Annotated in this window: 79 protein-coding genes (2 of these 79 only partly in view); 76 read left to right on the top strand and 3 right to left on the bottom strand. The window is 63.7% G+C overall.

Features of this window, described 5'->3' with window-relative positions:
* The 71 genes from EPO41_RS03840 to EPO41_RS04185 form a co-directional block, all read left to right on the top strand.
* On the top strand, positions 1-13 hold the final stretch of the coding sequence (locus tag EPO41_RS03840) for a DNA-directed RNA polymerase (protein ID WP_296320661.1). It extends 2,549 nt beyond the left edge of the window; the window shows 13 of its 2,562 coding nt (coding positions 2,550-2,562); its start codon lies beyond the left edge, outside the window; its stop codon occupies positions 11-13.
* Positions 14-88: 75 nt separating this feature from the next.
* Positions 89-307, top strand: a complete 219-nt coding sequence (locus tag EPO41_RS03845) for a hypothetical protein (protein ID WP_296320664.1) — start codon at positions 89-91, stop codon at positions 305-307.
* Complete coding sequence (locus EPO41_RS03850) at positions 304-570, top strand: hypothetical protein (RefSeq protein ID WP_296320666.1); 267 nt, start codon at positions 304-306, stop codon at positions 568-570. Before EPO41_RS03845 ends, EPO41_RS03850 begins: the two co-directional genes overlap by 4 nt.
* A 1-nt stretch (position 571) precedes the next feature.
* Positions 572-748 (top strand): hypothetical protein, encoded by a 177-nt coding sequence (locus tag EPO41_RS03855; RefSeq protein ID WP_296320669.1) that lies wholly within the window; start codon positions 572-574, stop codon positions 746-748.
* The gene (locus EPO41_RS03860) at positions 748-942 is read left to right on the top strand and encodes a hypothetical protein (protein ID WP_296320671.1); all 195 of its coding nucleotides are present in this window, start codon (positions 748-750) and stop codon (positions 940-942) included. The genes EPO41_RS03855 and EPO41_RS03860 overlap by 1 nt, the downstream gene beginning before the upstream one ends.
* Positions 939-1,106: a hypothetical protein gene (locus EPO41_RS03865; protein ID WP_296320673.1), complete on the top strand. Its 168-nt coding sequence runs from the start codon at positions 939-941 to the stop codon at positions 1,104-1,106. The genes EPO41_RS03860 and EPO41_RS03865 overlap by 4 nt, the downstream gene beginning before the upstream one ends.
* Positions 1,106-1,783 carry a hypothetical protein gene (locus EPO41_RS03870; protein ID WP_296320676.1) on the top strand — a complete coding sequence of 226 codons (678 nt, stop codon included), beginning with the start codon at positions 1,106-1,108 and terminating at the stop codon, positions 1,781-1,783. The genes EPO41_RS03865 and EPO41_RS03870 overlap by 1 nt, the downstream gene beginning before the upstream one ends.
* Before the next feature lie 73 nt (positions 1,784-1,856).
* A complete protein-coding gene (locus EPO41_RS03875) occupies positions 1,857-2,189 on the top strand; it encodes an endodeoxyribonuclease (RefSeq protein WP_296320678.1) in 333 nt (110 codons plus the stop codon).
* Positions 2,186-2,617: an N-acetylmuramoyl-L-alanine amidase gene (locus tag EPO41_RS03880; protein WP_296320684.1), complete on the top strand. Its 432-nt coding sequence runs from the start codon at positions 2,186-2,188 to the stop codon at positions 2,615-2,617. Before EPO41_RS03875 ends, EPO41_RS03880 begins: the two co-directional genes overlap by 4 nt.
* Before the next feature lie 21 nt (positions 2,618-2,638).
* Positions 2,639-2,833 (top strand): hypothetical protein, encoded by a 195-nt coding sequence (locus EPO41_RS03885; RefSeq protein ID WP_296320687.1) that lies wholly within the window; start codon positions 2,639-2,641, stop codon positions 2,831-2,833.
* Between the two features lies 1 nt (position 2,834).
* Positions 2,835-3,065, top strand: coding sequence for a helix-turn-helix domain-containing protein (locus EPO41_RS03890; protein ID WP_296320690.1), 231 nt, complete (start codon positions 2,835-2,837; stop codon positions 3,063-3,065).
* 14 nt (positions 3,066-3,079) lie between these two features.
* The gene (locus EPO41_RS03895; RefSeq protein ID WP_296320693.1) at positions 3,080-3,508 is read left to right on the top strand and encodes a hypothetical protein; all 429 of its coding nucleotides are present in this window, start codon (positions 3,080-3,082) and stop codon (positions 3,506-3,508) included.
* Between the two features lie 273 nt (positions 3,509-3,781).
* Positions 3,782-5,239 carry a DnaB-like helicase C-terminal domain-containing protein gene (locus tag EPO41_RS03900; protein WP_296320695.1) on the top strand — a complete coding sequence of 486 codons (1,458 nt, stop codon included), beginning with the start codon at positions 3,782-3,784 and terminating at the stop codon, positions 5,237-5,239.
* A gap of 8 nt (positions 5,240-5,247) precedes the next feature.
* Positions 5,248-5,412: a hypothetical protein gene (locus EPO41_RS03905; RefSeq protein ID WP_296320699.1), complete on the top strand. Its 165-nt coding sequence runs from the start codon at positions 5,248-5,250 to the stop codon at positions 5,410-5,412.
* Between the two features lie 82 nt (positions 5,413-5,494).
* Entirely contained in the window at positions 5,495-5,689 is a 195-nt protein-coding gene (locus EPO41_RS03910) for a hypothetical protein (protein WP_296320702.1), read from the top strand.
* A 23-nt stretch (positions 5,690-5,712) separates the two neighbouring features.
* Complete coding sequence (locus EPO41_RS03915; protein WP_296320705.1) at positions 5,713-6,270, top strand: hypothetical protein; 558 nt, start codon at positions 5,713-5,715, stop codon at positions 6,268-6,270.
* A gap of 115 nt (positions 6,271-6,385) precedes the next feature.
* Positions 6,386-6,946, top strand: coding sequence for a hypothetical protein (locus tag EPO41_RS03920; protein ID WP_296320708.1), 561 nt, complete (start codon positions 6,386-6,388; stop codon positions 6,944-6,946).
* Positions 6,947-6,968: 22 nt separating this feature from the next.
* Complete coding sequence (locus EPO41_RS03925) at positions 6,969-7,640, top strand: serine protease (protein WP_296320711.1); 672 nt, start codon at positions 6,969-6,971, stop codon at positions 7,638-7,640.
* A 19-nt stretch (positions 7,641-7,659) separates the two neighbouring features.
* Complete coding sequence (locus tag EPO41_RS03930) at positions 7,660-9,534, top strand: DNA polymerase (RefSeq protein ID WP_296320713.1); 1,875 nt, start codon at positions 7,660-7,662, stop codon at positions 9,532-9,534.
* 7 nt (positions 9,535-9,541) lie between these two features.
* A complete protein-coding gene (locus tag EPO41_RS03935; protein WP_296320716.1) occupies positions 9,542-10,066 on the top strand; it encodes a GIY-YIG nuclease family protein in 525 nt (174 codons plus the stop codon).
* Positions 10,047-10,814: a hypothetical protein gene (locus EPO41_RS03940; RefSeq protein ID WP_296320719.1), complete on the top strand. Its 768-nt coding sequence runs from the start codon at positions 10,047-10,049 to the stop codon at positions 10,812-10,814. Before EPO41_RS03935 ends, EPO41_RS03940 begins: the two co-directional genes overlap by 20 nt.
* Positions 10,790-11,059 (top strand): hypothetical protein, encoded by a 270-nt coding sequence (locus EPO41_RS03945; RefSeq protein WP_296320722.1) that lies wholly within the window; start codon positions 10,790-10,792, stop codon positions 11,057-11,059. The genes EPO41_RS03940 and EPO41_RS03945 overlap by 25 nt, the downstream gene beginning before the upstream one ends.
* A gap of 136 nt (positions 11,060-11,195) precedes the next feature.
* Positions 11,196-11,426 (top strand): hypothetical protein, encoded by a 231-nt coding sequence (locus EPO41_RS03950; RefSeq protein WP_296320726.1) that lies wholly within the window; start codon positions 11,196-11,198, stop codon positions 11,424-11,426.
* Entirely contained in the window at positions 11,427-11,759 is a 333-nt protein-coding gene (locus tag EPO41_RS03955; RefSeq protein WP_296320729.1) for a hypothetical protein, read from the top strand. It begins immediately after the preceding gene.
* Positions 11,759-12,139 (top strand): hypothetical protein, encoded by a 381-nt coding sequence (locus EPO41_RS03960; protein WP_296320731.1) that lies wholly within the window; start codon positions 11,759-11,761, stop codon positions 12,137-12,139. Before EPO41_RS03955 ends, EPO41_RS03960 begins: the two co-directional genes overlap by 1 nt.
* A 107-nt stretch (positions 12,140-12,246) precedes the next feature.
* Positions 12,247-12,669 carry a GNAT family N-acetyltransferase gene (locus EPO41_RS03965; RefSeq protein WP_296320734.1) on the top strand — a complete coding sequence of 141 codons (423 nt, stop codon included), beginning with the start codon at positions 12,247-12,249 and terminating at the stop codon, positions 12,667-12,669.
* On the top strand, positions 12,666-12,869 hold the full coding sequence (locus EPO41_RS03970) for a hypothetical protein (RefSeq protein WP_296320738.1): 204 nt from the start codon (positions 12,666-12,668) through the stop codon (positions 12,867-12,869). The genes EPO41_RS03965 and EPO41_RS03970 overlap by 4 nt, the downstream gene beginning before the upstream one ends.
* Before the next feature lie 37 nt (positions 12,870-12,906).
* Complete coding sequence (locus EPO41_RS03975) at positions 12,907-13,101, top strand: hypothetical protein (protein ID WP_296320740.1); 195 nt, start codon at positions 12,907-12,909, stop codon at positions 13,099-13,101.
* A gap of 3 nt (positions 13,102-13,104) precedes the next feature.
* A complete protein-coding gene (locus EPO41_RS03980; RefSeq protein ID WP_296320743.1) occupies positions 13,105-14,673 on the top strand; it encodes a portal protein in 1,569 nt (522 codons plus the stop codon).
* A gap of 7 nt (positions 14,674-14,680) precedes the next feature.
* Positions 14,681-14,920: a hypothetical protein gene (locus tag EPO41_RS03985; protein ID WP_296320746.1), complete on the top strand. Its 240-nt coding sequence runs from the start codon at positions 14,681-14,683 to the stop codon at positions 14,918-14,920.
* On the top strand, positions 14,921-15,817 hold the full coding sequence (locus EPO41_RS03990; protein WP_296320748.1) for a hypothetical protein: 897 nt from the start codon (positions 14,921-14,923) through the stop codon (positions 15,815-15,817).
* A 358-nt stretch (positions 15,818-16,175) separates the two neighbouring features.
* Complete coding sequence (locus EPO41_RS03995) at positions 16,176-17,099, top strand: phage capsid protein (protein WP_296320751.1); 924 nt, start codon at positions 16,176-16,178, stop codon at positions 17,097-17,099.
* Between the two features lie 83 nt (positions 17,100-17,182).
* On the top strand, positions 17,183-17,773 hold the full coding sequence (locus EPO41_RS04000; RefSeq protein WP_296320753.1) for a hypothetical protein: 591 nt from the start codon (positions 17,183-17,185) through the stop codon (positions 17,771-17,773).
* On the top strand, positions 17,773-20,118 hold the full coding sequence (locus EPO41_RS04005) for a hypothetical protein (RefSeq protein ID WP_296320758.1): 2,346 nt from the start codon (positions 17,773-17,775) through the stop codon (positions 20,116-20,118). The genes EPO41_RS04000 and EPO41_RS04005 overlap by 1 nt, the downstream gene beginning before the upstream one ends.
* 137 nt (positions 20,119-20,255) lie before the next feature.
* Entirely contained in the window at positions 20,256-20,579 is a 324-nt protein-coding gene (locus EPO41_RS04010) for a hypothetical protein (RefSeq protein WP_296320761.1), read from the top strand.
* The gene (locus EPO41_RS04015; RefSeq protein WP_296320763.1) at positions 20,570-21,139 is read left to right on the top strand and encodes a hypothetical protein; all 570 of its coding nucleotides are present in this window, start codon (positions 20,570-20,572) and stop codon (positions 21,137-21,139) included. The genes EPO41_RS04010 and EPO41_RS04015 overlap by 10 nt, the downstream gene beginning before the upstream one ends.
* Complete coding sequence (locus EPO41_RS04020; protein ID WP_296320767.1) at positions 21,139-23,145, top strand: hypothetical protein; 2,007 nt, start codon at positions 21,139-21,141, stop codon at positions 23,143-23,145. Before EPO41_RS04015 ends, EPO41_RS04020 begins: the two co-directional genes overlap by 1 nt.
* On the top strand, positions 23,146-26,772 hold the full coding sequence (locus EPO41_RS04025; RefSeq protein ID WP_296320770.1) for a hypothetical protein: 3,627 nt from the start codon (positions 23,146-23,148) through the stop codon (positions 26,770-26,772). It abuts the gene before it with no gap.
* Positions 26,773-26,826: 54 nt separating this feature from the next.
* Positions 26,827-28,179 (top strand): phage tail fiber protein, encoded by a 1,353-nt coding sequence (locus tag EPO41_RS04030; protein WP_296320772.1) that lies wholly within the window; start codon positions 26,827-26,829, stop codon positions 28,177-28,179.
* On the top strand, positions 28,179-28,457 hold the full coding sequence (locus EPO41_RS04035; protein WP_296320775.1) for a hypothetical protein: 279 nt from the start codon (positions 28,179-28,181) through the stop codon (positions 28,455-28,457). Before EPO41_RS04030 ends, EPO41_RS04035 begins: the two co-directional genes overlap by 1 nt.
* The gene (locus EPO41_RS04040; protein ID WP_296320778.1) at positions 28,445-28,843 is read left to right on the top strand and encodes a 3TM-type holin; all 399 of its coding nucleotides are present in this window, start codon (positions 28,445-28,447) and stop codon (positions 28,841-28,843) included. Before EPO41_RS04035 ends, EPO41_RS04040 begins: the two co-directional genes overlap by 13 nt.
* Entirely contained in the window at positions 28,840-29,070 is a 231-nt protein-coding gene (locus EPO41_RS04045) for a hypothetical protein (protein ID WP_296320780.1), read from the top strand. Before EPO41_RS04040 ends, EPO41_RS04045 begins: the two co-directional genes overlap by 4 nt.
* Positions 29,070-29,354, top strand: coding sequence for a hypothetical protein (locus EPO41_RS04050; RefSeq protein WP_296320783.1), 285 nt, complete (start codon positions 29,070-29,072; stop codon positions 29,352-29,354). Before EPO41_RS04045 ends, EPO41_RS04050 begins: the two co-directional genes overlap by 1 nt.
* A 233-nt stretch (positions 29,355-29,587) precedes the next feature.
* A complete protein-coding gene (locus tag EPO41_RS04055; protein ID WP_296320785.1) occupies positions 29,588-30,637 on the top strand; it encodes a hypothetical protein in 1,050 nt (349 codons plus the stop codon).
* A 16-nt stretch (positions 30,638-30,653) separates the two neighbouring features.
* Positions 30,654-30,947, top strand: a complete 294-nt coding sequence (locus EPO41_RS04060; RefSeq protein WP_296320788.1) for a hypothetical protein — start codon at positions 30,654-30,656, stop codon at positions 30,945-30,947.
* Positions 30,948-31,002: 55 nt separating this feature from the next.
* Complete coding sequence (locus EPO41_RS04065) at positions 31,003-31,248, top strand: hypothetical protein (protein WP_296320790.1); 246 nt, start codon at positions 31,003-31,005, stop codon at positions 31,246-31,248.
* 15 nt (positions 31,249-31,263) lie between these two features.
* The gene (locus EPO41_RS04070; RefSeq protein WP_296320793.1) at positions 31,264-31,854 is read left to right on the top strand and encodes a hypothetical protein; all 591 of its coding nucleotides are present in this window, start codon (positions 31,264-31,266) and stop codon (positions 31,852-31,854) included.
* 219 nt (positions 31,855-32,073) lie between these two features.
* Positions 32,074-33,765, top strand: a complete 1,692-nt coding sequence (gene terL / locus EPO41_RS04075) for a phage terminase large subunit (protein ID WP_296320796.1) — start codon at positions 32,074-32,076, stop codon at positions 33,763-33,765.
* Positions 33,766-34,720: 955 nt separating this feature from the next.
* Positions 34,721-35,017 (top strand): hypothetical protein, encoded by a 297-nt coding sequence (locus tag EPO41_RS04080; RefSeq protein ID WP_296320798.1) that lies wholly within the window; start codon positions 34,721-34,723, stop codon positions 35,015-35,017.
* 112 nt (positions 35,018-35,129) lie between these two features.
* Complete coding sequence (locus EPO41_RS04085; protein ID WP_296320802.1) at positions 35,130-35,327, top strand: hypothetical protein; 198 nt, start codon at positions 35,130-35,132, stop codon at positions 35,325-35,327.
* 91 nt (positions 35,328-35,418) lie between these two features.
* Positions 35,419-35,631: a hypothetical protein gene (locus EPO41_RS04090; protein WP_296320805.1), complete on the top strand. Its 213-nt coding sequence runs from the start codon at positions 35,419-35,421 to the stop codon at positions 35,629-35,631.
* 348 nt (positions 35,632-35,979) lie between these two features.
* Entirely contained in the window at positions 35,980-36,147 is a 168-nt protein-coding gene (locus EPO41_RS04095; protein WP_296320808.1) for a hypothetical protein, read from the top strand.
* A 3-nt stretch (positions 36,148-36,150) separates the two neighbouring features.
* Positions 36,151-36,321, top strand: a complete 171-nt coding sequence (locus EPO41_RS04100) for a hypothetical protein (RefSeq protein WP_296320811.1) — start codon at positions 36,151-36,153, stop codon at positions 36,319-36,321.
* Positions 36,322-36,324: 3 nt separating this feature from the next.
* Complete coding sequence (locus tag EPO41_RS04105) at positions 36,325-36,492, top strand: hypothetical protein (RefSeq protein ID WP_296320814.1); 168 nt, start codon at positions 36,325-36,327, stop codon at positions 36,490-36,492.
* Between the two features lie 2 nt (positions 36,493-36,494).
* Positions 36,495-36,896, top strand: coding sequence for a hypothetical protein (locus EPO41_RS04110; protein ID WP_296320816.1), 402 nt, complete (start codon positions 36,495-36,497; stop codon positions 36,894-36,896).
* Positions 36,897-37,029: 133 nt separating this feature from the next.
* On the top strand, positions 37,030-37,539 hold the full coding sequence (locus EPO41_RS04115; protein ID WP_296320820.1) for a hypothetical protein: 510 nt from the start codon (positions 37,030-37,032) through the stop codon (positions 37,537-37,539).
* Complete coding sequence (locus tag EPO41_RS04120; protein ID WP_296320823.1) at positions 37,539-37,706, top strand: hypothetical protein; 168 nt, start codon at positions 37,539-37,541, stop codon at positions 37,704-37,706. Before EPO41_RS04115 ends, EPO41_RS04120 begins: the two co-directional genes overlap by 1 nt.
* Positions 37,703-37,978: a hypothetical protein gene (locus EPO41_RS04125; protein WP_296320825.1), complete on the top strand. Its 276-nt coding sequence runs from the start codon at positions 37,703-37,705 to the stop codon at positions 37,976-37,978. The genes EPO41_RS04120 and EPO41_RS04125 overlap by 4 nt, the downstream gene beginning before the upstream one ends.
* Positions 37,975-38,223 (top strand): hypothetical protein, encoded by a 249-nt coding sequence (locus EPO41_RS04130; protein ID WP_296320827.1) that lies wholly within the window; start codon positions 37,975-37,977, stop codon positions 38,221-38,223. Before EPO41_RS04125 ends, EPO41_RS04130 begins: the two co-directional genes overlap by 4 nt.
* A gap of 2 nt (positions 38,224-38,225) precedes the next feature.
* Positions 38,226-38,423 (top strand): hypothetical protein, encoded by a 198-nt coding sequence (locus EPO41_RS04135; RefSeq protein ID WP_296320832.1) that lies wholly within the window; start codon positions 38,226-38,228, stop codon positions 38,421-38,423.
* A gap of 41 nt (positions 38,424-38,464) precedes the next feature.
* Entirely contained in the window at positions 38,465-38,611 is a 147-nt protein-coding gene (locus tag EPO41_RS04140; RefSeq protein WP_296320835.1) for a hypothetical protein, read from the top strand.
* Positions 38,608-38,808 carry a hypothetical protein gene (locus EPO41_RS04145; RefSeq protein ID WP_296320838.1) on the top strand — a complete coding sequence of 67 codons (201 nt, stop codon included), beginning with the start codon at positions 38,608-38,610 and terminating at the stop codon, positions 38,806-38,808. Before EPO41_RS04140 ends, EPO41_RS04145 begins: the two co-directional genes overlap by 4 nt.
* Before the next feature lie 637 nt (positions 38,809-39,445).
* On the top strand, positions 39,446-39,604 hold the full coding sequence (locus tag EPO41_RS04150; protein ID WP_296320843.1) for a hypothetical protein: 159 nt from the start codon (positions 39,446-39,448) through the stop codon (positions 39,602-39,604).
* Positions 39,605-39,655: 51 nt separating this feature from the next.
* Positions 39,656-40,003, top strand: coding sequence for a winged helix-turn-helix transcriptional regulator (locus EPO41_RS04155; RefSeq protein WP_296320846.1), 348 nt, complete (start codon positions 39,656-39,658; stop codon positions 40,001-40,003).
* An 8-nt stretch (positions 40,004-40,011) separates the two neighbouring features.
* A complete protein-coding gene (locus tag EPO41_RS04160) occupies positions 40,012-41,076 on the top strand; it encodes a site-specific integrase (RefSeq protein WP_296320849.1) in 1,065 nt (354 codons plus the stop codon).
* Positions 41,073-41,264, top strand: a complete 192-nt coding sequence (locus tag EPO41_RS29725; RefSeq protein ID WP_363246945.1) for a hypothetical protein — start codon at positions 41,073-41,075, stop codon at positions 41,262-41,264. The genes EPO41_RS04160 and EPO41_RS29725 overlap by 4 nt, the downstream gene beginning before the upstream one ends.
* A 43-nt stretch (positions 41,265-41,307) precedes the next feature.
* Entirely contained in the window at positions 41,308-41,478 is a 171-nt protein-coding gene (locus EPO41_RS04165) for a hypothetical protein (RefSeq protein ID WP_296320851.1), read from the top strand.
* On the top strand, positions 41,475-41,660 hold the full coding sequence (locus EPO41_RS04170) for a hypothetical protein (RefSeq protein WP_296320854.1): 186 nt from the start codon (positions 41,475-41,477) through the stop codon (positions 41,658-41,660). The genes EPO41_RS04165 and EPO41_RS04170 overlap by 4 nt, the downstream gene beginning before the upstream one ends.
* Positions 41,661-41,668: 8 nt before the next feature.
* Positions 41,669-42,226: a cell wall hydrolase gene (locus tag EPO41_RS04175; protein WP_296320856.1), complete on the top strand. Its 558-nt coding sequence runs from the start codon at positions 41,669-41,671 to the stop codon at positions 42,224-42,226.
* 13 nt (positions 42,227-42,239) lie between these two features.
* Complete coding sequence (locus EPO41_RS04180; RefSeq protein WP_296320859.1) at positions 42,240-42,452, top strand: hypothetical protein; 213 nt, start codon at positions 42,240-42,242, stop codon at positions 42,450-42,452.
* Positions 42,449-42,829, top strand: coding sequence for a hypothetical protein (locus tag EPO41_RS04185; protein ID WP_296320862.1), 381 nt, complete (start codon positions 42,449-42,451; stop codon positions 42,827-42,829). Before EPO41_RS04180 ends, EPO41_RS04185 begins: the two co-directional genes overlap by 4 nt.
* Before the next feature lie 445 nt (positions 42,830-43,274).
* Here the strand turns inward: EPO41_RS04185 and EPO41_RS04190 are convergent, their stop codons facing one another.
* A complete protein-coding gene (locus tag EPO41_RS04190; protein ID WP_296320865.1) occupies positions 43,275-44,411 on the bottom strand; it encodes an FAD-dependent oxidoreductase in 1,137 nt (378 codons plus the stop codon).
* Positions 44,412-44,474: 63 nt separating this feature from the next.
* On the opposite strand from EPO41_RS04190, the gene EPO41_RS04195 reads away from it, so the two are divergent.
* The 3 genes from EPO41_RS04195 to EPO41_RS04205 all read left to right on the top strand — a co-directional run bounded on the left by EPO41_RS04195 (position 44,475) and on the right by EPO41_RS04205 (position 48,332).
* Positions 44,475-45,995: an AMP-binding protein gene (locus EPO41_RS04195; protein ID WP_296320867.1), complete on the top strand. Its 1,521-nt coding sequence runs from the start codon at positions 44,475-44,477 to the stop codon at positions 45,993-45,995.
* 158 nt (positions 45,996-46,153) lie between these two features.
* The gene (locus EPO41_RS04200) at positions 46,154-46,813 is read left to right on the top strand and encodes a dienelactone hydrolase family protein (RefSeq protein ID WP_296320870.1); all 660 of its coding nucleotides are present in this window, start codon (positions 46,154-46,156) and stop codon (positions 46,811-46,813) included.
* Positions 46,814-46,949: 136 nt separating this feature from the next.
* Positions 46,950-48,332 carry an MFS transporter gene (locus EPO41_RS04205; RefSeq protein WP_296320873.1) on the top strand — a complete coding sequence of 461 codons (1,383 nt, stop codon included), beginning with the start codon at positions 46,950-46,952 and terminating at the stop codon, positions 48,330-48,332.
* A 19-nt stretch (positions 48,333-48,351) separates the two neighbouring features.
* Here EPO41_RS04205 and EPO41_RS04210 read toward each other — a convergent pair whose 3' ends face one another.
* Positions 48,352-49,311 carry a tripartite tricarboxylate transporter substrate binding protein gene (locus EPO41_RS04210; RefSeq protein WP_296320876.1) on the bottom strand — a complete coding sequence of 320 codons (960 nt, stop codon included), beginning with the start codon at positions 49,309-49,311 and terminating at the stop codon, positions 48,352-48,354.
* 97 nt (positions 49,312-49,408) lie between these two features.
* Here EPO41_RS04210 and EPO41_RS04215 point away from each other — a divergent pair, with 97 nt between their 5' ends.
* A complete protein-coding gene (locus tag EPO41_RS04215; RefSeq protein ID WP_296320879.1) occupies positions 49,409-49,828 on the top strand; it encodes a DUF1801 domain-containing protein in 420 nt (139 codons plus the stop codon).
* Between the two features lie 19 nt (positions 49,829-49,847).
* Positions 49,848-50,669: an SDR family oxidoreductase gene (locus EPO41_RS04220; protein WP_296320881.1), complete on the top strand. Its 822-nt coding sequence runs from the start codon at positions 49,848-49,850 to the stop codon at positions 50,667-50,669.
* 153 nt (positions 50,670-50,822) lie between these two features.
* Here EPO41_RS04220 and EPO41_RS04225 read toward each other — a convergent pair whose 3' ends face one another.
* Positions 50,823-51,882: the 3' portion of an AbrB family transcriptional regulator gene (locus tag EPO41_RS04225; RefSeq protein WP_296320884.1), read on the bottom strand. Its footprint extends 32 nt past the window's final position; the window shows 1,060 of its 1,092 coding nt (coding positions 33-1,092); the start codon falls outside the window, past its right edge; its stop codon occupies positions 50,823-50,825.

Consider the following 51,882-nt stretch of genomic DNA (forward strand, 5'->3'; position numbering starts at 1 on the left):
CTTTTTCGCCTAATGCCTCCCCAAAGGGAGGAATTGCAGGTCAAAAGTACCACCATTGCGGCCCACAAGCCGAACAACGGAGACCAACATGCAAGTCATCAACCGAGAACTCGGCGCCGCGCCGGTCGAGAAGATCGTGCTGGAGCTGACCGGCCCCGAGTACGAGACCGTGCTGCGCTCTCTTCGCCGTATGCAGATCGGCGCGAACAGCTACCTCACGTTCACGGGCAACGACGCGAACATCACTCGTGCCCACAAGCGCCGCGCCGAGCACCTCCATCGTGAGCTGACGGGGCGCGCACGATGAACCTCGACAAGCTCAACAACGTCCCCCTGGCGGCGACGGCGCAGTCCACCTTCGCCGTCTTCGACACCCTTCAGCTCCCCTCGCACGACACCAACGAGCAGCGCCTCGCGGCCATCTTCTGTGCCGCGTTCCTGGCCGCTCGACGGTTCGGCGTGAACCCCAACAAGGGGTGGGAGCTGGCGAACAATCTCATTCACGGCGCGGACGGCAAACAGGTTCCTGAGTTTGCCGGCGCCGCCCGCTATCTGCGCGAGGAGTTCTGAGATGAAGGTCAAGAAGACCAAGGCTGGCAACTTCAAGCTCAAGGCCAGCGAGGACGAGGTCAAATACCTCATGCATCTGATCGGCCCGACGAACTACGAAGAGGACATCGAAGCCGGCGTACCGGAAGGCACCGGCTACGGCATCTACAGCCCCCTGCACGACGCGGTGAACGAGTGATGCAGACGAGAAACAACTTCGTCATTCGCGAAGTCGACAATGGCTGGGTCGTCGAGATCGGCGGCAGCCTGGAGCGGCTCACGTCGGGAGACGTGCGCGTCTACCAGAACTCCTCGGACATCGCCGAGCTTCTCGACATATACGCCGAGAAGTCGCACTCGCGGCGCGAGGCCGAAAGGCCGGTGTCCCTGTGACCCGCTACCAAGCCCGCCTCGTCCAGCGCTTCGAGCGCTACCTGCGCGAAGACGCGGCGCCCCCGGTCGACCTGACCGCGGCGCTGCTCAACGAGGGCCTCAGTCCGTTTGAGATCGAGGCCAATCTCGACACCAATCAACTCACAACGACGGAGGCCCTGTAGTGGCCGAGAAGAAGCCCAAGCCGCAGAAGTTTACGTCGGAGATCGGCACCGCGTTCCACCCCTACCTCGACAAGCCCGACACCAAGTTCAAGGACGAGGGCGAGTTCAAGGTCAACATGCGCTGGTCGGCCGAGGACGCCGCCAAGATCAAGGCCCAGGTCGACGAGAAGATGAAGGAGGCGCGCAAGCTCCCCGATCTGCTCGCGGCCAAGAAGAAGAACCCCAAGGCGGCGATCCCCGAGAACACTCCCTACAAGGAAGCGATCGACGACAACGGCGACGAGACCGGCGAGCTGGAGTTCAAGTTCGCGACCACGGCGAGCGGCAAGTCCAAGAAGGACGGCAAGCCCTGGAAGCGCACGATCAAGTTCTTCGACGCCAAGGGTCAGCCGATGAAGCCGATCTCTCTGTGGAGCGGCTCGCGTCTGCGCGTCTCGTACACGATCGGCACCTACTTCATCAACGCCAAGGTCGGCTACGGCGTGAAGCTCTACCTCGAAGCGGTCAAGGTCATCGAAGCTGTCCAGGGCAGCGGCGGCTCGGCCAAGGACTACGGCTTCGGCGAGGAAGAGGAGGGCTACACGAAGGACGACATGCAGTCCAACGACAGCGACGACGCTGGCGATGACAGCAGCGACAGCGAGGACAACGACGGCGATGACGCGACCGACTTCTAGGGGTCGGCGTCGTCCTAAGTCCAAGGCGGAAGTCGGGCGAGTGCTCGGCTTCCGTAGTGGACTGGAGGAGAGAGTGGCCGCGGAGCTGGAGACAGCTCTCGGCCATCCCGTCGACTACGAAACCACCACCATCACCTACGAGAAGCCGGCGAAGAAGAGCCGGTACACGCCGGACTTCCGGCTCCCGAACGGGATCATCGTCGAGACCAAGGGCCGCTTCGTGACCGCCGATAGGCAGAAGCACATCACCATCAAGGCCCAGCACCCCGACCTCGACATCCGCTTCGTCTTCTCCAACCCCAACGCACGCATCTCGAAGCGAAGCGCCACGACCTACGCCATGTGGTGCAAGAAGAACGGCTTCAAGTATGCCGAAGGCTCCGTCCCCGCGGAGTGGCTCAAATGACCCGTAACCGCGCGAGCACGCGCTACATCGTTATTCACTCCTCGGCGACCCCGCCGAACATGCCCGTCGATGCTGCCACGATTGATCGTTGGCACCGGGCGAGAGGCTGGCTGATGGTCGGCTACAACCGCGTGATCCGCCGTGATGGCGTGATCGAGCAGGGTAGGCCAGACGACGCAGTCGGCGCACATGCAGGACCGGACTACAACGCTGTCTCCGTTGCGGTCTGCATGGCTGGTGGGGTCGCCGAGGACGGCAAGACGCCGGAAGCAAACTTCACGCCCGAACAGTGGGCGTCGTTGGAGAAGCTCGTCCGCGAGTGGAAGGACCGATACCCCGAGGCGCAAGTCGTTGGGCATCGCGACATCAACTCGACGGAATGCCCGAGCTTCGCTGTCAAAGAGTGGGCCGCTTCTGTCGGCCTGTAACCCCAACACGGGAGACCAACAGTGGCCGACTATGTAAAGATCAAGATGCCGAAGTCCGTGGAAGAGGAGCCCAAGGAGTACGTCGACAAGAAGCGGGCGAAAGACGCGGCGAACGCACTATTCGGCGCCTTCGGTTGGGACCAGTCGCCGGAAGGTTCCCCCTTCTGGCTATCCGTCTACGAGCGCCTGATGCAGATGTCGAAGCGGGGCTACTGACATGACCCAGCGCGACCAGATCATCGAACACCTCAACAAGTACGGCTCGATCTCGCCGCTCGAAGCGAGGCACGTCTACGGCATCGAGCGCCTCGCGTCGCGGATCGACGAGCTGAAGAAGTCCGGCTTCCGGATCAGCACCACGCCCAAGAAGGACGCCAAGGGCAAACGCTACGCCGAGTATGCGTTCACCCCCGGCGCCGTCCAGGCGTCCCAGGCGTTCACGCTCTGACAACAGGAGAGACCATGCAAGAGATTACCGACAATCGAGACGGCATCGGCGGGACATTTCGCGTCGAGAAGGATGAAGACGGGGACCTTTCCGTCATCGCGAACGGTAAATTTGACGGGGAGCGGGCAAGTGTCTGGCTCAACCCGGCCGCCGCTCGCCAGCTCTACAACGCCATCGGCGCCGAGATGGGCTTCGACAAGCCGGCCAAGACCCGCACGGCCCCCAAGGGCGCCCAGGCGTACAAGGGCAACGGGAACCACAAGTGGGAAGAGGTGACGACCGACCCCAAGGGCGCCGGCTACACCTACCGCCTGCGCGTTCCGGGCGGCTGGCTGTACCGGACCGTCACGACTGTCCCCGGCTATCTCGGCGAGGAGCCGATCCCCGTGGCGCAGTCCACGGTGTTCGTCCCGGTCTCCGACGTGGTCGGCTACGCGGTCTAGCTGCGTCTCAATCGTTCCCCAACAGGGGCCGCTTCCATTCCGGAGGTGGCCCCCATTTTTTCTGGAGACCTAATGGCGGACAGCGAGAGCAGCGTCATTCGCACGGAGGGATGCCCGGTCTGCCCGTCCTCCGATGCCTTCAAGGTCTACGACGACGGGCACGGCCACTGTTTCTCGTGCGGACACCATGACCCCCGATACGCAGCTTCTACTCTGGCTGGCGCTGATGGCGCTGGCGTGGGCGTTCCTAAAGGGCGCCCCAAGCGATCTGGAATGATCGAGGGAAAGACCGCCGCGCTCCCGAAGCGCAACCTCACCGAGGAGACCGCGAAGAAGTGGCGGTACGAGGTGGGTAAGTTCAAAGGCAAGTCCGTCCAGATCGCCAACTACCTCGACGAAGCCGGCAAGGTGGCGGCGCAGAAGCTCCGCTTCGCCAACAAGGACTTCACCGTCGTCGGCAATCTCAAGGACGCCCTGCCTCTCTTCGGCCAACACCTCTGGCGCGACAAGGGTAGGATGGTCGTCGTGACCGAGGGCGAGATCGACGCGATGTCGGTGTCGCAGCTACAGGGCCACAAGTACCCTGTGGTGTCCCTGCCCAACGGCGCCCAGGGTGCCAAGAAGTCCGTCGCCAAGGCGCTCGACTGGCTCCTCGGCTTCGAGGTGGTCGTCTTCATGTTCGACATGGACGACCCCGGTAAGGAAGCAGCCAGCGAATGCGCTGCGTTGCTCCCCCCAGGTCGCGCCAAGATCGCCGCGCTGCCTCTCAAAGACGCCAACGACATGCTCAAGGCAGGCCGTGGCGCCGAGGTGATCGACGCGATATGGGGCGCCAAGGAGTACCGGCCGGACGGCGTGGTGTCCCTCAAGGACATCCGCGATCGCGTCCTGGCGGTGCCCGAGACTGGCCTGCCGTGGGTCTTCCCGACGCTCACCAAGCACACCTTCGGGCGACGCTACGGCGAGCTGTATTTCGTGGGTGCCGGCACAGGCGTTGGCAAGACGGACTTCCTGACCCAGCAGATCACCTTCGACGTGGTCGATCTGGGCCAGAAGGTAGGCGTGTTCTTCTTCGAGCAGCAGCCAGAGGAGACGGGCAAGCGCCTCGCCGGCAAGCTGACCGGCAAGCGCTTCCATATCCCCGATGGGACCTGGGAGCAGCCCGAGCTGATCGAGGCTCTCGACAAGCTCGACGCTCACGACGGGCTCCGCTTCTACGACCACTTCGGCGTGACCGAGTGGGACGTGGTGAAGGCGCGCATCCGCTACATGGCGCACGCCGAAGGTATCCGCATCTTCTACCTCGACCACCTCACGGCATTCGCGGCCGGCGCGGAGGACGAGCGCAAAGAGCTGGAGCGGATCATGGGCGAGCTGGGCGGGCTCGTGAAGGAGTTGAACATCATGATGACCGCGGTGTCGCACCTGTCGACGCCGGAAGGTAAGCCGCACGAAGAGGGCGGTCGCGTGATGATCCGGCACTTCAAGGGCTCTCGATCCATTGGCTACTGGTCGCACTTCATGTTCGGCCTGGAGCGCAACACGCAGAGCGACGATCCCGAGGAGCGCGGCACGACAACCTTCCGCATCCTTAAAGATCGCAACACCGGCAACGCCACTGGCGAGACCTTCGCCCTGGCCTACGACCGAGACACCGGCCGGCTCTTCGAGACCGACATGCCCGTCACTGACGGCGGCATGACGTCCGACGACAGCAAGCCAGACTTCTAGGAGACCATATGAACTACCTCAACATCGCGTTCGCGCTCCTGCTCCTCTCGTGGGGCGGATGGACAATCGGGATCACGGTGCTCAACGCCTATCGCAATCCTGGCCGCAATCGTCAGGTCCAGTTTTTCATGGGCGTGACCACCATCGCGCTCGCCTCTCTACTCCTGCGGTGATCCCATGATGCCAACACTAACGCGACGGTCCATCCGTCGTGGCGCCAACGCGCGCTTCCAGGGCGTCCCGACGTTCGCCGGGATGATGTCCTTCTTGACCGAGATGAAGATCGAGTTCGGCCTCTCCGGACGGCCGATGGGCTCTCGCGTGTTCGTCGGCCAGATGGGCAACGGCGAGTTCCTGTCGGCGACGTTCGCCCATCCGACCAAGAAGTCGAACAAGCGAGGGAGCCGAATGGCGACCCTGTCGTGGCGGAAGCCGAAGGTGCCGGTATGAGCGAGGCAGCAGGAGACGGTTACGTGAAGTGGCTTATGGCGCAGACGCCGCAGCTCAAGGCGCCGGCGCCTTATCTCGTCGTCGACAACACAGTCCACAAGCCCACGATCTACTTCGATCTCGACGGCGTGCTCGCGGACTTCGACAAGGCCGCCGAGCGCGTCCTGGGCACGAGCAACATCTACCGCTTCGAGTTCGTCCATGGGCAGGAAGAGTTCTGGCGGCTGCTCAATCGCTCGCGGGGCTTCTTCCGCGACATGGAGATGATGCCCGGTGCGGATCATCTCCTGCGAGCTGCGGACGGTTTCCCGACCGCGGTGCTGACGGCTCTGCCCAAGACCAATGGGGAGAGCGTGGCGGATCAGAAGCGGCGCTGGGTCGAGCAGCACCTGGGGCCGCACTACCACGTCATCACCTGCCTCACGCACGAGAAGCCCAACTACTGCAAGCCGGGCGACATCCTGATCGACGACCGGGCCGTCAACAAGCGGCGCTGGGAAGCGAAGGGCGGGAAGTTCGTGCTGCACGAGAACGTCGGCAACACGTTGGCTCAACTCGAAAGCCTGGGAGTGAAGGCATGACACCTTACGATTTGATGGCATGGACCTTGGCCGTGGGGCTCGTGATCGGCGTGTTCCTGGTCTTGGTCAACTTCTGCCTATCCCTTTGGTGGAGGCTGAAGCGAGGGTACTACCGGTGATCAAACTGATCGCTCTCTGCGGTGCCCCTGGCGCCGGCAAGACGGAGGTGCAGGCGTACCTCCAGAAGCACTACGGCGTGATCCCGGTCGACGACGGGCACCCCTTGCGGGACTTCGCCGTTCGCCACCTGGGCCTCACGCACTCCGACGTGTCGACGCAGGATGGCAAGGCGTCCCTGCGCGCCTTCCCTGGCGGACGGCATATGTTCGTCCGCGAGGCCCTGGGCGAGCTGGGCAACAGGATCGAGGAAGTCTTCGGCCCCGATGCGATCCCCGAGATGGCCTATAACTGGGTCATCCGGAATGCGAATAGAGGCTGGGCCTCGAACGAGTGCTACTGCTTCGGCTCCGTCCGCCGCCAGCAAGGCCGCTTCTACAAGTCCAAGGGCGCCGTCGTGGTCGAGATCAAACGCCCAGGCCACGAGCCGGTGAACGAGTTCGACCGCTACGACGCCTCGCTCGCCGACTTCACGATCAACAACGACAGCTCGATCGAAGCGCTCAACGCCCGTATCGAGTTCCACTTCGGACCGATGCTGCGCCAACACGCGCACTAATCGCTCCGCAACAGGAGACAATATGGATTACTGGGATCGCGCCCACACGGCGGACAGGATTGTTCGCTGGGTCGTGGGCCTCAGTATTATCGCCATGCTGATGGCGGCGCTAACGTCGTCCTCGTCACCAACTCCCGAGCAACGCGCCGCCGCCTCGACTGTCTATGTTGCCATCAACGACGAAGGCAGCCACGGCTCGGGCGTCGTCATTGCCCCTGGCGTCGTCCTCACGAACCACCACGTCGTCGAGAAGCTCGACAAGGTGTCCGTCGAGTTCCCCAACGGCGACAAGCGGGAGGCCAAGGTTGCCTGGAAGGGCGTCAACTCCTACGACCTCGCCGTCCTGTTGGTCGACACCAAGGACATCAAGCCGGCCGCTATCGACTGTGCGGTCTCCCCTGTCGGGCGGCAGGTGTACGCGCATGGTCATCCCATGAGCCTCCGCAGCATCACGACCTGGGGCAAGGTCGCCAGCGCGCCGATCTATGGCGACAAGGAGATCGCCGACGCGGTGGTCCTCGACCTCACGATCACCAGCGGCAACTCCGGTGGCGGTGTGTGGTCGGGCGGCAAGCTGGTGGGCATCTCAACCGCCGTATTGGCAAAGGGCAGCTTCTTTGGTCCGCCAGCACAGACCGGCCATTCAGTGATGATCCCTGGCTCGGCCATCTGCCGCGTGCTTGGGCGATCCTGACCACTCCTAGAGAGGGTAAATGCAGCTCGTATTCGACACAGAGAGCGACGGCTTCGTCGACGACCTCACGCGGCTCCATAGTCTCGTGATCCGTGACGCAGAGACCTCCGAGGTGGTCCTGTCCTGCACGGACGATAGTGCCGACTTCGCTCCCATTGAGGAGGGGCTGCGGTTGCTTGCGGACGCCGACGCGATCATCGGGCACAACATCGTGCTCCACGATCTTCCGGCGATCCGCAAGGTCTACCCTGGCTGGACTACCAGGGCGAAGGTGATCGACACCCTCGTACTCTCACGCATCGCATGGCCAAACGATCGGCTGCGCGATCGGGACTTCGCGCTCCAGAAGAAGGGCAAGCTGCCGGCACAGATGATCGGCCGACACGCGATCGAGGCGTGGGGCTATCGCGTCGGCGTACAGAAGACCGGCACGGACATCGCCGACTGGTCGCGATGGACGCCATACATGCACGAGCGTTGCGAGAGCGACTGCGCCGTGAACGTCAAGGTCTGGCACGACCTGCGGGAACAGAAGGTCCCCGAAGACGCCCTTCAGGTCGAGCAGCAGATGGCCGTGATCCTCGATCGCCAAGAGCGACGAGGCTTCCTGTTTGATCAGGAGGCGGGCCAAGAGCTGCATCGTGTCCTGATGCGGCGCCACGCCGAGCTGGAGGATCAGCTCCGCAATGCGTTCCCTCCCTGGGAGGTACGCACGCCATTCACGCCTAAGGCCAACAACAAGAAGCTCGGCTACGTGAAGGGCGTCCCGACTGAGAAGGTGAAGGTGGTGGTGTTCAACCCCGCCTCGCGCGACCACATCGCCGACCGTCTCATCAAGGTGCGCGGCTGGAAGCCGAAGGAGTTCACGCCGACTGGCAAGCCACAGGTCGACGAGAGCACCATCGGCATCCTCAACTACCCCGAGGCGAAACTGCTGACCGAGTACCTGTTGGTCGGCAAACGCCTCGGGCAGCTCATGGACGGCAAGGAGGCCCTGTTCAAACACATCGGGCCGGACGGGCGCATTCACGGGAGGGTCAATCCCAACGGGACCTTCACGTTCCGCATGTCGCACTCGAAGCCAAACATGTCTCAGGTGCCTTCGGTGAAGAAGCCCTACGGCAAGGAGTTCCGCGCGTTGCTCATGGCGGGCGCCGGGCTCGTGCTGGTGGGCGCCGACGCTGACGCCTTGGAGCTGCGCTGTCTCGCGCACTACATGGCGAAGTACGACGGCGGTGCGTACATCAAGACCGTCCTCGAAGGGAACAAAGAAAACGGGACGGACATGCACTCGGTCAACGCCCGAGCGCTGGGTCTCGATCCGGTCCGCAAGTACCCTATCGACGGCGCGATGATCTCAGGACGCGAGATCGCGAAGGTTTGGTTCTATGCCTTCATCTATGGGGCAGGGGACTGGAAGCTGGGCTTCATCCTCGGCATTCGCGGCAACGACGCCAAGATCAAGTCCGCGGGCAAGACGTCCCGCGCGAAGTTCCTCAAGGGTCTGCCGGCGCTCGGCAAGCTCGTCGAGGAGATCAAGAAGGCTTGGAAGAAGCGCGGCTACCTCCTGGCGATCGACGGGCGCAAGCTCTTCGTCCGCTCGGATCACGCCGCTCTGAATGCTGTCCTGCAATCCGCAGGCGGCATCGTCATGAAGCACGCCGCAGTCATCCTAGACGAACGGCTGATGGCCCAGGTTCCCGCCTGGACCATTGAGAGTGAGTTCGTGGGGAACTTCCACGACGAATGGCAGATCGAAACGAAGGAGACCTATGCCGAGATCATCGGAAAAGAAGCCCGTGCCTCAATCGCTGCCGCAGGGGAGAAGCTCCGGTTCCGATGCCCACTCGACGGAGCCTACAGTGTTGGAAGGACGTGGGCAGACACCCATTAAGAAACGCTTGAGCCGAGCCGACAAGATCGCCGCTATGTCGGGAATGGTAGTCGGAGGTGTTCGGCTCGGGGAAATACTGTCCGAAGACGAGATGGTGAAGTTGTGGGAGCAGAAGGCTAAAAATCGGCGAACGGCCGCCTGGAGAGCCAGACGGCCAGAACATCGGCAGAGGAAAAGAGAAGTTGAGATTGAGTGGCGGGTTAAGGCTCGGAAGCGAGACTTCGGGCAGCGCATCTATGTGGCGGTTAACCCGGTTTACGCCGGGTTCGTGAAGATTGGAAAAACGGTAGCTAATCCCAACTATAGGCTTTCCAGCTTTAACGTCGCCGATCCTCTGAAGCGTTTCTCTTATGCGATAGTTGTTGATGTGGAGGATGCGGGCGCCGCCGAAAGCCAAATCCACCAAACACTGAAAGAGTTTCGCGTCCGCGAGGACGGGGAGTGGTTCAAGGTTCCGGTCGACGTCGCCGTTCGTTTGGCCGAAAGCCTCCGCAAAAGGAGTAGTAACGAAAATGACGACGTTAATAGTTGACGCCGACAGCTTCGCCTATGCGGCGGCGGTGGCGGCCGAAACAACCGTCGAATGGGAGCCGGGGCAACTCTCCGTCTCCGCGGACGCCGACGAAGCGATCGCCGAAGTCTCGCGCAAGCTCCGCAACCTGAAGAAGGAGCTTGAGGCCGACAAGCTCGTGCTCGCGATCAGCGACGCTTCGGAGAACGGATGGCGCCGCAAGGTCTATCCGAAATACAAGGCGCACCGGAAGGAGCGCAAGCCGCTCGCCCTCCAGGCGGTGCGTGACTTCCTGTTGAGCAAGGGCGCCTACCTGCGCCCCACGCTCGAAGCCGACGACGTCTGCGGCATCCTGGCGACGAACAGCAAGATCGTGCCGGGGCCGAAGATCGTGGTCTCGATCGACAAAGACTTGAGGACGATACCTGGGAGGCACTTCAGTCCACTGAAGCGCGACGAGGGGATCGTCGTGGTGGACGCCCACGAGGCCAACTACTTCCACATGATGCAGACCCTCACGGGCGACGTGGTCGACGGCTATCCAGGCTGCCCGAACATCGGCCCGGTGAAGGCCAAGACGATCCTGGCCGAGACCGGGATCGACTTCGGTAAGTCCTACTGGGACGCCGTGGTCGAGACCTTCGAGAAGAAGGGCCTCACCGCCGACGATGCCCTAGTGCAGGCCCGCGTGGCTCGCATCCTTCGGGCCTCTGACTATGACTTCAAACAGAAGAAGGTAAGACTATGGACGCCACCACAATCATCCTGAGCATCGCTCTGGTCTGGCTACTATCCGCCTATGCGATGCTCTTCTGGGTCTCACATGAGAACTGGGTCGAGGACTACCACCTGATTGGCTCGCTGGTGCTAGGGCCGTTCAACTTCGCGCTCGTGGCCTACCTCATGGTGGTCCACCGCGTATGGCCCCGAGTGCGTCGCTTCTACCGCCGCGAGCGGGCCTCCATCGTCTCTAAGCTGGAGATCATCAAGTGGCCCCGGCTTGGCGGAAGGTAATCGCCGAGACCCTCGAAGACGCCTCCGAGCGTCTCGAAAACCGCTCCCGGTTCCTCCGCGGAGCCGGCCTCAAGGAAGAAGCCAACGAAGCGCATCTCTGCGCCGAAACCATCCGCGACATGATGAAGGAGACCGCATGAGCGACGTACTTCAGGGATTGATCAGGAAGGCCTCCGACGAAATTCGGGAAAAGATGTCGGCGATCCTGAAGGAGCAGTCAGAGCTTCAGAAGGCTTGCTCCCATCCGAACGTAACGAAGGACCACAAGTCCAACGCCGGAAACTACGACCCGTCCTCAGATGCCTACTGGACGGACTTTCGCTGCCCCGACTGTCACAAGTTCTGGACCGAAGAAGGAAGCCGTTGAATGAGCAATCCGAATATCATCTACCCGACAGCCTCCGACACCGTCTTCTTCGGCGACCCCAAGTTCGGCCCGTACCGCCACCAGCTCATGCGCGCCTACAAGATGGTCGCCGAGGGCAAGGGGCAGCAGCGCCACGGCGCCGGCCGCGCCTGGAACGACCAGCCGATCATCACGATCTCCCGCTCTGTCGGCGTGGGCTTCCCCCTGGGGCAGGCCCTCAAGAAGATCGAGGAGAGCACTCGCATGGAGGACACCGCCGCCGTCAATGAGCTGCTGGGCTCGATCGGCTATATCTGCGCCGCGGTGCAGGTGATCGAGGAGGGGCATCGCTGATGCTGAAGTTCCTCGACACCCTGGCCCATCGCCTGAAGCTCCTCCGGTACGGCGACGCCACGCTGGTCGAGGCCCTGGAGCGCACCAAGGGCGAGCTAGAGCATTCCCGCAAGATGCGGATCGTCCAGCAGGTGAAGCTCACCAGGGCGCAGGAGGGGCTCGGCAACATCTCTGCCCATGCCGACTACGCCTTGAAGAACGGCCAGCCGGAAGTGTTCCTGGCCGCTCTGCGCGACTACGCCGAGGAGGCGGTTTTCGACCCAAGCAAGCGGCGCTACGAGGACATGGACGGCGTAAGCGCCAAGGCCCGCTGGGGCTACGACTTCGCCGAGCCGCCCGGCTACCTGACGCCCCAGGCGCCCAAGCGCGTCACTTACTGACCACTACAGCCGGACAGGGTTAACCCCCTGATCCGGCTTTGTTTTTCCAAAAGTGCCACCTTTGCAGCTATTCCCTGTGTCCCCTATAGAGAGACCATCCTGTGAACTTGAGCGTCCGCAAGGCGCGCGTGGAACACACAGGAGCCGTGCAGGAGCTTTACGAGACCCTGTTCCCGGCTGACGGCCCGTTTAAAGCCTGGGCCACCCCCGACGTGATTTGGTTCGTCGCCCTCGACGACAAGAAGGTTGTCGGCTTCGCAGGCGTCCGGTTCATCCGGCGCAGCAAGACAGCAGAGCTTGTCATCTCAGGCGTCGCCACGACCCACCAGGGCCGCGGCATCCAGCGCCGGCTTATTTCCGCGCGTGAGAGAGCGGCTCGAAAGGTCGGAATGACCAGGGCCGTGAGCTACACCATTCCTCAGAACGCCCCTTCCGCGACCAACCTCGCGAAGCGTGGCTACTCGACCTACCGACCGAAGACCGCATGGTCCGGAAGACGCAGCGTCGTCTACTGGGAGAAGCGCCTATGAGCGCCCCCTACGAACCTGAGTTCGTCCTCCCTCGCACCGCCGACGAAGTCATCGAACTTCTCGAACGTGCCTTCCCCCTCCGAAACATCCCATCCGAAACGCCTTACCACGTCATGCAGCGTGAGTTCGGCCGACGCGATGTCATCGACTTCCTTCGCCGCCTCAAGGCGGACAGGGACGAGGACATCCTGAAAGGGTAATCCTCCAGTGTGCCTGTCCACACCCAGCGCGCCGCCTGTGATCCAGCAGTCGGCCCCGCTTCCTCCTCCCCCGCCGAACCAGACCCCGAAAGCCCCCGACATCGATCCGCAGGTGAAGAACCAGCGGGAGAACGCTTCAACGCAGCGCAAGGGCACCTCGATCTTCCGCAATGACCTGACGATCCCCACAGGCAGCGCGGCGGTTGGCAGCGGCGTCAATATCCCGAAGTAACGAATGAAGACGGCCGAGAACAGGTACACTGAGCTGGCCTCCATTCGCGAACCATTCCTCGTCCGAGCGAGGGCATCTGCCGAGCTTACCGTCCCGCATCTGATGCCCCCCGATGGGCACACAGGGAACGAACAGCTCGTCACGCCCTTCCAGTCGGTCGGCGCCCGTGGTGTGAACAATCTAGCCGTTCGCATCCTCCTGGCGCTGCTCCCCCCGAACAGCCCCTTCTTCAAGTACCAGCTCGACGACTTCGTGTTGTCCGAGCTGTCTGGAAGGGATGACGTAAGGGCCGAGTTCGAGGAAGCGCTGTCCTCCATGGAGCGCGCCATCCAGGGTGAAGTCGAAACGACTGCCATCCGCGTGCCGGCCTTCGAGATGATCAAGCAACTGCTCGTAGCGGGCAGCGTGCTCATTCACTTCCCGAAGTCTGGCGGTATGCGCGTCTTCCGCATGGACAGCTTCGTCGTGAAGCGTGACCCATTCGGTAATCCCCTAGAGATCATCGTCAAAGAGAGCGTGTCTCCTACCGTGCTTCCGGAAGACGTCCGGAGGATGGTCGAGGCCGTCGAGAAGAACGATGCAGCCACCGACGCCCAGCGCACGGTGGACATCTACACCTACATCCGCCGCCAGCCCGACAAATGGACTGTGTGGCAGGAGATCAAGGGTAAGCGCATCGGAAACTCCTTTGGCACCTATCCACTCGATCGTACCCCTTGGCTGCCTCTGCGCTTCACGCGCATTGACGGCGAGGACTACGGTCGCTCCTACGTCGAGCAGTACCTTGGTGATCTTCGCAGCCTCGAAGGGCTGACGCAGAGCATCGTCGAAGGGTCTGCCGCCGCCGCTAAAGTCCTGTTCCTGATTAAACCGAACAGCACCACGCGCGCTCGTACCTTGGCGCAAGCTCCCAACGGAGCCATTCGCGAAGGTAACGCGGACGACGTGAAGACGCTACAGATGGAGAAGTTCAACGACTTCCGTGTAGCGTTCGACACGATCTCGCGGATCGAGCAACGCCTGGAGTTCGCGTTCCTGCTCACCAGCGCCATCCAGCGCAGCGGTGAGCGTGTCACCGCCGAAGAGATACGGCGCGTCGCCAGCGACCTCGAAGTCGCCCTGGGCGGCGTCTATGCCCTTCTCTCGCAAGAGTTCCAGCTCCCGCTGGTCAGTCTCTTGTCGGCGCGTATGCAGGCCCAGCGGCGTCTGCCCAAACTCCCCAAAGACAAGATCAAGCCCACCATCGTTACAGGTCTGGAAGCACTGGGCCGCGGTAACGATAACGAACGCCTCGTCGGCTTCATGCAGGATATGGCCCCGTTCCAGAAGGAGCTGGCGCCGTACTTCAAGGTCCAGAACCTTGCCAAGCGTGTTGCCGCGTCGAGGCAGATCGACATCAAGGACTTGTTCAAGTCTGACGACGAAGTGAAGGCGGAACAGCAGCAGCAGATGATGCAGGCGATGGCCCAACAGGTCGCGCCCAACGTCGTGAACCAAGGGGGTGCCCTCCTGAAGGGCGCCCAAGAGCAACAGGCCGCGGCCCCCGAGGCGGCGCCTACACCTCCGCAATAGAGAGACCATGAGCAACCTCAAAGACAAGCTGGACAAGAAGCTGGAACAGAAGGCCGCCGAGATCGCCGAAGCCACCGCGAAGCCCGCGGTGAAGGAAAACGATCCGGAACTCGCCGCCGCCCTGGAGCGCGTCGAGAAGGGCGAGCTGTCCCGCGCCTACCGCACGCCGAACGGTGCCCTCGTCATCACGCACAAGAGCGACCCCGACAACTCGCCGGCCGCTCCCGAAGCCCCCACGGGCCGCTAAATGACGACCGAGGCACAGACCCCGGCAATTCCTGAGAGCGCACTCCCGCCCCAGAAGGGTGCGGAGTACGCCCAGGAGATGCTGAAGAAGGCCGAGGGCGCCGAGCGTCCCGCGGACCAGATCGTCACCGAAGAGCAGCCGAAGCTCCTGGCCGGCAAATACAAGACTGTCGAGGAGCTGGAGAAGGGCTACGCCGAGCTGATGAAACAGCGCGGCCAGCAGACGAACAACAAGCCCGCCGACGCGACGCCTACCGAGCAGAAGCCGGCGACCAAGACGCCAGAGCAGATTGCGGCGGATGAGGCGGCCAAGAAGGCTGCAGACGACGCCGAGGCCGCGCGCCTCGCTGCCCTCACGCCCGAGCAGCGCGCCGCCGAAGAGGCCGCCAAGAAGGCCACCCAGGCCGCGGGCCTGGACATGGACAAGCTCAACGCTGAGTTCGCCGCCAACGGCAAGATCGGCGAGGAGAGCTACACGGCCCTGGAGAAGGTCGGCATTCCCAAGAGTGTCGTCGACCAGTTCATTGCCGGCCAGCAGGCCGCGCAGAAGCTCGCCCGGCAGGAAGTCGTCGACACGATCGGCGGCGAAGAAGAGTTCGTGAAGATCGCCACCTGGGCCGCGGAGAACGTCCCGGCCGAGGAACTCGAAGCCTACAATAAGATCGCCAAGGGCTCAGACATCGGGGCCACCAAGGTCGCCCTTGCCGGCCTGAAGGCGAAGTATGAGGCGGCCAACGGCTCCGAGCCCAACCTGATCGGCGGCGACACCACGTCCCCGGCGATGGGCTACAAGAACGAAGCCGAGATGAAGGCCGACATGGCGAAGCCCGAGTACGCCAAAGACCCCGCGTTCCGCGCGAAGGTCATCGCGAAGCTCCGCGCCACCACCGCCTTCTAAGAGAAGATGCGGTCCCAAGCCACCGCACATGCTTGGGCGTTTCGAGTAAACGACAGCATACTCCCCGCAACGCCGACTGGCGGGTTATCAACGTCGGCCCCTATTCCTCTTCGCTCGCGATAGGCCGCAAGGCTATTCCATCCGAGCAAGGCCCCGAGGGTCGAGCTGACTGGTCTCCCAGCTCCCCTCGGAAGTCCCGCGCCTCTTTAGGCGGCGACTTCCACGTCCCTCCATCCCAACAGCGCAAGCCGGCCTATGCCTCCCCGAGGGGAGCACCGTAGGGCGACACCTTGGTCCGCCTAAGTGATCGAGCGGCGGGAGTGAACCAACTCCCCACAACTCAACACAGACCCATCCAATGACCGACGCAAATCCGTCGAGGCTTGGCCAGATCAACGCTGGCGGCGCCAACGACGCCCTCTTCATGAAGCTCTTCTCGGGCGAGGTGATGACCGCCTTCGAGCAGGGCACCGCCTTCATGGCGCATCACTTCGTCCGCTCGATCTCTGGCGGCAAGTCCTCGCAGTTCCCGATGCTGGGCCGTACCACGGCCGCCTACCATACGGTCGGCGCCGAGATGCTCGGCAACGTGATCGCGCATAACGAGCGCGTCATCACGGTCGACGACATGCTCGTGGCTCACACCTTCATCGCCGAGTGGGATGAGATGGTGAACCACTACGAGGTGCGCTCGCGCTACGCCACCGAGATCGGCCGCGCCCTCGCGCAGAAGTTCGACAAGACGATCGCGCAGACCGGCGTGCTCGCCGCGCGCGCCAGCTCCCCGATCACGGGCGAGAACGGCGGCTCGGTGCTCACCGACGCCAACTACGGCACCTCCGGTGCGGCCCTGGCCGCGGCGCTGTTCGATGCCCGCGTGATCTTCGACGAGAGCGATGTCACCGGCACCCCGAACCTCTTCGTTCGCCCCGCCCAGCACGCTCTGATGGCCGAGACGACCTCGATCCTGAACAAGGACTGGGGCGGCGCCGGCTCGTTCTCGCAGGGCACGGTCGGCCCGGTGAACGGGATCAACATCATCAAGACCAACAACCTCCCGAGCACCAACGTCAACTCTGGCCCCTCCAAGTACCAGGGTAACTTCTCGACCACGGTCGGCCTGTTCATGACGGACATGGCTGTCGGTACGGTCAAGCTGAAGGACGTCGCGATCGCTTCCGAGTGGCAGCTCTCGCGCCTCGGCTGGCTGACGGTCGGCCGTCTGGCGTTCGGCTCGGGCATCCTGCGCCCGATCTGCGCGATCGAGCTGAAGACCTCGTAACGACCCCCGGCCTAGAGCCGGCATCATGACCCTAGGGAGCTGTCTGCCACGCGCGGGCGGCTCCCTATTTTTTCGAGTTCTCCATGGCTGACCTCCCTTCGGTATCTACCAAGCTGGAAGCGATCAACACGATGCTGGGCGCCATTGGCTCCAGCCCCGTGCAGTCGCTCACCGTGTCTGTCGACGGCGACGTCACCACGGCCCTCACGATCCTCGACGAGACCCTTAAAGAGGTGCTGTCGCAGGGGTGGGACTTCAACACAGACACGCGCTATCCGATCGCCCGCACGATCGACAACGAATACCTAGTGCCGTCCAACGTGGCGGCGATCGACGTCTCCGACGAGCATCCCGAGGTTCGCGCTACGCAGCGCGCCGGGAAGATGTGGGACCAAGAGAACCACACCTTCACCTGGGATCGGGACCTCACCTTCAACATCACCTGGCTTTTCCCCTTCGACGAGCTGCCGCAGACCGCGAAGAACTACATCGCACTGAAGGCGGCCCGCAGGTTCCAAGGTCGCGCCCTCGGCTCCGACAATCTCGGCAAGTATGCCGAGAATGACGAGATGGAGGCTCGCACCATCTTCCTCGACGCTGAAGGCGTAGACGCACAACACAACATCCTGACCGGCAACTACGCGGTCTATCGAGTTCTCAACAGGCGGGTTTAATGGGCCTCGTATCAGGTTCGATCCCCAGCCTCGTCAACGGTGTCTCTCAGCAGCCTCCTTGGATGCGCCTCCCTTCCCAAGGTGAGGCCCAAGAGAACGCGCTGTCCTCCTTGGTCAACGGTGTCGACCGTAGGCCGCCGACCGAACACGTCGCGAGGATCAGCGCGACATCGTTCGGCGATGCTTTCCTTCACACCATCAACCGCGACGAAGATCGACGCTACTCTGTCGTCATCACCGATGGCGATCTTCGCGTCTTCGACCTAGCGACGGGCACAGAGAAGACGGTCAACTTCCCGAACGGGAAGGGCTACCTGACCGCCTCTACCCCCGAAACCTCCTTCGCCTGCTCTACCATCGCCGACTTCACGTTCGTCATGAACCGCGAGGTGGCGGTGGGCGAGGAGAATGCCGGCAACACCGTCGACAACTCCTTGTGGGTCTACGTCAAACAGGCGTTCTACAATTGCAGCTATGGCGTCTATGTCGACGGCGTTCTGCATGGCACGCACACCACGGCGGCTACCGGCAATCAGCCGCAGACGGATGTGATCGCGGGAGCGCTGGCGTCGGCCCTAACGAGCAGCCTCGGCGCCGGATGGACAATCACACACGCTCGCTCCGTAGTCCGGATCAAGAAGAACGACAACAGCGTCCACTCGATCGAGAGCTACGACAGCCAAGGCAATAACGCCTTGGTGTCCTTCGGCCGCTCGATCCAGAACTTCGTGGACCTCCCGCCGAACGCCTTCGGAAACACCATCGTCGAAGTGTCGGGCAACACCAGCAACGCCTTCGACAGCTACTGGGTCTCCTACAACTCCACCAAGCAGGCTTGGGAGGAGACGGTGAAGCCGGAAGACGAAGCGCGGCCTGATCCCGACACGATGCCGTGGAAGCTCACTCACGAGCTGGACGACACCTTCACCTTCGACAAGATCGACTGGGGGTGGCGCGTAGCCGGCGACGCCTCAAGCGCGCCTACGCCGTCCTTGGTCGGCCGCACGGTCAACGACATCTACATCCATCGCAACCGCCTGTTCATCCTGGCGGATCAGAATGCGATCGGCTCTCGCCCCGGTGGCGAGAACTTCTTCGAGCTGTATCCGGCCACCGCAACGACGAGCCTCGACAGCGACCCTATCGACGTCGGCCTGTCGTCCAAGTCGGACGCAGTCCCCATCGCGCGCTACGCGGTAGGCTTCGCTGACGACCTGATGATCTTTACCGCTCCTGGGCAGTTCCGCCTTGGGGGAGGGGACATCCTCACGGCATCGACGGTCAAGGCATCGGAGAGCGCGTCCTACACGACGATGCTCACGGCGCGGCCGGCGACCAACGGCAAGCTGATCCACTTCGCGATCGAGAAGGGCTCCGACAGCGGTATCCGAGAGGGCTTCGTGGACACCAACTCCGAAGTCTTCGAGGCGCCCGACATCACGGTTCACGTCCCGAGCTACATCCGCGGCAAGGTCCGCCAGCTCGTGTCGGCCATCAACTTCGACACGCTGTTCCTCCGAGCCGATGGCGCGTTGAACAAGGTGTGGGTCTACAAGTGGTTCATTGAGAACAACGAGAAGCTACAGTCCTCTTGGTCGACCTGGGTGTTCCCCGAGGACGACAAGGTGCTGTCGCTCTCCTACATCGACGGTAGCCTCTACCTGATGATCGAGAGGGCGACCGGAGTGTTCTTGGAGCGCCTTCGCCTGGACGTCTCCTATGCCGACCCAGGGCTGACCTTCTCGATCCGTCTGGATCGCAAGGCGTCAGTGCTGGGGACATACGACAGCGGCACCGGCTATACGACATGGACGCTACCTTACGACCTCACGGGCCTCACCCCGATCGGCGTATATGGCTCGGCGTTCTCCGGTAAGGCGGGCTTCCAGCTTCCAGCGTTGACCATAGTCGACGCGGCGGCCGGCACGGTGCGTCTGCCGGGCAACCTCACGGACGGCCAGTGTCACTTCGGCGTCCGCTACACCTACCGCTATCGCCCCTCGACGATCTACTTCCCTCTCTCCGCGGGTGACAAGCGATCCGTAATCACCGATGGGCGCTTGCAGCTTCGCCACCTGTTCATCAACTACTCGAACACCGGCTTCTTCCGCGTCGTGGTCAGCCAGATCGGAAGAGACCCTTTCACCTACACGTTCACTCCGAACGTCGTGGGCCAGACCTTCGTCGTAGGCACGCCTCAGTTCACCACAGGCGCCTTCCGCGTCCCCGTGCGCGCCGAGAACACTAAGGTCTCAATCGACATAACGAGCGACAGCCACTACCCATGCTCTATCCTGAGTTTCGACTGGGAGGGCGAGTTCACTCTGCGCTCCCGCCGAGTGTAGTCCTTCGCCCCGCAACTGTCGCCGACTGCGTCAGCCTCGCTCCGCGTCTTCGTAAAGAGGATGCGGAGGAGGCGTACGCGGCCACCGGCATTCCCGCTGAATACGCCCTCAAGCTCAGTCTTCGCCCGGAGACCTTCGTGGCAGACCTTGAGGGAAACCCCGAGATGATCTTCGGTTGCCGTGAGCGGCCTGGAGACCCCGCGGTCGGCGTGCCTTGGATGCTTGGCACCCCCGTTGTCGTGTCGCCCCCATGGCGGCGCACCTTCCTCCATGCCTCCCGCATCGCGGTCGAGGAGTGGCAGGCTCGGCATCCCATCCTTTCCAACTTCATCGACGCGCGCAACGCCAAGCACATCCGCTGGCTGCGCTGGCTCGACTTCCACTTCATCGCCCGCCATGACCGCCACGGTCCTCTTGGGCTCCCATTCCTTGAGTTCGTCAGGATCAACCCATGTGCGTAGAACCGACCACCGCGATGGCGGGCGCCTCGCTGGCGATCGGCACCGCCCAGGCTGTCTCCAAATACGCCGCAGGGCAGGAGGACGCAGCTTCGCAGCGCGCCTACCAAGCCCAGGCCAAATACAACGCCGAGGTGGCTCGTAACCAGACCTACGACCAGATCGGCATGAGGCAGCAGCAGGAGATCGACGCCGCCTCTCAGGCCCTCTTCGATAACTCCATCCGCGCCATCAAGGCTCGCGCTACGGCCGATGCCGGCGCTGCCGATGCCGGCGTGCAGGGCAATAGCGTCGAAAGCGTAGCCCGCAACGTCTACATGGAGCAGGGGCGCATCGACAGCGCTACCGAGCGCAACACCAAGATGTCTGTCCAGCAGCTCCAAGAGGAGAAGAAGCAGGCGGATGCACAATACCGCTCTCGCACCAATCTCCCCGAGGTTCGCGGCCCGTCCGCGCTTGGTCTCGGCCTGGAGATCGCTGGTGCGGGCCTCAGTGCCTATGACCTCTACGATCGCCCGAACCGCATCAATGGCGGGGGCGGGACAGGGAAGAAGAACTCCTAATGGCCCCGAAGGATCGCGTTAGGCCCGAGCCGCTCACCTACGAGCGGCAGGGCGATACCACTGTCCTGCGTCCGCAGGCCAACCCAGTAGACACCTTCGTCCGCCCCACCGAGCCGCTGAAGAGCAGCTTGATGGATGTCGCTCAGTCGCTCGCCCAGGTGCAGCCCAAGCTCGACCGCTTTGTGTCCGAGAAGGCGCACCAGCAGGCAATCGCGGATGCGCGAGACGCCGAGGCGAAGGCGATGGTCGCCACCTCGAAGTCCTGGGACGAAGCCATCAAGAACGGTGAGGCGCCGGCTGGTGCCTCCCCGCTGTACCGGCGCGTGTTCGAGGAAACCCAGGGTAAGGTCCATGGGCTCAACACCGCCCAGGCCCAGCTCTGGCAGGAGTGGGTCTCACCGGAAAACACCATCAGGACCACCCAAGACCCAGAGGTGATCGGGAAGTGGTTCGCAGATCGCCGGAAGAAGTTCTTCGACGGCAAGAGCAACGACTGGATCAACGGCTTCTCGCCTGCGTTCGCGCAAGTCCAGCAGCAGCTCACGCAGAAGATCATCGGCGACAACGTCAAGTATATCGAGCAGGCGAACCACGACGCCCTCGGCCAGCTCTTCATGGAGCGCATCATGGCCGGCGCCGCGTCGGGGCAGACGCCCTCGCAGATCGCGGCCCAGCTCGCCGACGACGCCTTGCCCCAGCGCTTCGCTGGAATGCAGGGCAAGGAGATCAACACGATCGCCGCCAAGGCCATCATCTCCGTCGCGCAGAAGACCGGCCGTACCGATCTCCTACAGATCGGCTACTCCGATCGCCCAGACCTCAAGAACCCAGGCGGCACCATCAAGGGCGTCTTCACGATCCCTGAGTTCTCCATGCAGGCCGACGCGGCGCAGACTGCGATCCTGTCCAAGGCCAACGCCGCGGAGACGCGCGCCCAGCTCGCCGAGGCCCGCGCTGAGAAGCGTATGGGCAAGGACATGATGGTGGAGCTGGTCGAGAAGAAATCGGCCGATCCCAACTGGGAGCCGGACGTCGAGTGGAAGAAGCGCGCCGCAAGGGCGGGCCTCTCGCCGACAGTCCTGCGCGCGCAGCTTGACGCCTCTGTGCGTCCGCCTAAGAGCTACGACCCAGTCACGTTCAACACCATGGCGTTGCAGTACGTCGATCTCGTGAGAAGCGGAAAGGACGCCACCTCGGCTATCGAGGCGATGGCCCCGCATCTCTCGGCCCCACAGCTTCTCCAGATGCACAAGGAGAACGATAAGGGTGCAGACAGCATCTTCCGCAGCCGTGTCTACACTGTCGAGCACGACGGCCTCAAAGGTATGGTCGACAAGCTGACGAAGTCCCTGGACGGTCCCGCGGCCAACAACCGCGTCACCGCCGCACTAGGCGATCTCGTGCAGTTCACCCTGGACGAGCAGCGCAAGATGTCCGCAGGCGGACCGATCGACCTTCGCAAGCTGGAGGATGCGGTCCGTGCCAAGGGGCAGGAGCTGCGCGATCGCCTGATACAGGAGAACGAAGGCGCGTTCACAGACCCCAACGCTCCGCAGGGCAGCAAGCCCGGCGCGAAGGGCAGCAAGCCCGGCCAACAGGCCCAGGGGCAGCCTTCCAATCCCAACACTGTCGCCAACGCGATCCCCGCGGATCGTATTGTCGACGCCAGTCCGCAGGCGCAGGGCTACCAGTTCCCGCCAGCGACTACGACTACGAGTGCAGGTATGCAGATCATCGCGACGTGGCAGCCGCCTCCTGGCGCCACCATCGACATCCGCGAGATCAATCTGCTCCGCATGAACCCCATGGCGCTCAACGCCGAGGGCGTGCCTCTGTGGAAGAGGTTCGACGAGACCTACGGTGTCGGCGCCAGCCGATACTTCGCCACCAACAGTCAACGCGAGATCACCGTGTTCCTCGATCGTCAGCGCGCCTCCCGCGCTCAGTCGGTCAAGGATGCTCAGGATCGCGTTCGCAACTCCAACGCTCCTACAACGGTCCCCTAAATGAGCGATCTTCTCAAAGAGTTCGGCGCTGCCACGTCCAGCGACGGCGCCTCAAGCGCACAGACGGCGGCGCCGGACAGCGGCGAGAAGTCCCTCCTGGGGCGCGTAGCCTCCGACATCGGCACCGGCATCACTGAGCTGGTGCCGGCTGTCGGCTCTGGCATCGTGCGCGGCGTCAATGAGATGTCTCAGGCCGCCTTCGAGGCGGGCCAGTGGCTCAACAAGAACGTCGCGGACCTCGGCACCGTCGAGATCGGCCGCGGTGGTCTGAAGTGGCGCTCTGGCTACGCCGAGACCAACGACCTACAGGTCCCCGAGAGCGTCCAGCCCCCGAGGCCCACGACAGTCACGGGCAGCATCGGCGAGGGCGTCTCTCAGTTCCTCACCGGCTACGTGCTGGGCGGCAAGCTGCTGAAGGGTGCCGGCATGACTGCCGCGCGCTTCGCTCCTGCCGCCGCCACGTCCGCCGTAGTGGACGCAGCCGCCACCACGGGCGGCAAGCTCGCATACGCGGGCGCACGCTCCATGTTCTCAGGCGCTACGGCTTTCGACCCCTCCGAAGAGCGCCTCTCCAACTTCATCAACGAGGACACTCCGCTCGGCAATGCGCTGACGGAGTACCTCGCCACCTCGCCCGACGACAGTCGCGCCGAGGGCCGCTTCAAGAACGCCCTGGAGAACGTCATCCTCGACGTCCCGCTCGAAGCCTTCTTCTATGCCGTGAAGGGCATTAAGGCGAAGCGGGCAGGGGACACCAAGGCCGCCGAGGTTCTCGCCGAACAGGTCGAGAAGGAACTCAACAAGGCCACCACGTCGACCGAAGCGGTCCCTCGCGAAGGCGCGGACGTTCCCGAGATCAACTTCGGCAAATCCCCTCGTGGCCCCCGCAAGGCCACCTCAGTCTACGAGCCGGCCCCCGAGCGTCCCACCGCGGACGGTAAGAGCTACGAACCGTACAAGCCCCCGTTCGACTGGGGAGAGAAGCAGGCCGACGCTCTTCTGGAGCGCTACGGGAAGATCGCAGACGATCCCCAGGCGCTAGACGCTGAAGCCAAGCGCCGGCTGTTCACGAACATGCGCTACGTCGCTGACGAGAACGACGCCAAGGCGCTCTTCAACGAGTTCGGCAAGATCGCCTACCAGTCCTTCGTGAAGTCGAGGGGCGACAAGATCACACACGCCGACGTCCTCAACTGGGCCGGCAAGCAGGCCGACGAGCTGGCCGACGTCACCGGAACCGACGTGCGCGAGCTGGTGCTGCGGATGAACGCCGACAAGGCGGACATCGACGGTCTCGCCCAGCGTCTCGCCGGCTACCGTGCGGCCACCTCGGTCTACTCTCGCCGCGCCACAGACCTCGCCAACGCCTTCAAGCGTGGCGACCTGTCAGAGTTCGGCGGCGACATGAATGCCTGGAAGTCGGAGTTCCTTCGCACCACGCAGACCCTCTTTGCGATCGCGCCGCAGACCGAAGGCATCAAGTCTGGTCTCGGCCGAAACCTGGCCCTCCTACAGGCCAACATCGGACCGGACGGCAAGCCCACGGGCAAGCTGGCTGGAATGTCCGACGAGGCCGCCAAGGCGTCGCGCGCCGCATCCCCCAAGGCCCAGGTCGAGGGTAAGGCCCCAGATGTCGGCCCCGTTGGGCAGGCGGAAGTGGCTGGCGCGTCTGCCGGCGATGACGCCGCGATCCAACGCCTTGTCGAGAAGCTCGCTCGCACGGACAACCCCAAGGCAGCCAAGAAGGTCGTCGAGGACGCCTTCGGCGCTGGGGCCATGGACGTGAACAACGAGCTATGGATCAACGCGCTCCTGTCCGGCCCTAAGACGCACATCGTCAACATGATGACGTCGACCCTGAAGTCGGCCCTCGTCATGCCTGGAGAGCAGATGCTTGCCGGCATCATCTCGCGCGACATGGACTTGTTCATGATGGGAGCGGATCAATACGCCGGCTTCTTCCACGCGATGAAGGACAGTATGAGGATGGCGCGCAAGGCGCTGGCTCAGGGCGATCCGGTACTCGACGTGTCCTCTCAGGGTTACGGCGGTGCCGGCCATGGGGGCTCTGGCGTAATCAACGCAGGCACCTTCGGCCTCAACACCGAGACCCCGCTGGGCGCACTGGTGTCTGGCTTCGGCCAGCTCGTGCGTATGCCCAGCCGCCTTCTGACCTCTGAGGACGAACTCCTCAAGCAACTCAACTACCGCGCCCGCCTGTACGCCATGGGCGTGCGGGAGGCCCGCGAGATGCGCCGTGCCCACAAGGCTACGGACGCGGAACTCAGCAAGTTCATCTCCGAGTATGTAGAGCGCGGCTTCGACGAAAACGGTGCAGCCGTGAATGCCGAGGCGCTTGCCTGGGCTAGAGATGCCACGTTCACCAATGACCTGTCGGTCCAGACCTGGGGTGGCGGGAAGTCGATCGGCGAGAGCTTGAACGCCTTCGCCGCGAGCCATCCAGGCTTCCGCATGGTCATGCCGTTTATCCGCGTCCCGACCAACATCATGCGCGACGTGTGGGACCACACTCCGGGCATGAACCTCCTGAGGCGCCAGTACCGCGCCGAGCTGGAGGCGGGAGGCGAGCGTGCGGCTCTGGCTAAGGCCAAGATGCTCACGGGCTCTGGGATCATGACGACCGCGGTGATGATGGCCGCCAATGGCGACATCGTCGGCGGACTCGCGAGTGACCCTGCGGTTCGCAAGGCCCAGCAGGAAGCCGGCGTGGTTCCTTTCTCCATCCGCGTGCGGCAGGAGGATGGGAGCTACCGCTACTACAGCTACGAGCGCTTCGACCCCTACGCGACCTTCTTCTCCACCGTCGCCACGTTCGCGGACATCGCGGGCCACATTGACGACTGGAAGATGGAAGACCTCGCGTCGTCCATGGTCACGGCCCTCGCCAAGAACATCGAAAGCAAGACCTACCTCCAGGGCATCACAGAAATCCTTGGGGCCATCTCCGATCCCGACAGCAAGGCCGAGGCGTTCCTCAAGAAGCGCGCGGCGTCCTACGTCCCGTCGATCACCAACGCCTTCCGCGGTGCCGACTATCTCTCCGATCCTCACACGATCGCGCAGGCGATGCAGGCCCGCACTGCCGGCTACGGCAACGGCGTCGATCCCCGCTACAACCTCATTGGTGAGCGCGTGGCAACCCCGAAGGGCTACGGCCCCGACTGGCTGTCACCGATCACTGTGGGTCAGCAGGACGATCCGGTACTTATGGAGCTGGCAAGGCTGGTCGACAAACACAAGGGCGGCCTCGGCTATCCGTCGAAGACGCGCTCCGGTGGCCTCGATCTAGACCTCACGCAGTTCGCGATCGGAGATCAGAGCGCCTACGGTCGGATGCAAGAGCTGGCCGGTGAGGTGAAGGTGAGCGGCAAGACGCTCCGCTCGCGTCTCGACGAGATGTTCTCCAGCGATCGCTACAAGAACAAGCTGACCGATGGTGAGCCCGGTATCCCTGGCTCACGCCTCACACACGTCCAGGCGACCATCGAAGCCTACAGGCAGGCAGCTCTCGCGCAGCTCTCGAAGGAGAGCCCAGAGTTCGGCCAAGCCTATCGCGACGCGCAGATCAAGCGCGTGCAGATGCAGCGCTTCGGGCCGCAACAGTAACAGGTGAGGGGCCTTAGTGCCCCTCCCTCCACCTTCCAATTCCAAGGCCGATCAATGGCAAACTCCTATGTCCGGTATCAGGGCAATGGGACGCAGGAGAACTTTAGCCTGTCGTTCCCGTACCTCGATCGGGCACACATCTTCGTTAAGGTCGACGACGAAACCGTCACCTTCGCCTGGGTGAACGCGACCACGATCGCCATCTCCCCAGCGCCCGCGAACGGGACAGTAGTCGAGCTGCGGCGCATCACGCCCTCCACTGAGCCAAACGTCGACTTCCAAGACGGCGCTATCGTCACTGAAGAGCAGCTCGACCAGAACGCTCTCCAGTCTCTCTACGTGGCTGGCGAGGGGCAGGACAATACCGCAGATGCTCTCTCTGTGGTCAGCGACGACACCTTCGACGCCGAGGATCGCCGCATCAAGAATGTCGCCGACCCTGTCGCTCTTCAGGATGCAGCCACCAAGGCATATGTCGACAGCGCTACTGGCGAGTTGGCTGCGGAGCGGGCCGAAGAGGCCCTCGCAGACCTACAGGCGCGCTATCTCGGCCCGCTGGCCTCCGATCCGGCCTCCGGTGTTGAAGGGCAGACCTACTTCAACACCACCAGCAACATCATGCGCGTGCGCTCCGATGGCGCCTGGGTGAACTCTGTCGTCTCCACCGCGAACTTCTACACGAAGACCGAGGTGGACGCTGCGATCGCCGCGGCGGACGGGATCACGCAGTCTGAGGGCGATGCTCGATACGGACAGCTCGGCGACGACAACGCATGGACTGGCACGAACAACTTCTACGGAGACACCACAGTCCCCACGAAGAGCGCCGGGGACAACTCCTTCGCCGCGGCCAGTACCCAGTACGTCGACCGCATGTGGACGACTGGCGACATCAAGCTCACATGGAAGACCACGGCCGACGCCGGCTGGATCATGCACACCGATGGCTCAATCGGCAGTGCGACCAGCGGCGCCACATACGCCAACGCGAATGCACAGGCCCTCTTCCTGCTGATCTGGGCGAACTTCGCCAACTCCGAAGCTGCCGTTAATGGCGGGCGTGGGGCGAGCGCCGCGGCAGACTGGGCAGCCAACAAGCGCATCTCGCTGCCCAAGGCGCTGGGTCGCGCGATCGGCGTTGCCGGTGCCGGCTCTGGTCTCACTTCCCGCACGCTCGGTACAACGGCTGGTGCGGAGACTGTGGCCGCCGAGATGCCTGCCCACACCCACAGTCAGAAGCGCATCGTCACCACCGTCGAAGTCAGCGAGACCATTGGTGGCACCTTTCTAGTCCCACTGTCGAGCGGCTTCGATAACGGCGGTGTTACCGGCAGCGCGTCAAGCGGCGACGGGACGATGTCCGTCGTGCAGCCGACCTCCTTCTGGAACGTGATGATTAAGCTGTAATGGACACCTCAGAACGCATCCTGCTCGCGTTGGGCGACATCCGCGAAGACGTTGGCGCTATGGGCGCCGACATACGTTCCGTGGATAAGCGCCTCGACGCGCTGGAGCAGGTTCTCAAGGATCACGTCGCGGAGGGCAAAGCCATCTCCAAGCGTGTCTCCTCCCTGGAACACTCCCGCACTCGAATGACAGCGATCGCCGGCCTCGTGTCGGCGGCGGTGTCCGGCCTCGCGGCCATCGGGACTGCGACACTGAAAGGATACCCATGGGCGCACTAACTCTTCTGCTGCCCGTCCTATCATCCATCCTCGATCGCTTCCTTCCCGACCCGCAGGCGAAAGCCAAGGCGCTCTCCGACTTCATGGAGGCCGCGCAGAAGGCCGACGCGAACCAGCTCGAAGTGAACAAGGCCGAAGCCCAGACGGGCTCGCTGTTCATCGCCGGCTGGCGCCCGTTCATCGGCTGGGTAGGCGGCGTCGCGCTGGCGTGGCACTTCGTCATCAAGAACGTGCTGCTGGCCTTCGCCGGCTACCTCGACGAGAAACTCGTCACCGCGATCCTCAACATGCCGAACCTCGACCAGAACCTCTGGGAGCTGATTACGGCGATGTTGGGCATCGGCGCCATGCGCTCGATCGAGAAGATCAAGGGCGCGACGAAGTGAGCGACGACGTCTTTCAGCAGCTCCACGAGGAGCTGACGAAGCAACTGCTGGAGCGAGTTAAGAACGGTACGGCCACCGCCGCCGATCTCAACGTCGCCCGGCAGTGGCTCAACGATAACAAGGTCGCTGCCGACCCGCGACGCAACGCCGGGCTCAAGAAGCTCGACGAGACGATCGCTGATCTCCCATTCGACGCCGATGGCGTCCCCACATCCAAGGCCCACTAATGCGTTACCTTCAGGCCAGCGGGATTTCCGTATCCAAGGGGTACGAGAAGATCACCGGCCTTTCTGCCGCCAAACCTCTAACCGTCCCGTCCGGCGCGCGCGCTGCGCTCGTTGTGCCCGAAGGCGGAGCAGTTCGCTTCCGAGACGATGGAACAGACCCCGACGCCTCGACCGGCTTCCCGATCGCTGAAGATCAGCCGTTCGAGTTTTCCGGCAACCTGCGCTCCGTCAAGCTGATCCAGAAGTCCAGCACGGTGACGCTGCACGTCTACTACTACGTCTAGGTGTCACTATGCCCCGCGTACTTCCCACGCCTCCGTTCTCTGCGGCGGCTTTTCAGCGTGTCTATGGTGCACAGCCGCAGTTGGTCAGCGCCTCTCCGACCCGCTACGACTTCATCACCGGCTTCCTACCAACCGGAGTTAGCCTATCCCGCGCATCGACAGCATGGCGCAACAGTAGCTCCGGTATCATCGTACCCGAGACGACTGACGTAGCGCGCTTCCAGTTCGACCCGGTGGCGCTGACGCCGCGAGGGCTGTTGGTCGAGGCCGGCCGCACGGAACTCTATACCAAGAATACCGACTTCTCGTCTGGGTGGGGGCTGGTCGGTTGTACCATCAACCCCAACGCGGTGACTGGACCGGACGGGACAGCGTCCGCCGATGAAGTGATCGAAGGCACCACGACCCAGCAATCCCTGGGGCAGCTTGCGATCAACTTCACGTCTGGCGTGACCTACATCCACCGCATCTACGCGAAAGCGAAGACGCGCAACTGGATCGCGGTCTATTGGGACCCAAATCGCTTTGGCGGAACCGGCTTCAACTATTTCGATGTCGCCAACGGCGTCGTCGGGACGGCCAGCGCCGGCATGACTACGCTAATTCGTCCCGCCGCAAACGGCTTCTACGAGTGCATCGTTATCGGCACCTGCACTTCCACAGGTGCCGGCAACAGGAGCTTCTGGCTCGCCAACGCTGACGGCGGGCGCGTCTACACGGGCGACGGCACTTCCAGCCTGTATATCTGGGGCGCGTCTCTGCAAGTCGGGGCCGATGTGACGCAGCACATCGCCACGGACGCCGTAACGGTTGCTACAGCCGCCGACACGGCCTTGATCACCAACGTCGCCTCCCTGACGGACCAGTGCTGGGTCGTCAAGGCTCGCACGCCTACCAAGCTGCCGACCGGACAGGCCAACACCGTTTTCCAGATGGACGACGGAGGCAACGCCAACCGCCGCATGATCTACTACCTCAATGGCCGGCTGTACGTTGTTTCCACGATCGGGGGCGTCGCGCAAGCTACCCTCGACATGGGGTTGGTTGCGAACGGCACCGACTTCTCCATCGCCGCCCGTTTTGCCGACGCCAATTTCGCGGCGTCTCTCAATGGTGGGACGCTCGTCACAGAGACCACGGCTGGGCGCCTCAACACGCTCGGTATGACCACCGCGAGAATAGGCGCCGCCGCGGGCGGCGGCTTCGCGTGGAACTCCACCATCCGATACATCGAGACCCGGCGCACGGCGAGCGATGCAGAGCTGCCGCTCCTGGCGGCTTAAAGAAAGGAACAGACCTATGGCTTGGTCCGAGCCAATCTACACCTGTCATCCCGACGAGGCGACGGCGCGCGCTGCCGCATCGGCCCTGGGGGTGGAGTTCCTCGACAACGGAAGCATCCCCACTGGAAACCAGCGGTACGCCCTGTGCGCGCCGCTGGTGTGGTCGGAAGAGGCCCCAGCGCCCGAAGAGGGCTTCTGGTCGATGCTCCGCATCAATCTCGAATGGGAAGGCGCCGTCGCGATCATGGCAGCGATCGAGGCGTCAGGAGCCAAGCGCAACTTGGCAAACCCTCCCGTTATCTGGGCGTAGCCCACAACCCACACTGTAAGTATTCATGCCCACCTCCCGCTTCCTTCGCTCGCCCGTGCGTACTCGCACGATCTCGGGCACGACCTCTGCTGGCGGCACGACCGACACCGTGGTCTCCATCATGCCGGACAACTCGATCCGCTTCACCGATCGCAACGGCAACACCCAGGTCATCCAGGGCTTGCCGCCCAACTACACGACCGCCTTCCAGAACCGGCTTCAGCCGTCGACCACGGCGTTCCGTGGCGACGCCGCGAATGCGCTCTTCGCACTCGTGGATGCACTGATCGCCCGCACGTAACCCCAGGACAACGACATGAAGCTCCTTCCCGCCATCGCCGGCCGCGCGTACTTCACGCCCGGCTCCTACACCACGCTCCTCGCCGCGGCCGACAAGATTTACGCGGTCCCCTTCGTCGCCGGTAAGGGCGGCATCACGCCCGATCGTATCGGCGTCAACGTGACGACCCAGGGCGCTGGCGCCAACTGCGACGTCCGCTTCGGCATCTACGCGGATCGCAATGGCCGACCCGGCACGCTGATCGGCGACTTCGGGGCCAAGACGGGCCTGACCTCGACCGGCGAGCACAAGGTCGACATCATCGGCGCGCTGCGTCCGTTCCTGTGGCCCGGTCAGCTCTACTGGCTCGCGGCCAACTTCGATGGTGCCGCCTCGACGCAGCCGACCGTCGCCGCCCTGGCGACCTCAGTGGTCCCGCAGGAGATCGCGGCGTACCTGGGCGTGGCCGACCTCGCGTCGCTCCCCAGCTCGGCCGCGACCGCTGGCGTCGGCCTGCGCGCGGACCTGACCTACAACATCTCCAACGCCCTTCCGGACGGTGGGGACCTGACGTGGGCGGTCCAGCTCAACACCGCGGTCGCCCTGGTCGGCCTCCGAGCCGCCTAAACTCCGCTCCATGGAATTTCTCCTGGGAGGCCCATAAAGCCTCCCAGGACGATTTCAGGGGCTCCCGGCTACCACCATGGCCGGGACCTCCTCAAATCGCTTCCTATCCCCGTTTCCGCCCCAGCGCGAGGCCCTCCCGTTCGGTCGGGGCGCCTGTCAGCGAGCCCCGCCCTCACGGGAGCGTCTACTGTTGCGGGGAAGTCACACATAAGAGGACCAATGAGCGCCGACATCGACCCGCGCTTGAAATACTTCCCCAACTTCCTATTCCTCGCATGGCGCCACCTGGGCCTCGGAGAGCCCGATGCGGTCCAGCTCGACATCGCCAAGTACCTCTCAGAGGACGGCGACCGCAAGGGCGTCATGGCGTTCCGCGGCGTCGGCAAGAGCTGGCTGACCGGCACCCTGGTCGACCACGACCTGTATCTGGATCACAACGCCCGAGAGCTGGTCGCATCCGCCTCGGCCCAGCGCGCCAAGAAGTTCACCCAGTTCACGCGCCGGCTGATCGAGGAGTGGCCGCTCATCCAGCACCTGCGCCCGAAGTTCGGCCAGCGCGACAGCGCCACTGAAGGCTTCGACATCGGCCCCGCGCCGATCCATCAGGCGCCCTCGTGTTCCGCCTTCGGCATCACCTCCCAGCTCACCGGGGCGCGCGCGACGCGCATCGTGGGCGACGACATCGAAATCCCGAAGAACTCCGACACCGTCGCCAAGCGCGAGATACTCGCCGAGGCGGTCAAGGAGTTCGACAGCGTTCTCTCTCCTGGCGGCAAGATCACCTACCTCGGCACGCCGCAGACCGAGGAGAGCATCTACACCAAGATACTCGTGCCCCGCGGCTTCAAGTTCCGCATCTGGCCTGCGCGAGTGCCCTCGCTGAAGCAGGCCGACAAGTACGGCGACATGCTCGCGCCGATGATCCGCAAGATGGTCGACGACAAGGTGCCCCCTGGGACGCCTGTAGTGCCCTCAAGGTTCACCGATGTCGACCTGACGAAGCGCGAGCTGGCGATCGGCCGCTCGACCTTCATGCTCCAGTTCATGCTCGACACGAGCCTGAGCGACGCGGAGAAGTACCCGCTGCGCTGTAGGGACCTGGGCGTGTTCTCCTGCACGGGGCCTATGGGGCCTGTGAAGCTCTCCTGGGCGTCCTCGCAGGACACCATCGTCTCCGACCTCCCAGTCCTGGGCTTCTCTGGCGATCGCTGGCATAGCCCGATCTTCGTGTCCCGAGACTTCGCCGATTGGCAGGGCTCCGTCATGACGATCGACCCAAGCGGTCGGGGCAAGGACGAGCTGGCCTATGCGATCGTGAAGATGCTCAACGGCAACCTGTTCCTGTCCGATGCGAAGGGCCTGACCGGAGGCTACGTGAAGGAGAACCTCGAAGCGCTCGCCTATGCGGCCAAGCGTCATGGCGTGAAGCACATCCGGATCGAGAGCAACTTCGGCGACGGCATGTTCACCGCACTCTTCCAGCCGATCCTCACGCGCATCTATCCGTGCACGGTCGAGGAAGTGAGGCACAACGTCCAGAAGGAGCGGAGGATCATCGACACCCTGGAGCCCGTGATGAACCAGCACAGGCTCTTCGTCGACCCTGAAGTGATCGTAACGGACCACAAGAACTACAACGACCACCCCGAGGAGACTGCCTCCCAGTATTCGCTCTTCTACCAGCTCACGCACATCACGAAGGACAAGGGCTCGTTGCACCATGACGACCGCCTGGACGCCCTGGCGATGGCTGTAGCGTACTGGGTGGAGGTGATGGGCAAGGACGACCACAATGCGATGGTCCGTCACAAGCAGGAGAGGTTCGACAAGGAGCTGGAGAGCTACTACGAGCAGCTCAAGCTGCCTGGGGCTCTGCACGGCACCACGGATACCTGGGTGAGACGTAGGTAGTCTGCAAGAGATCGAAGGAGTGACTGAAGAGTTACTCCTTCCTACTCCTTACATAGACACCTCAGTAGGACACCTACAGAGACACTATAGATACTCTATAGAGTATACGTAGAAACCAATCTCGACTTTTCAAGAGGGTCTCCCCTACAGGGGTGGTCGATCAGGGCAGAGCCCCCAAATGTCCTGGTCAGAAATGCAAAGTGGTTAGCGCCCATACCGCCAAGGCGCGTCCCCCCGTCCCCCTATCGCGCGCGCGGGCGCCCGGAACTACTACGCGCGGGCGCGTGCTATGTGCCAGTGGCGTGGCGTTGTGGATGCCAGTGTCACACCATTGCGTCACGCAAGGCGCAACGATGCAGCCCGGCAAGCATCCGCAACGGATATGGCATCCGATGGTGTGACAGGTGACAGGCTCGACACTGGCCGCAGGCACGGCGAGGGGCTGGCCGCAAGGGCTGCGACATAGGGTGCGACCGCCTGCCGCAGGCATCATCAAAATGTTCAACGCTTTCAAGCTATTATCTGTTCTTTCGGTGCGCCCAAGATGCCCCAAAATCGCAAAGGGAGACATTGCGGGATTGCAAAGTCTCCGAAAGAGGAGCAGATAGGGGGCGACGGACAAAACGTCTCCGGAAAACACCGCAGAGCGTCGATAGCAAGGCGCAGGATTAGCGGGAGGGCTTGCCGGGGTAAGGGGCTTAGTGCCTGCCGTCGATACCGAAACCCGGCCTCCAAGCGCGAGATACCGGATAGGCAATGCGAGGGCTGGCACCATTGAGTGCTGGAAGCGTGCATAGCAGCCCGAAGAGGTAGCGCGAGGGGAATGGGGGACGGTCGCCACTGGCGAACCTTGGATGTCGATAGAGACACACAAGGGGGACCAAGGCGACCGGCCATAACCAAGCGTCTCCGCAGCGGGAGGCGCTTCGCTATGGTAACGAAGGGAGACAAGGCAATGACGACGACACGCTATTTCGATGCCCGGCAACTGTTCAACTGTATGCCGAACTACACGGCCCCGGATTGGTCGCAGTATTCCGCGCTAGAGATCGGCGCCGCATTCGACAATCAAGGCAACACAATCGGCGGCCAGCCTTTCGACGCGGTAGGCGTGTTCTATTCGATCTATGGTCGCCGCTGGGATGGCGAGGCCGAAGTAATCACAGACATTCTTGTCGATGGCGATGCACTCGCCATAGCCGGACGCCTATCGCGCCTCTCGGGCCTTCAAGTGTCCCTGTATCGGCCATGAGCCTTTACATGGAAGCGACCCTAATCGCAGTCATCGCCGCGCCTTTCGCGGCTCTTCTCGCAGCACTGGCATATGACCGTGTCGCAGCATGGTGGAACGGGAGGAACGAGCAATGAAGGACAAGCAAACATTCGCAGAGGCCGGATACCGCTACGTCCGGTATGACAAAGAGACCGGCTTGCATATCCTCGAAGACACGGAAGCTCGCAAGCTAGAGCTTTTCCGCGCCACGGTCTCACCTCATAGCGGCTGGGGACTGTATAGCCGGGCGCGGCGCCGCTACTTCGAGTTTATCCGGTCCAAAGACTAGACCGCTGGGGCTTCGGCCCCGGCACACCTAAGCGTCTCCTACACGGGAGGCGCTTTGTTGTGTCAATGATCACGCAACGGGAGACATCATCATGAGCAAGCCAGTCTTTGAACATCGCCACTACAAGCGCCTCGCGGCCATCATCGCGGACATGCGCTATCTGCCAATCGGGCAGGACATGCAAGCCAAGGTCGCGGAGGCGTTCGCGGATGGCCTGAAGGGGACCAATCCGAACTACAGCCGCGAGCGGTTCATCGCCGCAGCAATGGGCCAGCCCTCCAACGGTCGCGACAAGGTGCGCTGATGCGATACCGGATCACCATGCGCGCCACTAGCGACGGCCGCTCAACATTCGCCACCGTCGACATGATGTCCGGCCAGTGCTGGCACTCAGTCGGCACGACCAAAACCTACCACACGGCAAGTCGCAACTATCGCGCCCTGTCGCACGCTCAAGCGATCATTCGTCGGCACCATAGGGATCATGGGTGCCCTGCGATCACTGAAGCAACAGAGGTGATCTAGCGTGCCCCGATGCCTCCTAAACGGGAGGAACGTCGAAACAGTCGGCCTTGCGTCGACTGTCTGCAGCACATGGCCCCGCTGCACTGAAGAGACAGGCCAATCAACGGGAACACTAGGAGACTTTCAAATGATGCACCTTGACGCCATCGTGAAGCGCAACCGTCGCCCGGAACGCCAGCCCTCCGAGACGGAAACGCGCGCGTTCAAAGACGCGCATGCAATCCGCCGCACCGAGCGTTATTTCGAGATGGTCGGCCCGCTGACCGGCCGCACTCCCTACGTTCGGGAGGTGTGAGTTATGCACTCCCACATCGTCACGGTCTATGACCGCTCGCGGCACGATCCCAAGGCGCGCGTGCTCCGCAATTTCGAGCTTGTCGGCCAGTCCGCAGGATGCGCTTGGCGTGCCGCTGCGGAGGCGGCGAGCACCATGCCCGAGGCGCGCGACTACTACGTGAGCAAGGGGTAAACCATGGACCACGATCAATTCATGGACGCTCTTAGGGAGATGTTCGAGTATGACGCCGAAGAGCGTCGCGGCATGGAAGTCGCCGACGTGTCCACCACGTACAAGCATGGCGAGCTTCGCGTTATGCTTGTCGATGGGACCACGTTCTCTGTCGTCGTGACGGAGGTGTGACCATGGACCGGCAACGTCTACTCGACATCGCCGCCGAAGCGATCCGCACGGACCTGCTAGAGCCCCAGGGGCTCAATGCGCCCTATCTCCCGATTGACGATGGGCAGGGCGAGTTCCCTATGGAAATCGGCCTCGCCGTGGGCGTCACTCGATACACGGGCGCATATGGTCAGCCTACTTCCATCGGCATATCGGACCATCCGATGCATCAACGCCCGCTGGACGTGGTGGCTACACTGGCGCACGAAATGCTGCACTCCGCCCTCCCGTGGGAAGTGGACCACGGGCCGGTCTTTGAACAGCACGCAAACGCCATGGGCCTCATCGGTCCCCCTACGTCAACCGTGCCCGGTCCTCAGTTCATCGACTGGTTCAACCGCAGGATCAAGCCGGCACTGGCTTGACCTAACCGCTCCTCAATAGAAGGACCTTCCCGATAGCAGGGGCATCGCAAGGTGCCCCTGTCTTCGTGAGTGCCCTTCGCACTCTCGCGGCCCTGTCTACAGCCGCGCAAGCGTACCCAACGGAGACAATCGAATGCAGACCTATCCGCACATTGACAACCTCCTCGCGCGAGCGTCCGCCGACATCGCGCGCTCCCTCTGTTCGTGGGATGAGGTGCCGCTGGCCGAAGAGCCCGACACGCTCGAAGCCGCCACGGCCTACTTCAATCGCACGGGTCACGTCGCCGTGACGCGCCTTGCGGACTTCGTGTCCGGCCGGCTGCGTCTTTGGGGCGAGCCGCTGCCTTGGCAGGCGTTCTTTGTGTGGCACGACTGGTGCCACATCAACGTCCCTAACGGCACCTTCGATCCCCAGGGCGAACGCATCGTCCATGCGGCCCAGGTCCAGCAACTTGCCGACTGGGCGAACAAGCAAGCCGTGCCCGTCACGCGCTACCAGTTCGCCCGTATGGAGGCCGTCATGGCCGCGCACAACATCGCGCGCCTCGAACACTGGCGCGTCCATGGCGAGCCGCCGCGTGATCTGCGGGCCTTCGCCTATGGCTACCTCGCGGCCCGCGATCTGGCAGAGGAGCGCGCCTAATGGACAACGACGATCTTCCGAGCGACGAGGCGTTCATTGCGGCCGCTAGAGCCCAGTACGCCAGCGACGACATCGAAATCGACGCAGAGCCACAGCTTTCCCACGCCGAAGAGGGCGTGTGGGTGCAAGCGTGGGTGTGGGTCTCTAACGAGGAGGCGCGGGCATGAGCAAGGTCTACTCTGTCGACATCAAGGTGTACGCGACTGCGTACATCAAGGCCGAGAGCGCCGAGGAGGCCCTTAGCATCGCTAGGGGCCTCAAGGACGGCACCTTGGCGGCCGATAAGGCAGCTTATTGGAGCGACGTCGAAATCAGCGACCGCCAACTCGACGATCCCGACTTGCCCGACGTGTCCCTGTCGCCCGCCATGTCCATCCATGGTCCCGACGATGACGCTGTCGCCTATTCGGACGAAGACGACGACGAGGTCGAAGCATGAACATCCAAGCCAAGATCGTCATTGGCTCTTCGTCGCTCTACTTCGCCGACAAGAGCTTCGATGCGGTTCGGGACCACCTCTTCGCCGACACGCTCGGCGATGCTTCGTGGATGGTGTGGGCTCTACTCGCCGGCATCATCGCGCTGATCTTGGGTGGCGGCTATGTCGCTGCCCACTGGTGCTGGTCGTGGCTGAGTTATCACATCGACCGCGCCTGCGAAATCAACGGCAACAAGAGGAGCTAACCATGGGTATCGTCCCTGTGTTTCGCCGTGGCGAAGTCGTCACGGACGCCAATGGCGTTCAATGCGTCGTCCAGGCTCAGGTTCACGACAAGGTGTGGACCTACTGCCGACCCGAAGCGCTCGACGCTTCGTCCCTTCGCGGAACCGATGCCGGGATGCGCGAGCAGTTCCCGCGAGAGGCAAGGGTGAGGGGGCTCTAATGCGCGGAGCAACTGAAGAGGCAGAGGCTCTGAACACAGTTATGCGGGCCATCGAAACATTCGTGCCCGATCCTGACTTTGCCATCCGCAAGCCGAGTGCGCTGATCTACGAAGAGGTGGTTCGCTATGGCGAGGTCATCCGCCGCGGTGAGCGCCTCCTCGCCGACGTGCGGGAGAACGGCACATGATCCTCACAACCGACACCGAGCTTCACGCTCTCACCGAGGCGATGCACGCCAAGCGCCGCAAGGGGACGACCACACAGGCCGTCCCGGTCGAGGCCCTTGAGCACATCGTCAAGGATCACCACACACTACTGCAAGCCTTACGGGATCGCCGGCTACTCGCGATCACCTTGGGCGAGGATCAGGAGAGCCTAGCGTAGGCTCTCAGCATACCGCCTGCACGCGCGAGCGTTGCCGTCGACATCCCATCCCGTGATGACGTCGGCCTTCGCAAAGACGCGCAAGGTGCAGTCGGCCTGCCCAGCGGGGCCTATCGTGTACGACGCACCGACAACCGGAGCGCTGCCGATGGCCCCGCTGGTGTACGTGGGAGTGATCCCCATCGCCTCGTATGAGGTGGACCAGATGTAGGAAGTCTCGCCCATGTTCGGGCGCTGATCCTGCGGTCGCCCCAGCTTGGCGACTGCGGCATCGATCGGCTTCCCTACCAAACCGTTCATGCCCCTCTCTATGTCGGGAAGGGGCGAGCACGCTAGGCATAGGAGGGTCAGCGCTGAAACAGAAGATAACATCATCCGCATTGTAAACTCCGTGGTTGCATATAACGTAATCATTACGTGATAACCGGACAATGGTCCGGAATTTATTCCGAGGGCTGGGGAGCACTTGGAGTGAATGGGTAGCGTAGAGTAGTTGTGCTAGGCGTATTTCTAGCTGTGAGCGGTAAACGGATTGACGTCCGGCTCGTCCGGATGTAAATCCGAGGAAGGGAACGAACGGGGAACATCCAGAGCGGTGGACCTCGATCAGAGCAGCACCGTCTAGGGGAACCAAGACATGACCACGATTGCTTCTGGAGAAATTGGTGGCTTTGAGTACCATCTCATGAGAGAAGGCTCCCGTAAGGGAAAGCCTTTCTTAGAGTACAAGCTGGAGAACGGAAGCCTCTGGCTCTGGATATTGGATTTCGAGCTTATCGTCAGCCGACGACGCTAGGCTCGCGCCCTCACCTGTCGGCGACAGCCCAATTCGATGAAGGAGACCAAAATGGCCCTAGAGCTTAACGATGACGACAAGGTGTCTTTGGACGGCCTGATCCGCACTGTGATGACGGTGCGGGAGACTGATCCGGAGATGCCAGCGCAGACGCTTTACGCTCTGCTCGAAATCGTCAAGAACCCTGGCATCACCATGATCGAGCTGCAGAACAAGCTCAACATGTCGAGCGCTGGGACCTCTAGAGTGGTCTCCCGTCTCTCGCAGATCGAGAAGCCCAACGTGCCTGGGCTCGACTTCGTACTGCGAAGCGAGAACCTCATGGACCGGCGAAACAAGATCGTCCAGCCGACCCCGAAGGGTCTCGCCTTCGTTCGCAAGCTGCTCCGTAAGTTATAGGAGATCACATGACCGTCAGACCGAGGGGCGACGGCTTCCAGGCGGACTTCACCCACAAGGGCGTCCGCTATCGTGCCCAGTTCCCTACTCAACAGGAGGCGTTGACGTGGGAGGCAGATACCAACGCGGCGCTTATCGCCGGACGGCCACTACCGAAGGCTCCGACCGGGGCTAACGCCAACGCGACGCTCACGCTGGGCGAGCTGGCGAAGAAGACCATCGCGAAATACTGGGTCGGCACCAAGAACGAGCTGGGGGCCACGCGAAACCTTATGGCCTTCGTTGACTTCGTGGGGGCCAACACGCCGGCCGCCGCTGCCGCCAAGACATCGGTGGTCGACGATTTCGTCACCGAGCTTCAGAAGAAGGGCGACGCGGGGGGCACGATCAACCGCAAGCTCGCTGCCGTGTCCAAGATGTTCGGCTATGGCGAGCGGATCGAGGCAATCCCCAAGCGCCCGATTATCGAGCGCCAGCGTGAGGGCGAGGCCAGAGAGCGCTACCTGCGCGAGCCCGAGGCGGACGCCATCATAAAGACGTTCCGCCACTGGGCGAAGGAGGAGGAGGCCATCGTGACCGAGTTCCTACTCGACACAGGGGCTCGCCACGGTGAGGCAGCCACGGTGCGCGTCATGGACGTCATGTCGGGCGACCGTAAGCGGCCCCAGGCGATTGACCGTGTCACCTTGGGCGCCACTGGCTCCAAGAACGGCGAGTGGCGCGTCGTGCCATTGACCAAGCGGCTGCGGGAGCATCTACCGGCGCTCATGCTCGGCAAGGCGCCCCATGACCTTCTCTTCAGCGTCAACCGCTGGACCTACGCCGACCTGTTCCGCAAGGTCGTCGACCACCTGGGCCTGGGCGATGACGTCGTGGTCCACACCCTGCGCCACACCTGCGCGAGCTGGCTGGTGCAGCGTGGGGTCGATCTTCGGCGAGTGCAGATTTGGATGGGTCACAAGTCGATCCAGACGACGCTGCGCTACGCCAAGCTGGCGCCAACGAGCCTATTTGAGGCCGTGTCGGTGCTGGATCAGCAGAGCACGAATGACAACGTGAAGGAGGCAGCGTGAACCTATTGGAGCAGACGAAAGCAAGGCATAAGCGGCAAGGTATCTGGCTTTGCCGCTCGTGCGGAGAGAGCGTTGCTGGTGCGACGCACGTAGTCCGCACCACCGAGAGGGATAGCCGGCTGCTACATGAAACCTGCTACCTGCGAGAGCGACGAGAAGCCGGCGATCTGGCCGCCTTCTGTGATTAACCAAACCCCCGCAATCCCGCGGGGGTTTTTCTTTGGGGACCACATGGAGACCATTCTACCCAACGGCATCGTCGTGGAGCGTGCGGTGTTCGACAACGTCATCACGATCTGCCTCTCACCGCAGCCCAGTCCCGACGCGGTCAAGCACATGACCCGCAAGGAGGCCCTGGCGCTCGCTGCGGCCCTGATCGACCACGTAGGAGAAACCGTATGACACCAATCGTTTTGATCCTGAGCCTGTTCACCTGGGACGGAGGATCGTCGATCCGCACCGTCGAGGGCTTCACCAGCATGGAGGCGTGCCAGACCGCCGCCGAGGGCTGGGTGAAGAGTATGCGGGCCACCCTCCCGGCCCACCTCCGCAACCCTGCGTCCGCAACCTGCGCCATCCGATAGGAGCACACATGACCAAACCTCTGATCCGATACAACGACCGAGACGTCTTCATCATGGCCCTCACGCTCTACGGCGAGGCCCGAGGGCTCGACCTCGAAGGCCAGACCAAGGTCGCCTGGGTGATCCGCAATCGCGCCGAGCGCCGCGCTTTCGTGGGCTCCTCGTGGCTGGGCACCGAGGGGGCGGTTGCGAAGGTGTGCCTGATGCCCTGGCAGTTCTCGTGCTGGAACGACGGCGACCCTAATAGCGGCCGACTGCACACTTGGCTGGACGAGTTCGACAGGCGCGGCGGTGCCAACATGGAAATACTGCCGTTCATCAACCTCGCTACGTCGGTTCTCGAAGGGCTCGTCGAGGACATCACCAACGGCGCCGACCACTATCACACGGTCCGCGCGCCGAGCTGGGCTCAGTCCTGGCCGCCGACCTGGGCCAAGGCTTACGGCGTCGTCGCCTGCGATACGATCGTGGACGGCGATGGCGAAACGATCGCAGACCCAAGAGGCCACGTCTTCTACTCTAGTCTGGTGAAGCCTGGGGAGAAGTCTGCCTCGATCCCTTCGTAACAGGAGACGTTTCATGGAGCATATTTTGATCTTGGGCATGGTGATCGGCTCGGCGCACCCCTACGGGGCCACCAGTCAGGCCGTTCTGTTCCCCACCTACGACGCCTGCGAGAAAGCTCGCGTGAAGGCGGAAGAGACCTTCAGCACCGGAGGCATCTTCAGCTACTTCAAGAAGGCCCAGGGCGTCTGCGTGCCCCGCCACGCTCTTCCTGGGAGGCCGGCATGATGACCTCCCAGGAGATCAAGGAGATCGTCTCCTCGATCACCTACAAGCCCGACTGGGCCATCAAGGTAGGCAAGGACGGCGATCGACTGTTCCTCCAGGCAACCGTGGCCGGCGAGGACAGCGTCACCGCCTGCCCGACCGTCTGGAAGACCGGCAAGCGCTACCTGTCGCTCCACATGAGCCGGCAGGAGGTGGTGGGCGCCGTCTTCGGGCTCATCAAGGACGCCGAGGAGCACGAGATGCGCGAGTGGTTCCGCTACCGCGGCGCATCGATCTTCAACCCGCACCTCGATCCCGACGTCCTGGCCGAGGTGGCGCGAAAGAAGGCGTCGTTCGTCTTCAGGGAGAACGCGATGAGCATGGAGGAAGCTGCATGAGGGCGACGGCCCGGTGCGGGTGCCATGGGGTTTGGTACAGGCCGGAAGACCCCGGCCCGGCTCAGGCCCCCTGCGGCGTACGCTACTACACCGAAGATCAGGCGAGGGACGCCGTGACCGTCACCGGCCCTCCCGTCACAAAATCCCTTCGGTACAGAAGCGATCCCCGACGTGGCTCCGAAGCAACGAACAAAGGCAATATTTGCTGATGTTTCGGGGCCTCTCCCTATCCGAAGGGATCGGTGGGAGGATTTTAAGTCGCTGGCGTCTACCAATTCCGCCACGGGGGCCCCGCGCGGGCGACCATAGTCAGGGGCGATTCCCCTGTCATCCCACGAGGCGCCTCATTCACCTCTCCCCCGATAGGGGGAGAGGATGGGTGAGGGGGTGACGCACCGCCTGTAAACCCCTCACCTAGCCTCTCCCCCTAGCGGGGGAGAGGAACTCACTCCACCGCGAAGCGGGCGGGCGAGAGCGACTCCTCGGTGACGCCGAGGTCGGCAACCTCGGCTGGGAGGGGCTTGCCGAGTGCCAGCGCGGCGGCGAGCTGGCCGGCGGCGTAGCCGGTCTGGATGCCGTAGCCGCCCTGGCCCGCCAGCCAGAAGAAGCCCTCGATCTTGGGGTCGTAGCCCGCGACCAGGTTCTTGTCGTGCACGAAGGAGCGCAGGCCGGCCCACTTGTTCTTGATGCGGCGGATCTGCAGCGTGCTCGCCGTCTCGATGCGGTCGACGGCGGTGGCGACGTCGATCTCCTCGGGCTGGGCGTCGCAGGGCGGCGAGGGGGTCTCGTCGGCGAGCGAGCCCAGGAACTGCCCGACTTCGGGCTTGAAGTAGAAGCTCTCGTCGAAGTCGATCAGCATCGGTAGGGGGCCGAGGTCGAGCCCCTGCGGTGCGTCGAAGGTGAAGGCGGTGCGCCGCTTCGGCACCAGCCCGATCGGCACGCAGCCGGCGAGGCCGCCCAGCACGTCGGCCCAGGCGCCGGCGGCATCGATGATGTTGGCCGCGCGCACGGTTTCGCCGTCGCGCAGGGTCACGTTCCACAGCCCGTCGAGGCGGGCGAGTCCCAGGACTTCGGCATTGAGGCGCAGCACCGCGCCCGCGGCGCGCGCGCCCTTCAGGAAGCCGCCATGGATCGAGGCCACGTCCATGTCGTCGGCCTCGGGCTCGAACACGGCACCGCCGCCGGCGGTCTCGGGCTTGAGGATCGGCAGGCGGCGCAGCACCTCGGCCGGTTCCAGCCAGCGCACCGAGGGTACGAGGCGTGCATAATCTGCCGCAGCGGCCTTCACGGCGGCTTCCTGTCCGGCATGGCCGGCGATCAGCGCGCCGCGTGGCGTCAGCAGAGGGTGAGCGGAGAATCCCGCCGGCGGATTGCGGTAGAAGCGGCCCGAGGCCACCGTGATCGCGCGAATCTGCGCGCTGCCATAGGTCTCCGAGTGCAGCGCGGCGGAGCGGCCGGTCGTGTGATAGGCGGGCACGGTCTCGCGCTCGAGGATGATCACCTTCGCATGGGGTGCGAGATGATAGGCGACGGAGACGCCGGCAATGCCGGCGCCGACAATGGCGAAATCGAAATCCTGCATGGGCGGCACATTGCAAGGTCGATGCCACGCCTGCAATAGTCTGCGCGCGAGGAAACGAGACCCATGAACATCGCCCACCTGCTGCTGGGCTCCGCGCAGGAGTTCCGCGACCTTCCCGCGCTGGCGCGCGGGGCGTCGCCGCATCTCACCTATCGCGAGCTGTGGCGGAAGGTCTCGGTCATGAGCACGCACTTCGCCGCCCGGTTCGGGCTCGCGCGCGGCGACCGCGTGGCCTTCGCCATGGCCAACTGCGTCGAATCGATCGAGGTCATGTACGCGATCTGGCATGCGGGCCTCTGTGCCGTGCCGATGAACGCCAAGCTGCATGCCAGGGAGTTCGCGTTCATTTTGCAGAACTCCGGCGCGAAGCTCTGTTTCGTCACACCCGATCTCGCCGGCACGATCGCCGAGGCCGCACGGGAGGCGCCGGCGCTGAAGGAGATCGTCGACGTCACGACGCGCTCCTACACGTTCATGGCGGTGGGCGATCCGAGTCCGATCGCCGACGCCGAGCCCACCGACCCGGCCTGGCTGTTCTACACGTCCGGCACCACCGGCCGTCCGAAGGGCGCGACGCTGACGCACCGCAATCTTCTGGCGATGACGCTCAACTACTATGCCGACGTCGACCGCCCGCCGCCGGGCGGCTCGATCGTGCATGCCGCGCCCATCAGCCACGGTTCGGGCCTGTGGAATTTCCCGATGCTGGCGCGCGGCTCGGTGCAGGTCTTCCCGGAGAGCGGCAAGTACGAGGTGCCTGAGACGGTCGAGCTGATGAACCGCTGGCCCGAATGCTCGGTCTTCCTCGCGCCCACCATGGTGAAACGGCTGATCGAGCATGGCAGCGTGTCTGACCTGAAGCCCGATGCGTTGCGGCTCATCACCTATGGCGGCGCACCGATGTACGTATCGGACCTCAAGCGCGCGCTCGACGTGCTGGGCAACAAGCTGGCCCAGCTCTACGGCCAGGGCGAGAGCCCGATGACCATCACCCATCTCAGCCGGGAGTATCATTGGGACCGCAGCCATCCGCGCTGGGAGCAGCGCCTAGCCTCGGCGGGACGCGCCGATACCTGCATGGAGGTGAGGGTGGTCGACGAGGCGGGGCGCCCGCTGCCCGTCGGTGAGGTCGGCGAGATTATCTGCAAGGGCGATCCCGTCATGGCGGGCTACTGGAACGATCCGGAGGCCACGGCGCGCTCGCTGCGCGACGGCTGGCTGTGGACCGGCGATGTCGGCGCCTTCGACGAGGAGGGGCTGCTCACGCTCAAGGACCGCTCCAAGGACATGATCATCTCGGGCGGCTCCAACATCTACCCGCGCGAGATCGAGGACGTGCTGAACCTCCATGCCGGCGTCGCCGAATGCTCGGTGGTCGGCCGCCCGCATCCCGAATGGGGCGAGGAGGTCGTGGCCTTCGTCGTGGCGCGCGCCGGCCAGACCCTCTCGCCCGCGGAGCTCGACCAGCTCTGCCTCGACAACATCGCCCGCTTCAAGCGCCCCAAGGACTACAAGTTCATCGAGGCACTGCCGAAGAACAACTACGGCAAGATCCTGAAGACGGAGCTCAGAAAACTCTTCTAGCGCATTCCCTCATCCTGAGGAGCATCGCGCAGCGATGCGTCTCGAAGGATGGGCAACAGGCATAGTACTCGATCCCACCCTTCGAGACGCACGTCTTCGGCGTGCTCCTCAGGGTGAGGTGAGTGTAGAGTTGAGGACAAACCAAGGAGAACAATCACATGGGCAGTCTGATCGACTTCAAGCGTCCGGACGGATCGACCTGCAAGGGCTATCTGGCCGAAGCGGGGAAGGGCAAGCCGGGGATCGTCGTGATCCAGGAATGGTGGGGCCTCAACGACCAGATCTGCGGCGTCGCCGACCGCTTTGCACGGAACGGCTACAACGCGCTGGCGCCCGATCTCTACAAGGGTCGCGTGACGCAGAAGCCGGACGAGGCCAACCACATGATGAGCGGCCTCGACTTCGTCGGCGCCTCCGATCAGGACATCGCCGGCGCGGTGAAGCATCTCTTAGGGATGGGCGGCAAGGTCGGCGTGATGGGCTTCTGCATGGGCGGCGCGCTCACCATCGCGGCCTGCGCCCGCGTGGGCGGCATCTCCTGCGGCGTGCCGTTCTATGGCATCCCGCCGGGCCAGCTCGCCGACCCGGCGAAGATCACGGTGCCGCTGCAGGGCCACTTCGCCAACAAGGACGACTGGTGCACGCCGGCCGCCGTCGACGCGCTCGAGAAGACGATGAAGGGCGCCGGCCAGTCGCCGGAGATCTTCCGCTACGACGCCGCGCATGCCTTCTCCAACGAACGCAGCGAGGCCTATGACGTGAAGTCGGCCAACGCGGCGTGGGAGAGGATGCTCGAATTCCTGAAGAAGCACCTCTGATTACTCCCGTCGTCCTGAGCGGAGCGAAGCGTAGTCGAAGGACCTCTTTTCCCTTCGAGACGTCGTGCGCCGGAAAAGAGGTCCTTCGACTGCGCCGCCCTGCGGGCGGCTTCGCTCAGGACGACGGCGTTTTTCAATGACGATCCGCCCGGCCTTCGGCCTCGCGATCGTCGGGCTGGGCGCGTCGCTCGCCCCGCTCGACATCGCCGTCAACGTGGCGCTGCCGGCGATCACAGCCCACTTCAAGGTCGCCCTGGGCGACGTGCAGTGGCTCGTGATCTGCTACGTGCTGGTCTACGGCTCGCTGATGCTGGTCTGCGGCAAGCTCGGAGACCTGTTCGGGCATCGGCTCGTCTTCCGCATCGGCCTCGCGATCTCGGCCTTGGGTTGCGCGGCCTGCGCGGCGGCACCGGACTGGCCGCTGTTCCTGTGGGCGCGCGGCGCACAGGGGATCGGCACGGCGCTGGCCCTGTCCTGCACGCCGGCGCTGGCCACCTCGCTGTTTCCCGAGAGCGACCGCACCAAGGCACTGGCGGGCTTCGCCAGTTCGATGGCCATCGCCGCCGCGGTCGGCCCGTTCCTCGGCGGCGTGCTGGTCGAACTCTGGGGCTGGCCGGCCGTCTACTGGGTGCGGGTGCCGCTCGCGCTCGTGACGCTCGCTCTGTCGGGCCTTCTGCCCTCTCCGAAGCCCGATTCGCGGCCCTTCGATGCCGTTGGGGCGGTGCTGCTGGCGGCCTGCATGAGCACGCTGCTCCTGTCGCTCACCTTCGCGCAACGCAAGGAGATCCCCGGCCCATGGGCGCTGGCGATGGCGATCGTCGCGCTGGTCCTGATCGTGGCCTATGTCCGCCGCGCCAACCGGGTGCCCGAGCCGATCATCCGGCCGTCGCTCTTCGCCGATCCGCGCTTCACGATTCCCAACGTGCTGAATGTGCTGGCCAACCTCGCGGGCTTCGCCATCCTGCTGCTGACGCCCTATTACCTCGTGAACGTGCTGAAGTTGACGCCGCTGGGCGTCGGCATCGTGCTGGCGATGGCCTATGGCGGCAGCCTGACCGGCGCGCCGCTCTCGGCCTTCCTCGTGAGCCGCATCGGCCAGCGGCCGACCGTCTTTGCAGGCGTCGCCTGCGTCGGCCTCGGCCTGCTGCCCCTGGGCTTCACCGGGATCGATACGCCCGTTCTCGTCGTCGCGGCGCTGCTGGTGCTGGAAGGGATGGGGCAGGGCCTGCTGACGGTGGCCTACACCGACATCGTGACGGCGACCCTGCCGGCGCGCGACCGTGGCGTCGCAGGCAGCCTGTCGCTGCTCACGCGCACGATCGGCATCGTTGCCGGCGCGTCGGTCCTGACGGCGCTGCAGGCCCATGGCGCGCAGGGCTTCATGAACATGGCCGGCTTCCTCGCCGGCTACCGCTTCGCCTTCGTGGCGGCCGGCGGCGGGTTGCTGGCGGTGCTGCTGCTGTCGCTCCTCTGGCCGGGCATCTGGTCGGCCAATCCTCGTGCCCGGCGCAGATCGTGACGGGGTGAAGCTTCCGTCGTCAGGGCAGCTTGATGTCGCCTTTCTTGATGATCGCGCCGAACATCGCGCTCTCGGTGCCGATCTGTTTCCTGAAATCCGACGGGTTGAGATAGGTCACGCGCATGCCGCCATTGTGGACCTTGGCCATGATGTCGGGCGCGCGCAGGGCTTCGGCAATTGCCTGGTCGAGCCGCGCGATCGCCTCGGGCGATGTGCCGGCGGGGGCGAGGATGCCGAACCAGGAATCGCCGCCCTCCTTGCCGTAGCCGCTTTCCCGCAGGGTCGGGACGTCCGGGAAATCCGGGTGGCGCACCTCCGCCAGCATTGCCAGCGCCCGCAGCTTGCCCGCCTTGATGTGCGGCAGGGTGGTCTGGTCGAACTGCGCCTGGATCTCGCCGGCCAGCAGCGCATTGGTCGCGGGGGCGCTGCCGCGATAGGGCACGTGCGTCATCCGGATGCCGGCTTCGAGGCAGAGCATCTCGCCGAAAAGGTGCGTGATCGTGGCGAGACCGGCCGACCCGTAGTTCAGCTTGCCCGGATTGGCCTTCGCATAGGCCACGAACTCCGCGACCGTGTTGGCCGGCACCGACGGATGGACGGCGAAGGCGCCCCACGAGGTCGACATGCGTGACACCGGGATGATGTCGCGATCAGGGTCGAACGGGATCGGCTGCAGGTGACGTGTGATGCAGACCATCGCCGTCGTCGTGGTGAGGAAGGTGTGATGGTCGACCGGCTGGTTCTTCACGAACTCCGCACCGATCATGCCCGAGGCGCCGGCCTTGTTGTCGAACAGCACGCCCTGGCCCAGGAGTTGGGCAGCGCGCTCCATGACGATGCGGCTGGAAACGTCCGACGGCCCGCCGGGCGGATAGGGGATGACGAGACGAAGCGGCTTGGCCGGCCAGGAAGCCTGCGCGATCGCGGGAGATGCGAGCGCGGTTGCAACGGCCGAGGCGGTGAACGCACGACGACGCATGGACGCTCCTCCAGTTCATTCTTGTTTGAAGGCAGCCTCCCACGCAGGCGCCGGTTCCGCCAGTCCCGCTCCTTTGGCTTCGTGTTAGGTTTGGCCCATGAAGCGGTTTGGCGATCCCAGGGTGGCGGCGGCCTTCAAGACCTATGCGCCCGACGTGCGCGACCGGTTGCTGGCGCTGCGCGAGACCATCTTCGATGTGGCGGCCGCGACCGACGGCGTCGGCGTGCTGACAGAGACACTGAAATGGGGTCAGCCCAGCTATCTCACCGAAGAGACCGGCAGCGGCACCACCGTGCGCATCGACCGGCTGAAGGGCGATAGCGGCGGCTACGCGATTTACTTCCACTGCCAGAGCGGGCTGGTCGGCCAGTTCCGCGACCTCTATCCCGAGACCTTCAGCTACGAGGGCGAGCGCGCCATCCTGTTCCAACCCAAGACGCGCGTTCCGGCCAGAGAACTGCGCCATTGCATTGCGCTGGCCCTGACCCATCATTTGCGGAAGAAGAAAAGGAAGTAACGCACGGGAGAGAAGCGTCATGTCGGGCAAATTGACGGACAGGGTGGCGATCGTCGTCGGGGCAGGCTCGAGCGGACCGGGTTGGGGCAATGGCAAGTGCACGGCGATCACCTTCGCGCGCGAGGGCGCCAGGGTGTTCTGCGTCGACGTGAAACGTGCCGCCGCCGAGGAGACGGTGGGGCTGATCGAGAAGGAGGTCGGTCCGGGCTTTGCGGTCGCCCACGAGGCCAATGCTTCGAGCAACGCCGACGTGAAGGCCATGGTCGATGCCTGCATGGCGAAGTGGGGCCGGGTCGACATCCTCGACAACAATGTCGGCATCGGCTCGCAGGGCGGGCCGGTCGAGCTCAGCGAGGACGAGTGGCATCGCGTGTTCGACGTCAACGTGAAGAGCTTCTTCCTCACCGCCAAGCACGTGCTGCCGATCATGGAGCAGCAGGGCAAGGGCGCGATCGTGAACGTGAGCTCGATCGCTTCGATCCGCAGCCCCAAGGGGATTTCCTACCTTGCCTACAATGCCAGCAAGGGCGCTGTGAACTCGCTCACCATGGCGATTGCGTCGCAATATGCGGAGAAGGGCATCCGCTGCAACGCGATCCTGCCCGGCCTGATGCACACGCCGATGATCGACTTCCTGGCCGAGCAGTACGCCCGGAACGAGAAGGACCATAACCAGGCCTACGAGAAGATGATCGCCATCCGCGACCACGCCTCGCCGACCGGCAAGATGGGCACGGGCTGGGATACCGCCAACGCGGCGCTGTTCCTGGCGTCGGACCAGTCGGCCTATGTGAATGGCCACCTGCTGGTGGTCGACGGCGGCATCACGATACGGGCCTAGAGCGTCGGGATTTCGAGGAATCGGGGCGCACAGGCGAAATAACGCAATAAACGAAATAATCGAAACGAAATTTTGGATTCTCGGCTGGGTGGTACCAGGCTACCGCGAAAATCGGCGGCGGGACGTCCTGAATTGCCTTGGGCGAGCGCGTGATCAGCGGCGCGCGCGTCTCAGGATCGTCCGGAAGACGATGGGTCCGGTGATGATGATCAGGAACAGCCGGAACAGATGGTGGGTCGCCACCATCGCGATCTCGACGCCCAGCGCCAGGCCGATCAGGCTCATTTCGGCGAAGCCGCCGGGGGCGTAGCTCAGCACCGTGGCGTCGAGGTTGAGGCCGGTCAGGGCGTGGGTGATCTCGGCGAACCCCACGGCGCAGGCGATGAGGATGAAGGCGGCGCCGACCGAGGCCGCCATCTCCTTGTGCAGCCTGTCGAAGTTGGCGCCGACGAAGCGGCAGCCGATGCCGGTGCCGACCACGACCTGGGCGGCCGCGACCAGAAATCCGGGTGGCTGGGAGTTTGTGAGGCCGCCGAGATGGGCGATGGCGCTCACGATCATCGGCCCCATCATGAAGCTGGCGGGCAGGCGCAGCAGGCGGCCAGCGACCGCGCCGATCACGCCGCAGGCGACGAGGACCGCATAGTCCTTCCAGTCATTGCCGGTCGCTCCGTGGACCATGGTGAGCACGCTGGTCTGCGCGCCGTTCACCAGCCGGTACCAGACCGGGATGGTGAGCACGACCGTCAGGATGCGCAGCGCATGCGCGAGCGCGATCGAGCGCTCCTCGCCGCCCATCGCGCCGCCCATGATGGTCATGTCGTTCAGGCCGCCCGGCATGGCGGCGAAGTAGCAGGTGACCTTGTCCCAGTCGGTGACGCGGCGCAGCCAGGCATAGCAGAGGGTGGCGCCGGTCATGGTCATGCCGGTGAGGATGCACAGGCTCACCGCCCATTCGCCCAGCCGTTGCAACAGTTCGGGGGTGAAGCCCGAGCCCAGCAGGACGCCGAGGATGATGATCATGCCCTGCCGCAGCTGCACCCGCATGCCGACCCGCAACCCGAGGAACGCGGCGACGGTGGAGAAGACGCAGGCGCCCAGCATCCACGCGAGCGGCATGCGCAGCCAGTCGAAGACGAAGCCGCCCGCCGTGCCGATGGCGAGCGCCAGCGCGAGAGGCTGCCAGCCCTCGTGGCCGATGATCCTCTTCTTC

This window comes from Reyranella sp. (genome assembly GCF_004297265.1).
Classification (GTDB): Bacteria; Pseudomonadota; Alphaproteobacteria; order Reyranellales; family Reyranellaceae; genus Reyranella.

Excerpts from the sequence above, each read along its gene's own strand:
- EPO41_RS04030 (WP_296320772.1), top strand. The coding sequence starts at position 26,827 with ATGGCAAACTCCTATGTCCGGTATCAGGGCAATGGGACGCAGGAGAAC.
- EPO41_RS03955 (WP_296320729.1), top strand. The coding sequence starts at position 11,427 with ATGAGCAATCCGAATATCATCTACCCGACAGCCTCCGACACCGTCTTC.
- EPO41_RS04090 (WP_296320805.1), top strand. The coding sequence starts at position 35,419 with ATGAGCAAGCCAGTCTTTGAACATCGCCACTACAAGCGCCTCGCGGCC.
- EPO41_RS03910 (WP_296320702.1), top strand. The coding sequence starts at position 5,495 with ATGATGTCCTTCTTGACCGAGATGAAGATCGAGTTCGGCCTCTCCGGA.
- EPO41_RS03890 (WP_296320690.1), top strand. The coding sequence starts at position 2,835 with ATGACCCAGCGCGACCAGATCATCGAACACCTCAACAAGTACGGCTCG.
- EPO41_RS04135 (WP_296320832.1), top strand. The coding sequence starts at position 38,226 with ATGGGTATCGTCCCTGTGTTTCGCCGTGGCGAAGTCGTCACGGACGCC.
- EPO41_RS04200 (WP_296320870.1), top strand. The coding sequence starts at position 46,154 with ATGGGCAGTCTGATCGACTTCAAGCGTCCGGACGGATCGACCTGCAAG.
- EPO41_RS03940 (WP_296320719.1), top strand. The coding sequence starts at position 10,047 with ATGACGACGTTAATAGTTGACGCCGACAGCTTCGCCTATGCGGCGGCG.
- EPO41_RS04140 (WP_296320835.1), top strand. The coding sequence starts at position 38,465 with ATGCGGGCCATCGAAACATTCGTGCCCGATCCTGACTTTGCCATCCGC.
- EPO41_RS03900 (WP_296320695.1), top strand. The coding sequence starts at position 3,782 with ATGATCGAGGGAAAGACCGCCGCGCTCCCGAAGCGCAACCTCACCGAG.
- EPO41_RS04015 (WP_296320763.1), top strand. The coding sequence starts at position 20,570 with ATGTGCGTAGAACCGACCACCGCGATGGCGGGCGCCTCGCTGGCGATC.
- EPO41_RS03880 (WP_296320684.1), top strand. The coding sequence starts at position 2,186 with ATGACCCGTAACCGCGCGAGCACGCGCTACATCGTTATTCACTCCTCG.
- EPO41_RS03995 (WP_296320751.1), top strand. The coding sequence starts at position 16,176 with ATGACCGACGCAAATCCGTCGAGGCTTGGCCAGATCAACGCTGGCGGC.
- EPO41_RS03895 (WP_296320693.1), top strand. The coding sequence starts at position 3,080 with ATGCAAGAGATTACCGACAATCGAGACGGCATCGGCGGGACATTTCGC.
- terL (WP_296320796.1), top strand. The coding sequence starts at position 32,074 with ATGAGCGCCGACATCGACCCGCGCTTGAAATACTTCCCCAACTTCCTA.
- EPO41_RS04100 (WP_296320811.1), top strand. The coding sequence starts at position 36,151 with ATGCACTCCCACATCGTCACGGTCTATGACCGCTCGCGGCACGATCCC.
- EPO41_RS04215 (WP_296320879.1), top strand. The coding sequence starts at position 49,409 with ATGAAGCGGTTTGGCGATCCCAGGGTGGCGGCGGCCTTCAAGACCTAT.
- EPO41_RS04025 (WP_296320770.1), top strand. The coding sequence starts at position 23,146 with ATGAGCGATCTTCTCAAAGAGTTCGGCGCTGCCACGTCCAGCGACGGC.
- EPO41_RS04060 (WP_296320788.1), top strand. The coding sequence starts at position 30,654 with ATGGCTTGGTCCGAGCCAATCTACACCTGTCATCCCGACGAGGCGACG.
- EPO41_RS04110 (WP_296320816.1), top strand. The coding sequence starts at position 36,495 with ATGGACCGGCAACGTCTACTCGACATCGCCGCCGAAGCGATCCGCACG.
- EPO41_RS04040 (WP_296320778.1), top strand. The coding sequence starts at position 28,445 with ATGGGCGCACTAACTCTTCTGCTGCCCGTCCTATCATCCATCCTCGAT.
- EPO41_RS04155 (WP_296320846.1), top strand. The coding sequence starts at position 39,656 with ATGGCCCTAGAGCTTAACGATGACGACAAGGTGTCTTTGGACGGCCTG.
- EPO41_RS04120 (WP_296320823.1), top strand. The coding sequence starts at position 37,539 with ATGGACAACGACGATCTTCCGAGCGACGAGGCGTTCATTGCGGCCGCT.
- EPO41_RS03945 (WP_296320722.1), top strand. The coding sequence starts at position 10,790 with ATGGACGCCACCACAATCATCCTGAGCATCGCTCTGGTCTGGCTACTA.
- EPO41_RS04105 (WP_296320814.1), top strand. The coding sequence starts at position 36,325 with ATGGACCACGATCAATTCATGGACGCTCTTAGGGAGATGTTCGAGTAT.
- EPO41_RS04085 (WP_296320802.1), top strand. The coding sequence starts at position 35,130 with ATGAAGGACAAGCAAACATTCGCAGAGGCCGGATACCGCTACGTCCGG.
- EPO41_RS03930 (WP_296320713.1), top strand. The coding sequence starts at position 7,660 with ATGCAGCTCGTATTCGACACAGAGAGCGACGGCTTCGTCGACGACCTC.
- EPO41_RS04080 (WP_296320798.1), top strand. The coding sequence starts at position 34,721 with ATGACGACGACACGCTATTTCGATGCCCGGCAACTGTTCAACTGTATG.
- EPO41_RS04220 (WP_296320881.1), top strand. The coding sequence starts at position 49,848 with ATGTCGGGCAAATTGACGGACAGGGTGGCGATCGTCGTCGGGGCAGGC.
- EPO41_RS04175 (WP_296320856.1), top strand. The coding sequence starts at position 41,669 with ATGACCAAACCTCTGATCCGATACAACGACCGAGACGTCTTCATCATG.
- EPO41_RS04180 (WP_296320859.1), top strand. The coding sequence starts at position 42,240 with ATGGAGCATATTTTGATCTTGGGCATGGTGATCGGCTCGGCGCACCCC.
- EPO41_RS04000 (WP_296320753.1), top strand. The coding sequence starts at position 17,183 with ATGGCTGACCTCCCTTCGGTATCTACCAAGCTGGAAGCGATCAACACG.
- EPO41_RS04070 (WP_296320793.1), top strand. The coding sequence starts at position 31,264 with ATGAAGCTCCTTCCCGCCATCGCCGGCCGCGCGTACTTCACGCCCGGC.
- EPO41_RS03850 (WP_296320666.1), top strand. The coding sequence starts at position 304 with ATGAACCTCGACAAGCTCAACAACGTCCCCCTGGCGGCGACGGCGCAG.
- EPO41_RS04185 (WP_296320862.1), top strand. The coding sequence starts at position 42,449 with ATGATGACCTCCCAGGAGATCAAGGAGATCGTCTCCTCGATCACCTAC.
- EPO41_RS03970 (WP_296320738.1), top strand. The coding sequence starts at position 12,666 with ATGAGCGCCCCCTACGAACCTGAGTTCGTCCTCCCTCGCACCGCCGAC.
- EPO41_RS03860 (WP_296320671.1), top strand. The coding sequence starts at position 748 with ATGCAGACGAGAAACAACTTCGTCATTCGCGAAGTCGACAATGGCTGG.
- EPO41_RS04150 (WP_296320843.1), top strand. The coding sequence starts at position 39,446 with ATGACCACGATTGCTTCTGGAGAAATTGGTGGCTTTGAGTACCATCTC.
- EPO41_RS03985 (WP_296320746.1), top strand. The coding sequence starts at position 14,681 with ATGAGCAACCTCAAAGACAAGCTGGACAAGAAGCTGGAACAGAAGGCC.
- EPO41_RS04130 (WP_296320827.1), top strand. The coding sequence starts at position 37,975 with ATGAACATCCAAGCCAAGATCGTCATTGGCTCTTCGTCGCTCTACTTC.
- EPO41_RS04190 (WP_296320865.1), bottom strand. The coding sequence starts at position 44,411 with ATGCAGGATTTCGATTTCGCCATTGTCGGCGCCGGCATTGCCGGCGTC.
- EPO41_RS04125 (WP_296320825.1), top strand. The coding sequence starts at position 37,703 with ATGAGCAAGGTCTACTCTGTCGACATCAAGGTGTACGCGACTGCGTAC.
- EPO41_RS04145 (WP_296320838.1), top strand. The coding sequence starts at position 38,608 with ATGATCCTCACAACCGACACCGAGCTTCACGCTCTCACCGAGGCGATG.
- EPO41_RS03925 (WP_296320711.1), top strand. The coding sequence starts at position 6,969 with ATGGATTACTGGGATCGCGCCCACACGGCGGACAGGATTGTTCGCTGG.
- EPO41_RS04170 (WP_296320854.1), top strand. The coding sequence starts at position 41,475 with ATGACACCAATCGTTTTGATCCTGAGCCTGTTCACCTGGGACGGAGGA.
- EPO41_RS04160 (WP_296320849.1), top strand. The coding sequence starts at position 40,012 with ATGACCGTCAGACCGAGGGGCGACGGCTTCCAGGCGGACTTCACCCAC.
- EPO41_RS03990 (WP_296320748.1), top strand. The coding sequence starts at position 14,921 with ATGACGACCGAGGCACAGACCCCGGCAATTCCTGAGAGCGCACTCCCG.
- EPO41_RS03980 (WP_296320743.1), top strand. The coding sequence starts at position 13,105 with ATGAAGACGGCCGAGAACAGGTACACTGAGCTGGCCTCCATTCGCGAA.
- EPO41_RS04095 (WP_296320808.1), top strand. The coding sequence starts at position 35,980 with ATGATGCACCTTGACGCCATCGTGAAGCGCAACCGTCGCCCGGAACGC.
- EPO41_RS04035 (WP_296320775.1), top strand. The coding sequence starts at position 28,179 with ATGGACACCTCAGAACGCATCCTGCTCGCGTTGGGCGACATCCGCGAA.
- EPO41_RS04195 (WP_296320867.1), top strand. The coding sequence starts at position 44,475 with ATGAACATCGCCCACCTGCTGCTGGGCTCCGCGCAGGAGTTCCGCGAC.
- EPO41_RS04005 (WP_296320758.1), top strand. The coding sequence starts at position 17,773 with ATGGGCCTCGTATCAGGTTCGATCCCCAGCCTCGTCAACGGTGTCTCT.
- EPO41_RS04050 (WP_296320783.1), top strand. The coding sequence starts at position 29,070 with ATGCGTTACCTTCAGGCCAGCGGGATTTCCGTATCCAAGGGGTACGAG.
- EPO41_RS03855 (WP_296320669.1), top strand. The coding sequence starts at position 572 with ATGAAGGTCAAGAAGACCAAGGCTGGCAACTTCAAGCTCAAGGCCAGC.
- EPO41_RS04115 (WP_296320820.1), top strand. The coding sequence starts at position 37,030 with ATGCAGACCTATCCGCACATTGACAACCTCCTCGCGCGAGCGTCCGCC.
- EPO41_RS04020 (WP_296320767.1), top strand. The coding sequence starts at position 21,139 with ATGGCCCCGAAGGATCGCGTTAGGCCCGAGCCGCTCACCTACGAGCGG.
- EPO41_RS03950 (WP_296320726.1), top strand. The coding sequence starts at position 11,196 with ATGAGCGACGTACTTCAGGGATTGATCAGGAAGGCCTCCGACGAAATT.
- EPO41_RS04205 (WP_296320873.1), top strand. The coding sequence starts at position 46,950 with ATGACGATCCGCCCGGCCTTCGGCCTCGCGATCGTCGGGCTGGGCGCG.
- EPO41_RS03845 (WP_296320664.1), top strand. The coding sequence starts at position 89 with ATGCAAGTCATCAACCGAGAACTCGGCGCCGCGCCGGTCGAGAAGATC.
- EPO41_RS04210 (WP_296320876.1), bottom strand. The coding sequence starts at position 49,311 with ATGCGTCGTCGTGCGTTCACCGCCTCGGCCGTTGCAACCGCGCTCGCA.
- EPO41_RS04165 (WP_296320851.1), top strand. The coding sequence starts at position 41,308 with ATGGAGACCATTCTACCCAACGGCATCGTCGTGGAGCGTGCGGTGTTC.
- EPO41_RS03905 (WP_296320699.1), top strand. The coding sequence starts at position 5,248 with ATGAACTACCTCAACATCGCGTTCGCGCTCCTGCTCCTCTCGTGGGGC.
- EPO41_RS03960 (WP_296320731.1), top strand. The coding sequence starts at position 11,759 with ATGCTGAAGTTCCTCGACACCCTGGCCCATCGCCTGAAGCTCCTCCGG.